The following is a 57,671-nucleotide window of genomic DNA, read 5'->3' on the forward strand; positions in this document are numbered from 1 at the left end:
CATCATACTATGTTCGAAATGTTGGGCAACTGGTCTTTTGGCGATTATTTTAAGAAAGAAGCAATTGCTTGGGCATGGGAATTTTTAACCGAAGAATTAAAGATTGATAAAGACCGCTTGTATGTTTCGGTTTTCGAAGGAAACGACGCAGAAAATGTTCCGTTTGATCAGGAAGCTTGGGATTTATGGAAACAATATGTTGCCGAAGACCGAATTATTCTTGGAAACAAAAAGGATAATTTTTGGGAAATGGGTGATCAGGGACCATGCGGACCGTGTTCTGAAATTCATGTGGATTTACGTCCGGATGCTGAAAGAAATGAAGTTTCAGGTCGATCTTTAGTAAATGCAGATCATCCGCAGGTTGTTGAAATCTGGAATAACGTATTTATGGAATTTAACCGTAAAGCCGATGGATCGTTAGAAAAACTGCCTGCAAAACACGTTGATACCGGAATGGGTTTTGAACGTTTGTGTATGGCTATGCAAAATGTAACATCAAACTACGATACCGATGTTTTTACGCCGCTTATTGCAAAGGTGGAAGAAATTACTGATAAAAAATATACTACCAACGATGTCATTCTGAACGATAGTGAAGAATCTCAAGAGCAAAATAAAACCAATATTGCCATTCGTGTAATTGTAGATCACGTACGTGCGGTGGCTTTCGCTATTGCCGATGGACAGTTGCCGTCAAACAACGGAGCGGGTTACGTAATCCGTCGTATTTTGCGTAGAGCAATCCGTTACGGATTTACTTTTTTAGGAACAAAAGAGCCGTTTATTTATCAGTTGGTAGATGTGTTGTCAGCTCAAATGGGGCAATTCTTTCCTGAAATCGTTTCACAAAAAGACTTGGTTAAAAATGTAATTAAAGAAGAAGAAGCTTCTTTCTTAAGAACTTTAGATCAGGGATTACAATTATTGGAACTATCCATCAGAGACATTGAAATTCGCCAATGGGATTCTGATGGAAAATTAATTTATAGTGAGAATAAAATAGCTTTATTCGATGGAGATGTAGCGTTCAAATTATATGATACGTACGGTTTTCCTATTGATTTAACAGAATTGATTTTACGTGAGAAAGGAATTAGATTAGATAAAGCTGGTTTCGATGCGGCAATGAAAGCTCAAAAAGACCGTTCGCGTGCAGCGTCTGAAATTTCTAAAGACGACTGGAATGTGTTGATTGAAGGAAATGTAGAAACTTTTGAAGGTTACGATAAAGTTGAAAATGAAGTAAAAATCACGCGTATTCGTAAAGTAGAATCTAAAAAAGATGGTACGCTGTATCAGATTGTTTTAGATCATACGCCGTTTTATGCCGAAGGCGGTGGACAAGTTGGCGATAAAGGTGTTTTGGTATCAGCAAATGAAACCATTGAAATCATTGATACTAAAAAAGAAAACAACCTTATTTTACATTTTACCAAACAGTTGCCAGAGAATTTACAGGCGGTTTTCGTAGCAAAAGTAAATACAGATTTACGCGGAAAATCATCTAAAAACCACTCGGCAACCCACTTGTTACATCAAGCGTTACGAACCATTTTAGGAACGCACGTAGAACAAAAAGGGTCGTTGGTTGCGCCGAATTATTTACGTTTCGATTTTTCTCATTTCGCAAAAGTTACCGATGAGGAATTACAGCAAATTGAAGCTTTTGTGAACGCACGTATTCAGGAACAATTGCCATTGATTGAACGTAGAGAAATTCCGTTTAAACAAGCGATAGCGGAAGGTGTAATGGCGTTGTTTGGCGAAAAATACGGTGATACTGTTCGTGCCATTAAGTTTGGTGATTCTATGGAATTGTGTGGTGGTATCCACGTACAAAACACTGCCGATATTTGGGCGTTTAAAATTGTTTCAGAAAGTGCCGTTGCAGCGGGAATCCGTCGTATTGAAGCGATAACGGGTGATGCAGTTCAGGATTTTTACAACAATCAGGAAGCTACTCTAAAAGAAATTAAAGAAGCGTTGAAAAATCCGCAGGATACCATGAAAGCGGTACAATCGTTACAAGACGAAAATGCCAAGCTTAAAAAACAGTTAGACCAATTGTTGAAAGAAAAAGCCAAAGGTTTAAAAGGCGATTTGTTGAAGGAAGTGCAAGAAATAAACGGAGTGAAATTTTTAGCAAAACAAGTTGATTTAGATGCAAACGGAGCCAAAGATTTAGCTTACGAAATTGGTGGAACCGCAAACAATTTCTTTATTTTGTTTGGAACAGTTACCGATGATAAACCAATGTTAACGGCTTATGTTTCAAAAGAAATTACCGAAACTAAAGGTTTAAATGCCGGACAAATCGTTCGTGAATTAGGTAAATACATTCAAGGCGGCGGCGGCGGACAAGCATTTTTTGCTACAGCTGGTGGTAAAAATGCAGCAGGTATTACAGAAGCAGTTGCAAACGCTGTGAACTTTGTTAAATAATAATATGATTGAGGTTTTGAAAGAAACTTATGGCGATTTCCATGATGCTCTAATTACTGAAATTAGGTATAAAACGAATTTTAATTATCATAATAATCAAGATAATGGTGTTAATGAAGTAGAACTTTTTATTAGCTGTTTTAATCTGATAAATAATTTTAAAAGAGAACTTATTAAAATTACTTTTTTTGATGTTTCAGTTTTTAAATTCGTTGCATACGAAGGAATGGTAAATTCAGCTCTTTTAAAGAACGAAAATGATTTAATTACTTTTGACTTTTTTCCAAGTATTTATCATGATCATTTGGAAGAAGATTTAAATTCAGATTGTATTATTAAATGTAAAAAAGTTTATTATTCTGTTATAGAATAGATTATAAATAACATGAACAAAAAAGAGGAAAGTTAACTTTCCTCTTTTTCTTTTTACATCAAATTCGTAACTTTAAAATAAAATTCAAGTTATGAGATATGTAGTTATTGTAGCGTATCGGGTTTTTCCCGATAAAAGAGAGTTGTTTTTTAATCTGGTGCGAAAAGAAGCCGATGCTTTGGTACAAAACGAATTGGGGACTTTACATGTAACCAATATGATTGATCAGATCGATCCGAATAAATTCTTAAACCTAAAAATATTCGAATCTAAAGAAGCTTACGAAGAACATAAAAAAGGATTGATCTTAAAAGCTTTTTTAGAGGAAGCCGATGAAATGGTAATTGAAGGTCCAAATGTGATTTTTGAAGGTATTCACATGTATTCATGTGATGATTATACTTTGGAACAAAAAAGCGGTGAAGATATGTCGGCTTATTTTAAAAGATAGTTTGTAATTTTACAGAAAAAACATGCAGTTACAAACTTTTGTTCCCATTCAGCCGTTAAACAACAAGATCAATTACCACTCAAAAATAGTCAGTGTGGGCAGTTGTTTTGCTGTAAATATGGCGCAACGATTTAAGCAGTATCAGTTTGTAAATACGGTGAATCCGTTGGGAATTTTATTTCATCCGCGGGCAATATCGACCCTTGTGCAATATGCAATAAACAGTAAAGTTTTTTCGGAAACCGATGTTTTTCTGCACAACGAAATATGGAGTTGTTTTCATGCACATTCCGATTTAAACGAATTGGAACAGGAAGATATTATTGATAAATTAAATCAGAAAATATCCAGTTTTAGAAACGATATAGAACAAGCATCGCATTTTATTGTAACCTTCGGAACGGCGTGGGTTTATCGATTCATTGAAACCAACGAAATTGTAGCCAACTGCCATAAAGTTCCACAACAGAAATTTCAGAAAGAATTATTGTCGATTGATGATTGTCAAAAGTCGATTTTTCAGATCGAAGCAGGATTACGTCAGATCAATCCAAATATTCAGATTATTTATACCATTTCGCCTGTTCGTCATATTAAAGACGGTTTCGTGGAAAATCAACGTAGCAAAGCACATTTAATAGCAGCGTTACATCAGCATTTGCAGGAAAATCAAAATTTGAACTATTATTTTCCTTCGTACGAAATTATCATGGATGAATTACGCGATTATCGTTTTTACGGCAAAGATATGATCCATCCAAACGAATTGGCGGTTGATTATATCTGGGAATCGTTCGTTCAAAATTGTATCGATCCGGAAATTTTATCAACCATGAAAAAAGTCGATGAGGTTCAGAAAGGTTTGGCACACCGTCCGTTTAATCCGTACACCGAAGCACATCAGCAGTTTTTGGATAAATTAGCCGTGAAATTAGATGAGCTGTTAGAAGAATATCCTTTTATGAATTTTAGATAATATGACAAAAAAAGCCTTAATATTTGCACTAATCTGTGTTGCTTTAGGCAGCCTGCTTACCTTTTTTATCATGCGAAAAGTCGATAAAAAGAATGAAGTGTTGCCCGATACCGAACTGATTCAGCAGCAAATGAAAAACGTGAGTAAATTGGTGGTGAACGAAGCCAAAATATCGCAGATCTACAATTACAAAGACGAGAAATCGTTTATGAATTTAATGAGTTTCGATAAAAAAGCGTTGGTAGTTGTAAACGCCGATGTGCAGATTATGTACGATCTGTCAAAGCTTGAATATGCTGTAGATGAAACCAACAAAATTGTAAAAATCACGTTTATTCCAAAAGAAGAAATAAAGATCAATCCCGATATTAAAATTTACGATGTAGAAGAATCTCGGTTCAACGCCTTTAAAGGCAACGATTACAACACCATTCAGGAAAGCGTAAAAAAGCAGTTTCATGAAAAAATAATGAAATCGAACATTCAGGCAAATGCAAAAAACCGATTGATAAGCGAATTAAGTAAGTTTTTGGTGGTAACGCAGTCGTTAGGTTGGACGCTACAATATCAGGATGAAACAATTACCAATACTGCCGATTTTAACGAATTGATACAGTTATAAAATAAATCAGTATATTTGCTGAATAGTAATCACTTAATAATTGAAGATATGATGGTAAGAATGAACACTTTTGGTACTTGCCCGCTGGTAAATCTGGCGCAGAATCTTCGTGGTTTATATTTTTCGTAGAAATTTTTTATTAGAAATATCATAAAGCTCGGAGTTTACCTTCGGGCTTTTTTAGTAATAGAAACCCGTTGGGTGTAATTCAAATAAATAAAAATTAACCACATAGACGAATAGAATTACTAATTTATCAAAGATAGGATAGAAAATTATATTATTTTTCACATAGTTTGCTATGCAAAAGTAAAACGTCAATCATAATTTTTCCAAACATAAGAAAAATCTATATTTCTATGTGGTGGAAATAATTACACACAAAGGGTTAATAGAATAATTTTTAAGTGCAAGAAAACGCACAAATCAATCAAATTTAAAAATGAAATCAATCGATATATATTTAGTACAAGCGTTAGATAATTATCCGTATAGTTTAGAAGATACTCTAACATCATTGGAATACGCCTTGTCTTATAACGAAAATAATACCCAAACGCTTTGTTTGTATGGCAGGTTTTTGGCAGAACAGTTTAAGCAGTACGAAGAAGCTAAAACATACTTTCAAAAAGCAATAAGTATAGATTTAAATGCTGTTGATGTATACCCTTACTATATTGAAACGCTTTTAAAAAACGAAGATTACACCGAAGCCGAAAAATTAATCGACTTTGCTTTAAAAATTAAAGGGATAGATACTTTGGCTATAAAATTGGCAGAAGTTCATTTGCATGAAAGACAGTTACATATTAACAAAGCGCTTAAACTGGCAAAGAACCTGTATCTGTATTATTACGATATAGAAAGCAAACAATTGATAGAAGATACCGTTGACCGTTTAAAAAAGAAGCGAAATATTAAACGAAATAAAAAATAAATGTGTTAATTTTTTAACAGCAGTACTTTTTTTTTATACTTTAGGGGTTTAATTACAAATATTTAAAACAATTACTTTATGAAAATTAATAAACTACTCTTTTTTCTACTAGCTGTATTTAGTTTAAATTCATGTGTAGAATATGTAGATAATGGTACCATACCAACTGGACCTGAGATACCCGAAGAACTAAAGTTTGTAGCTGTACATAGTAATCCTAATGAAGCTAAATATATTGGCGATAAATTTGAGTTTACAGCAGCTTTAAATGGTGTAGATGTAACTAAATCTACTAAATTTAAAGTAAACGGTACTACAATGCCAAGTAATACCTATACACCTGTTAAAACAGGACCGCATACGGTTATTGCAACAATGGACGATTATACCTCTACGTTTAAATTTACTGTTCAAGAAAAGGAAGAAGAACCGGAACCGACAGGTAATAGAATTGAGTATGATGGTGATTGGAAGCCTGTAACTAATACATTTTGGATAGCTACTGGCGATCCAACTCCAAATACTGGAGGATTTGATGGATTTAATGTAACACCACACGGAGCTACTTCTCCTGTTGTTTGTACTAAATGGCTTATTGTATCAATGGACCATGCAAATGATCCTACAAAAGCTAAAAATTTATATTATGTAGATGAAGTATTTATTCCTGTAGATATGAGTACTACACCACCTTCGGTTAAATACCCACACCAAGCGACAAATTTCTATTATACTGCAGATTCAGGAATGGTTTTTGTCTTTGATAATACAAATATTCAGATGACGAGTAATCAATTTAACTTTATTTCTGGAACCACACCTAGTGCGGGATCAACAGCTAATTATACTGCGACAGGTAATTTAGTGAATTCTAAAGAAGGTAAATTGTTTTGGAATGGTGCTTATAGTTTCCAATTAGTTCCCGATGGGCCAAAAGCAAAAGGAATGTCTAAAATATCAAAAATTGATTTTACAAAAAGTCTAAATACCAATATAACAAAGATTAATCTTAAAAAATAAAAGAAAAAAGTTTAAAATTTAATTTATAAAAACGCTGCTGTAACAAGCAGCGTTTTTTTATTGAAGTTAAAATTTAAAATAAATGCATAAAATAAAACCCTCAGCCAATGAGCAGAGGGTTTGTTATTATTAAGCAAAAAGTTGTTTAAACAAACTCAACTATTTTTTCTTCGTTTTCTGTAACCACTTTAGTTAGGTTATAAGAAGCTAAAGCTTTCATGGCTTTATCCCATTTTTTACCGCTTAATGCTGCTTGTTCTTTTAATGCAGCAATAGAAAGCTTGTTTTGGTTGGCTTCTAAAATGCTGATGATTATTTTTTCGTCATCGGTTAATTCGTAAGCAGGTGCTGCTTTTTCTGGGCGCATTTGCGGGAAAAACAACACTTCTTGTATTGATGGGTTGTTGGTTAAAAACATAATCAATCGGTCCATACCAATACCCAAACCACCTGTTGGTGGCATTCCGAACTCTAAAGCACGTAAGAAATCTTCATCAATAAACTGTCCGGCTTCATCATCTCCTTTTTCAGATAATTTCAACTGGTCTTCAAAACGTTCGCGTTGATCAATTGGGTCGTTTAATTCCGAATACGAATTCGCAATTTCTTTACCACAAACCATCAGCTCAAAACGCTCGGTTAATTCAGGGTTATCGCGGTGTTCTTTGGTAAGTGGCGACATTTCTTTAGGATAATCGGTAATAAATGTTGGCTGAATGTAATTTCCTTCACATTTCTCTCCAAAAATCTCGTCGATCAATTTTCCTTTACCCATGGTATCATCAACAGCAATCCCCATGTTTTTAGCAGCTTCTCGAATCTCATCTTCGGTTTTCCCATCGATATCAAAACCGGTAAAATCAATAATCGCCTGGCGCATGGTTACTCGTTGGTAAGGTGCTTTAAAGTTGATTTTATGTTCTCCAAAAGTAGCTTCGCTTGTTCCGTTAACCGCAATGGCACAATGTTCCAGCAATTGTTCGGTAAACTCCATCATCCAGTTGTAATCTTTATAAGCAACATAAATTTCCATTGCCGTAAATTCCGGATTATGAGTTCTGTCCATTCCTTCGTTACGGAAGTTTTTAGAAAACTCGTAAACACCTTCAAATCCACCAACAATCAAACGTTTTAAATACAATTCGTTTGCAATACGCATGTATAACGGAATGTCTAACGCATTGTGATGTGTAATAAACGGACGTGCCGCAGCACCACCAGGAATTGACTGTAAAACCGGTGTGTCAACCTCTAAATAGCCACGGTCGTTAAAAAACGATCGCATGGCGTTGTATAATTTGGTGCGTTTTATAAAAATTTCTTTGTTTAGCGGATTCACGATTAAATCTACATAACGCATACGGTAACGCAATTCCGGATCGGTAAAGGCGTCAAAAACATTTCCTTCCTCATCGGTTTTTGGTAACGGTAACGGGCGTAATGTTTTAGAAAGGATTGAAAATTTTTCTACGCGGATACATTTTGCACCAACTTGTGTAGTAAATAATTCGCCCTCAATACCAATAAAATCGCCTAAATCGGTTAATTTTTTAAATATGGTGTTATATAACGTTTTGTCATCGTCTGTGCAAATAACATCACGGTTTAAATACAACTGAATTCTACCTTCCTGATCCTGGATTTCAGCAAAACTTGCTTTCCCCTGATCACGCACACTCATTAATCTGCCGGCAGTTACAACCTTCTTGCCTTCTTCAAAAGTTTCCTTGATCTGCTTCGATGTATGATCTACCGGAAACAAATTTGCGGGATAAGGATTGATGCCAAGTTCACGTAACTTGCCCAATTTTTCTCTTCTGATGATTTCTTGTTCTGAAAGTTGCATAAAATTTATATTTTCTTTATTTAACCTGCAAAATTAATTATTTTTTAGTTGATTGATAAGTTTTGTTTGAATATTTTTAAATGCACGATTTTTTTTAATTGATTAAATTTGTAAGAATATTAATTAATGGAAACACTATGAGTTTTTGGAGGGTTATATTAGCCATTTTTCTACCGCCTTTTGCTGTTTTTGATAAAGGATGCGGATCGATATTGATTGTACTTTTGCTTACATTGGCAGGATGGGTTCCGGGAGTTATTGGTGCTTTGGTAATATTAAACAATCCCAAATATAACAGATAAATACAGCATTAAATGAATAAAAAAGTAATAATACAAGATTTAGGATTAAAAGACTATAAAGATACTTGGGATTATCAGGAAGAATTGTTTCAAGGAATTTTAGATATAAAATCGCAAAATCGTAAAGACGAAGCAAACCAGAAAGAAACACCTAACTATTTTTTGTTTGTAGAGCATCCGCACGTATATACATTAGGTAAAAGTGGCGATTTAGAAAATTTGCTTTTGAATGATGAACAGTTGGCTGCGAAAGGCGCTACTTTTTATAAGATAAATCGTGGGGGAGATATTACGTATCACGGACCCGGACAAATTGTTGGATATCCGATTTTAGATTTAGATAATTTTTTTACTGATATTCACAAGTATTTACGTTTTCTGGAAGATGTAATTATTAAAACTATTGCCGATTACGGCTTGAAAGGCGAACGAAGCGAAGGCGAAACCGGAGTTTGGTTAGATGTAGGAACACCGTTTGCAAGAAAGATTTGTGCATTAGGTGTGCGTGCTTCGCGTTGGGTTACCATGCATGGTTTTGCACTGAACGTAAATACCAATCTAGGGTATTTTGATAATATTATTCCGTGCGGAATTCGTGGAAAAGCAGTGGCTTCTTTAAATGTAGAATTAGGAGTTGAAAAGGTAGATGAAGAAGAAGTAAAGCAAAAAATTCTACATTATTTTAAAGAGCTTTTTGAAGCCGAATTTTTATAATATAATAAGGAGTGAATTTTCACTCCTTATATATTTAAATCCAATGCCAGTTGTTCCGGTAAAAGCCTGAAGGTTTTGCGGTGGTATTTACACGGGCCATACTCTAAAATAGCTTCGCGATGTTTTTTAGTCGGATATCCCATATTTCTATCCCAACCATACATTGGAAATTCTTCATGCAATTGCAACATATAGTCGTCGCGATATGTTTTTGCTAAGATCGATGCCGCTGCAATACTTAAATATTTGCTGTCGCCTTTAATAATGGTTTCGTGAGGGATTTGTTTGTAAGGTTTAAACCGGTTTCCATCAACAATAATGAATTCAGGTTCAAAGCTCAAAGTAGAAATGGCTTGATGCATCGCTTCAATAGATGCGTTCAAAATATTAATTTCATCAATCGTGTTTTCATAAACATGCGCAATGCTAAAGAGCTGATTATTTTCTTCAATAAACAAACGCAGATTTTTCCGTGAACCAATCGACAGTTTTTTAGAATCGTTAATCAGTTCATTTTCCAATTTATCGTTAATAAGAATGGCTGCAGCCGTTACTGGACCTGCAAGGCAACCTCTGCCTGCTTCATCAGTACCGACCTCTATCTGCAGGTTACTATACGCTTTTAATAACATAACAAAATGTTAAATAATATAATAATTTAATAAAAAAATAAAAATCACAACAAATTTACATAAATTTGATATCTTAAATGTATTATGATTAATTTTTAAATATAATGAAAAATAAAATTACGAAACTATTTATAGTTTTAATGCTTTCGGGATTTGCAGCAAATGCACAGCAATCTACAGAAGATACTAGACTTATAACCAAGGACTATGATATGGAAAAGATAAAAGCGCTAGAAGAGCGTTTTAATCGTGAATACTTAGAAGGTTATGAGAAAGCGGTTGCTATTGCAAAAGAGCGTGGGTTGGAGATAGAAGGAAAAGATGAGAGTGGAAGATCTTTCAGTTTACAAGGAATTGACGATGAAGGAAATTTAAAGTATTATATCACTTCTAATAATTCAAGTACTAAGTCATCTATTCAAACAGCAAGAGTGCAGTATTTACACGATGGTACTGCTGATTTTGGATCGGATATTCAAGGACAAGGGTTAACACTTGGTATTTGGGATAATGGAGCGGTGTATGCTGGTCATCAATCAATAGGAGTGGCACGCGTTACAACTAAAGATACTAGTACTTCTATAGGCGATCATGCTTCGCATGTGGCGGGTACTATGATGGCTAACAATAGTATTCCACGTATAAAAGGAATGGCACCACAGGCATTTTTGTGGTCAAACGATTGGCATAATGATAATGCTGAAATGACTTCACAAGCAGGTCAGGGTTTATTGGTTTCTAACCATTCGTATGGCGCAGATTATGTTCAGGCTGGGCTTCATACAGATCCTGCGGGGTTTGGTAGATACGGATCCGATGCAAGAAATATAGATGAAATTACATATGTAGCAGATAAATACTTACCTGTATTTGCAGCTGGTAACGCCCGCAATGGAGATAATGGTGTGTTTTTTAACAGAGCTAGAGGTGGTGCTGATTTAATGCATGGTGATGCAGTATCTAAAAATGCAGTAGTTGTGGCTGCTATAGAAGGAATAACTGATTATCAACAGCCGTCAGATGTTGTGATGTCTAGTTTTAGTCAATGGGGTCCAACAGATGATTTTAGAATAAAACCCGATATTTCTGCTAAAGGGGTTGCAGTTGTTTCAGTGGATGCTAAGCCAAAAAACGGACAACTTGACCCTACTGCTGTGGTGTCAAATCAAGGAACATCAATGGCGGCGCCGTCTGTTACCGGAGTGTTTGGATTGTGGCAACAGTATTTTAAGAAATTATATCCAACCAAAGGCGCTATGAGAGCTGCAACTGTAAAGGCGCTAATGGCGATTAGTGCAGATGAAGCTGGAACAGCAGACGGACCTGATCATCGTTTTGGATGGGGAGTGATTAATGCAAGAAGAGGAGCAGAAATATTGCGTGATTCTAAAAAACCAGATGCAATAGTTTCAGAGTTAGAATTAACAAACGGGGCTACCTATGAAATTGAAGTAGATACTGATGGTAACTTGCCATTAAAGGCTGCTATTGCTTGGACAGATCCTGCAGGTAGTGTTATTTCGGGTGCTGATGATACAACCCCGGTATTAATAAATGACCTAGATTTAAGAATTATACGTCCAACTGGTCAAGAGATTATGCCTTGGACATTAAGAGCTGTAACTCCGTCGTGGGCTAATTATTCGGCGTGGAAAAGTGATAATATTGTGGATCCTCTTGAAGTGGTTGAGTATAAAGGGCCGGCTACTGGAGTAGCGCCTGCGGGTAAGTATACTATTAGAGTTACTCATAAAGGAACTTTGGTTAATGGTCCACAAAGATTTTCTTTAATAGTTTATGGTATCAAGAAAGATCTTTCTGTTAAAGGTCAGCAGTTTGATAATTTGGTTGTTTATCCAAACCCTGTAAACGATATAGTTAATTTGAAAGCAGATTTGGCAAGTATTGCAGGAGCTAATGTTCAAATTTTTGACATGAGCGGAAAACAAGTTTACGAAAATAATGATTTGTTTTATAACACTAATGAAACAAGTATAAATATTAGTTTTTTAAACAGTGGTATGTACTTACTTAAATTGAGTAATGAAGGTACTAATCAAACGATAAAAATTGTAAAAAAATAATCTTATAATTTATAAAAAGCCCGTCTGAATTTATTCAAACGGGCTTTTTTGCTTTTGCGTAAGTATTTTTATTGTTAAAAATTTGTTAGGAGATAAAAAAGATGTAGATTTGTGGATAACTAATTCAAATTAAATTAATATGAGATCAAAGTTTACTTGGATTTTAACTCTGTTCTTCGGTTTAATGGTGCAGGTAGGTTTTGCCCAAAAACCCGTTACAGGAGTTGTAAAGACACAAGACGGTGACCCAATCCCTGGGGCTACGGTTATGCTGGTTGGTACCGATCTAGGTACAGATACAGATGAAGAGGGGAAGTATACGTTAATTCTTAAAAAAGGAGATAAGGTACAAGTGACCTTTAGTGGTTTTAAAACTACCACAGTTACTGCTTCTGATTCAGGAGTGTTAAATATTACTTTGGTAGAAGATATGGATGCTATGCTTGAAGAAATCATAGTAGATACATATCGTACTACATCAAAGCCTAAATCAAATGTTGCTGCTAATACAGTAACATCAAAAACAATTGAAGGTCGTCCAAATGCATCTTTCATTCAAACACTACAAGGTCAGGTGCCTGGTTTGAATATTGCTACAGGGTCTGGTCAACCAGGGTCATCAAATACAATGGTTCTTTTACGTGGTATTGGATCTATCAATGGTAGTACAGAGCCACTTTATGTGATTGATGGCGTGCCAATGTCTTCTGCGAATTTTAGAAGTATCAATCAAAATGATATAGAACGTGTTGATGTTTTAAAAGATGCTGGTGCAACTTCTATTTATGGTAATCGTGGAGCAAATGGTGTTATTGTTGTTACTACTAAACGTGCTTCTTTTGCACAGGATTTACAAATAAAGTATGTTGGGACAACAGGTATAAGTACTCTTCAAAAACATAAGTATAATTTGATGGGCGGACAAGAACTTATGCAGTTTGAGAATCAAACTCAAAAAAACAATGTTCGATGGACAGCTGCTCAAATTAGAAATGGAGCCGAAACGGATTGGATGGATTACTTCTTCAGAGAGGCATTTTCTCAAAATCATACCTTATCTTTTTCAAGCGGTAGTAGTAATTTAAGTCAGTTTACCTCAATTGGTTATACTGCCCATGAAGGTACGTTGAAGAATACTGATTTAAAGCGTTTTAATTTTAGAAATAATTTAAACGGTAAAAATCAAAATGGTCGTTTAACATATAATACGTCTATTACTGGAAATTATTCTAGATCAAATCAGGCAATCAGTTTAGGTACAGGATCAGTAAATTTAAACCCGGCACTATCTGCGTTAAGAGGTGTGCCATATTTCTCTCCTAATGAGTACGATATTAATGATCCATATGGTTCTATAGTTGGTGTTTACAGTGCTAGTCCTAATAACCAAAATTTGGTTAAGATTGCACCTTTAATGATCATTGACCAATTAAATTATTTTAAAAATTATTCAGATGAATTAAAATCAATTGTTTCTGGAGGTTTAAATTATGATTTAGGTTCTGGTTTTAGTGTAGGTACAAATTTAGGTATCGATTATACAGATGTAAAACAAATACAGTTTGATTCTCCATATTCTTTTAACTCAGAGTTATTTAGAGAAGCAAATCAAGAATATGTTGGTTATGAAAGAGAGTATAACACAAGAATTGTTTCATTTAATTCTACAAGTAACTTAAAATGGAGTAAGATATTTAATCAAAAACATGAAATTCGTGCTGGTGCTTACCTAGAATATTTAAAAGCACATTATACTTTCTCTTCATTTTCTCAAAATGGTTTAGATCCTTATTTTTCAGCACCTGGAGCTGGTACAGGCTGGATTGGTGATACTGAAGATAATGATCTTTATGTACCAAATATTTCTAAAAACGTAGCAGAGTCAGGATTATTCTCTTACTTTGGAATGGTAGATTATGATTATGATTCTAAATACGGTATTGGTTTGACTTTAAGAAGAGATGCTTCATTCCGTTTTTCTGAAGAGAACAGATGGGGAACTTTTTGGTCTGCATCTGCGCGTTGGAACATTAATAGAGAAGATTTTATGAAAGATTCCAAAATTAATGAACTTAAGTTGAGAGGATCTTACGGAACTGCAGGTAACCAAGATATTGTTAGTAGTGGATTATTCGGAGGTAATTCTTTATTTAGAGAGCAGTATTCTTTAAGTGGTCTTTCTTATAATGATCAACCAACAACATTTATTTCAAATATTCCAAACCCTAATCTGAGATGGGAAACTATCGAACAAGCAAACGTAGGTATTGATTTTGGTGTATGGAACAGCAGATTCCGTGGTAGTGTAGATGTCTATCAAAAAACAACTAAAGATTTATATCAATCACGTCCTATGTCTGCAATTCACGGAGCAAGTTCTATTTCTGATAATATCGGAAGTATGAGAAACCGTGGTGTTGAATTATTAGTTTCAGGCGACATTGTTAGAAACGAAAATTTAACAATTACATTAAATGCTAATGGTTCGTACAATAAAAACGAATTTGTTGAATTAGCGGGTGCTGATGAAAATGGAGTTGTTTGGAATGGTGGTTTAACTGTTATGCAAGAAGGTGGAGCATTTGGTCAGTTCTATTTGGTAGAATATGCCGGAATTAATCCAGATAATGGAAACTTATTATTCTTAGATAAAGATGGCAATGCAGTAGAACGTTTTGTTGATGCAGATCGTAAATTTACTGGCAAAAGCTATATACCTAAATACCAGGGAGGCTTTGGTTTAGATGTGGATTATAAAGGTTGGTTTTTGTCTTCTTCGTTTACTTTTGTAAAAGATGTGTGGAGATTTGATTATGATTACTCTTCACTAGTTCATCCAGATAATATTGGTAACTGGAACATGTCTCGTGATATGTACGATTATTGGACACCGACAAACAGAAATGCTTCAATGCCATCTGTAAATGCTACAAATATGCCTTATCAAAATTTTTCAGATCGCAACATACGTGATGCTTCATACATACGATTAAGATTTGCGACATTAGGGTATAACTTTAAGCAAGATGATTTAAGATTTATTGGTTTATCAGGTTTACGCGTATTTGCTCAAGCTGAAAATTTATTTACATGGTCTAAGTGGAAAGGATGGGATGCTGAAAGTAGTAGAGGTTCAGATCAATCTCAATACCCTACACCTAAAACCATTTCTTTCGGTGTTGAAGTACAGTTTTAATTTTAAATGAAGTATTACAATGAAAAATAAAGTATTAATATTATTATTTGCTATTGGGGGGTTAGTTACTTCTTGTAGTGATGCGTATGATATACAGCAAAAAGGGGAGATAAATGATGCTTATGAGGCATTTCGTACTCCTCAGGATATTGCGAGAGGGGTCAATGCGATCTACTCTTCAATACCCGCAAATACAGAAATTAATTTAGGATCAATCTTTACCGATGAGGTTGCTATTGGTTTAGATAATGGTGGTCAGGGATTAATTAGTGGTGAGTATGGCTTTTTTATGGAAGCTGGTAGTAGTTATGCTTCATCATTATGGGGAAGTTATTACACAATCATTAATAGGATCAATAGGTTAGAAGAAATAGCTGTTAATTTAAAAAAGGAAACACCTGCTTTAAGTGGCGATTTTGACAATGTATTAGCGGAATTATATGTGTTAAGAGCTTTCGCTCATTATAAGTTATTTGCTTATTTTACGCCTGATTATACAAACGGATCAGGTAAATCGGCTATTATTTTAGACCACGTACCTCCGTATGATTATTCTTATTCTTTACCAAGAAATACAGTAAATGAAGTTAAGAAGTTTATTTTAGATGATTTACAAACAGCAAGTACAATTAGACAAACCGGTTGGGTTGACGGTAGTAATTATGTTAATGCCGCAATGATTGAGGCAATACGAGTTAAATTATATGCCATGACTGGTGATTGGGATAAAGTTTTAGAACACGGACAGGTAATCATGAACCGCTATAGATTAGCTACTGCTACAGAATACAAAAAATTATTTGCTCGTGTTACTACTACTCAAGGTAATTTTCAAGAAGTTTATGCAGAACCACCAGCTTTAGCTGAATTAATTTTTAAGTTAAACGTAACTTTAAATACGGGACCTAGTGTAGTTGGTAATTGGTACTCAATTAGAGCGCGTGGAGGAGATGGTTCACCTTTTTATGAAATGGGTAGATCACTGTATAATGAATTGGATAAACTTGATCCATCCTTAACAGGAACCGCATTTGGAAGTAATAGAAACGACATGCGTTATGAGGTGAATTTGCTTCCTGATCTTGGAACTAATTTTCCTGGAACAAAAGTTCTTGTTAACTATGAATCTGCAAGTCAGTCAGAGTATAATGCTAATGATATTTTACTTATTGGTAAATATTTAGGAATGGATGGAGCTAACCTTAAAAATAATATTCACATTTTTAGAGTAGCTGATATTTTGCTGGCAATGGCTGAAGCCAGAGCTGCTAAAGGAGAGCTCTTAGCAGGTACTAGTGACCCGAATGATTTGCTTAATAATTATAATAGTGTTGAATCTATTTTATATTCAATTCGTTGGAACAGATCTAAAAACACTTCTTCAATTGCTATGCCTTCCATTACTAATCAGCAGTCAGCATTTGCTGCTATTTTAAATGAAAGAAGAGTAGAATTAAGTTTTGAAGGGCATCGTTATTTGGATATGAAACGTTTAGGTACTAAAGCAGGTTCTCCTGGTTTTACTAGATATTCTAAAGATTGTGCTGTAAACGGAGCTTGTAATTTACCAACAACTAGTTATAAAATGACATTACCTATTCCTGTTGGAGAGATGAATGGTAATAATTCATTAACAGCTGATTCACAAAACCCTGGTTATTAATCAGAAGTTTTAAATAGTTTAAAAAGAGATGCGAAAGCATCTCTTTTTTTATTTGTATAGTATAGTTGCTAAAAAAATGTACTTTTGTGTAAAATTTGCATCTATGCGTTTTATTTTGGCTTTTGTACTGCTTTTTTCTGTTACTTGTTTTGCACAGGTTAGAAAATCAGGTCAAAAAATTAAATCGGGAAATACGTTAAATACTAACAGAGTTCGAACAGCTAATTCGGTAGATCGATTTTCATCGGTAAATTTGTCTGATAACGATTCTTTAAAGATTAAGAAAATTATTACCAAAGCTGGTGATACGGTTGCGCCTATTTCAGATTATAAAATATTCAATGAGATTAAAGGGGCTTCAGCTTTTGATACTATTCTAAATCTTAAAAAGCAATACGCTTTTAATTACCTGCGCGAAGATACTTTTGGAATGCTTCAGTTTAATAACGACGGACAAACATTTCAATCGTTAGATCCTAATGCTTTGAATGTAAATAATATTATAAATATCGGCTTCAATGCACGTAGATTTTCGTATTTAAATAAAGAAAATGTCAGTTATTATAGTGTACCAACACCGGCATCAGAATTGTTTTATCGGAGCGTTACTGGTAAAGGACAAAATCTGGATGCGCTAATCACCATGAATACTTCAGAACAATTCAATATGTTTTTAGGTTATCGAGGGTTACGTTCGCAAGGGAAGTATGTAAATCAGTTGACATCAAACGGAAATTTTCGAATTGGATCGAGTTTCTTTACAAAGAATAAACGTTATCAGTTTAAAAATCATATTACCTTCCAAGATATTTCAAACGAAGAAAATGGTGGATTGGTATTTACAAACAACTTTGAATCTTCTAATGAACCTTTTAATAATCGAGAGAATTTAAGAGTTCAGACTGCTGATGCAAAATCGCTGTTTAAAGGTTTACGTGGATATTTCGATCATAGTTTCCAATTCAACAAATCTGAAAGTAACAAGGCATTATTGCGCCATCAGTTTACGTACGAATATTTTTCCAACGTATATCAACAGGGTAACTCGAAACCGTTTTTAGATCGTGAACCGTATTATGGAGAAACTTTTGCATTTGGGATTTACGATAAAGTGCGTCATACTCGTTTGGAAAATTCTTTTGATCTGGCATTCGATTCTAAAGCTATTGGTTTATTTGCAGTGAGTGCGGGAATCTATAATTTTTCTCACAGATACGAATCTATCGTTTTTGATGAGAATTCAAATAAAATCCCTAATCAGTTAAAAGACGATATTATCACGCTTGGCGGATCTTATATGTTGAATAAAGAACATGTGGTTGCAGATGCGTATTTTAAACAGTCTGTTGTGGGTAGATCGCTGACAGATTTGAAAATCAATGCAGCTTTCAACTTAAATGAATCATACGGAATTGAAGCTACGTATCAATTAGAAAGCAAAATTCCCGATTACACGTATCAGTTTTTTCAAAGTGGATATATTGGTTTAAACTGGCTAAACGATTTTTCTAACGAAAAATATAGCACGTTGAATGCCAAGGTTAGTTCGCCGTTTATTAATTTGGAAGGAACATATCAGTTAATTACAGATAAATTGTATTTCAGTAATAATGCAACGGCGGTTGATGCAAACGGCAGGTTTACCCAGTTATTGGTAACGCCAAAACAGTACGGTAAGGTGATCAACTATTTTATGGTTAAGGCTCAAAAGGAATTTACTTTTGGCAAATGGGGGCTTGATAATACCATCATGTTTCAACAGGTTGTTCAAGACGAGAATATTTTGAACGTACCACAGATTGTTACTCGTAATACAGTTTACTTTCAAGATTATGCCTTTAACAAAGCCTTGTTTTTTCAAACGGGTTTCATCTTTAATTATTTTACAAAATATTACGCAAATGAATACCATCCGGTTTTAGGAGATTTTGTAGTGCAGGATCAAGTTAAAGTAGGAAATTTCCCAATGTTCGATTTCTTCTTGAATGTGAAAATTAAAACAGCTCAAATCTATATTAACGTAGATCATTTCAATTCTATGTTAACGGGCTACAATTATTATAACACGCCAACATATCCTTACCGCGATTTAACATTTAGGTTGGGTATGAAATGGAATTTCTTTAATTAAAGTTGTAGTAATACAACTTTTTTCTTTTCTAAAAAGCATATTGTATCTTTGCATAAATTTATTAGTAATGAACTACGCAAAAAATATATTAGAAACCATTGGGAACACGCCTTTGGTTCAATTGAATAAAATTGTAAAAGATCTGCCTTGTAAGGTTTTTGCCAAGGTTGAATATTTTAATCCGGGGCATTCTTGTAAAGACCGTATGGCTTTAAAAATGGTGGAAGATGCAGAAGCAGACGGACGTTTAAAACCAGGCGGAACAATCATAGAAGGAACATCAGGAAACACCGGAATGGGCTTGGCATTGGCGGCTATTGTGAAAGGATATAAATTAATCTGTGTGATTACTGACAAACAGTCTAAAGAAAAAATGGATATTCTGCGAGCTGTTGGTGCAAAAGTTGTGGTTTGTCCTACCGATGTGGAACCAACCGATCCACGTTCATATTATTCGGTTTCTAAACGTTTGGCTGAAGAAACTCCGAATTCTTGGTACGTTAATCAGTACGATAATCCATCGAACGCAAAAGCAAATTACGAACAAACAGGTCCTGAAATCTGGAATCAGACAAATGGTGAAATCACGCATTTTATCGTAGGTGTTGGTACAGGCGGGACTATTTCCGGTGTTGGTAAATATTTAAAAGAACAAAAACCGGATGTGAAAATTTGGGGAGTTGATACTTATGGATCAGTTTTTAAAAAGTATCATGAAACTGGTATTTTTGATGAAAACGAAGTGTATTCGTACGTAACAGAAGGCATCGGTGAAGATATCCTTCCAAAGAATGTTGATTTTTCTGTGATCGATCATTTTACAAAAGTTACCGATAAAGATGCAGCGGTTTTTTGTAGAAAATTAGCTTTAGAAGAAGGGATTTTTGTAGGAATGTCATCTGGTTCGGCAATTAAAGGATTGTTACAGATGAAAGATCAATTGAAGCCGACGGATGTTGTTGTAGTTTTATTTCATGATTCGGGTTCACGTTACATTGGTAAAATTTTTAACGATGATTGGATGCGTGAACGCGGTTATTTGGAAGAAGAAATTGTTACAGCCCACGATTTAATCAAAAATCATATCGATAAACCTCTAGTAATTGTTCGTACCGAAGAATTGGCAAGCCACGCCATTGATAGAATGCGTAAGTTTAAAATATCGCAAATTCCGGTAATGGATACTACTGGTTTTGTTGGTTCTTTAGAAGATGTGGATCTTTTTAACGCATTTGTGAACAACAGCAATGTTGCCGATATGCCGATTAAAGATTTAATGCGCAAACCTTATCCAATTGTTTCATTGCAAACCAAGGTTGAAGAAGTTGCCAAGTTGATCACAAAAGACGACAACGCTGTTTTGGTTGATTTAGGAAACGGCAAGCATCATATCATTACAAAATACGATATCATTAATAATATCAAATAATATAAAGGAGCAGCGTTAAGTTGCTCCTTTTTCTTTTAGGCTTTTTATCAAAATTTTAAATTGAACCAACTGATAATTAGGAAGTTTTTAAAAAATAATTTATATTTATAAAAAGCTTTTTATTATGCGGGAAGATTTTTTACATTATGTGTGGAGGTTCAAAAAGCTTAACAATACTTCACTCAAAACAGTTCAAAATAATGAGGTTGTTATAAAAGATTTTGGTTTGTATTTAGGAACAGAAGGGCCGGATTTTTTTAACGCACAAGTTTATATCGATGGGCAATTATGGGCAGGAAATGTGGAAATGCACATAAATGCTTCCGATTGGTATGCGCATCATCATGAGATCGATCCGGCGTATCAAAACGTAATTCTGCATGTTGTTTGGAATAACGATTTATCGGTTTTACGATCTAACGGAACCGAAATTCCTACCATTGTTTTAAAAGATTATGTTTCCGAAAATGTTTTTAATGCGTATCATCAGTTCAAGTTAAATCCGCAGTACATTTTTTGCGAAGATTACATCAAACAGTTTAATTCGTTCGATTGGCTGTTGTGGAAAGAAAAGTTAATGATTGAACGTTTAGAACAGTTTACAAATCGAATTGTAACAGAACTAAAGCAGACAAATAATAATTGGGAAGAAGCTTTTTATCGTATTTTATTACGAAATTTTGGTTTGAACATTAATGGCGAAGTTTTTTACCAAGTTTCCAAAAATCTCCCATTGAAAATTATTCGCAAAGAGCAAGCGCATTTGGTACATTTAGAAGCGTTGTTTTTGGGAACTGCTAATATGTTGCAATCAGATCGTGAAGATTATTATCTTAAAACGCTACAGAAAACGTATAGCTATTTAAAACAGAAATACAACTTAAAGCAAACCGTAAATTCTCCGAGTTACCACCAGTTGCGACCAGATAATTTTCCAACAATTCGTTTAATTCAGTTTGCATCGTTCATTTACAACCAACCTTTTTTATTTGATTTGATTCGAAATCCCGAAAGTGTTTCTCGGAACAATTATTTGTTAGGCGCAACGGTTTCCGATTATTGGCAAACGCATTATGTCTTTGGCAAAGAACATAAAATCCGTAAAAAAACAGTTTCACAATCGTTTTACAATTTATTGCTAATAAATACCATTTTGCCTTTTCAATATGTGTATCATCAGCAGTTGGGGAAAGATATCATCGATGAAGTTTTACAGCATTATCAATCTATCGATTTGGAAAAAAACAGCACCACCGAAATGTTTCAAAAATTACAGGTTCCGGTAAAATCGTCGTTAGATAGTCAATCGGTTTTATTCTTAAAGAAAAATTATTGCGATTTAAGAAGATGTTTAAATTGTGAAATCGGCATAAAATTAATGAACAGATGAAAACGCAGCTTCCGTATTTTAGTAATAAACAACGCAGAGCTCTTGTGGTTTTTGTTGTGATTATCGTGCTTTTACAAGTTGTGATATTAGTCGTAAAAAATAAATCATTTGATGCCGAAATTGCTGATTATAAAATCGACACAAAAACGCAATCGCAAATTGATAGTCTAAAGCAGTTGGCATTTAAGAAATACGATCTTCAACCGTTTAATCCGAATTTCATCACAGATTACAAAGGATTCAAATTAGGAATGACTACTGCCGAGATTGATAAATTACTGAAATTTAGATCAACAGGAAAATATGTAAATTCTACTGCCGAATTTCAACAAGTTACAGGCGTTTCAAAAGAAACGCTCGATAAAATCTCACCCTATTTTAAATTTCCGGGAATGGACTCAGAACAAAAAATCGAATACTTATACAGAAAGTAGCGAAAAGGTTACGTTTAAAAATATCGATTTAAACAAAGCTTCCGTTCAAGATTTGATTGCTTTAAGTTGCATAGGCGATTATTTTGCAAATGCGGTTATCAATGAACGTGAAAAATTAGGCGGTTTTGTATCGATCCACCAAATCGATTTTATAAAAGGATTGCGTCCCGAAGCAATCAAAATTCTCAAACAAAATACGGTGGTTAAGAATCCATCGGCTATCAAAAAAGTAAATGTAAATACCGCTACAAAAGAAGAATTGGCTCAAATTCCGTATATTAACAGTTATATTGCCCGTGAAATTGTGGTGCAACGCAGCAAACAAGAAAATCCGTTAAAAATTGAAGATTTAGAAAAAATTAATAATTTTCCACTTGACAAATTAAAGATAATTAGGTTATATTTGGCTTTTTAGAAAAATAAGCAAAAAACAACGATAAAATACAGTACAATGAATTTTGAATACAACGAAACACAAGCAATGATTGCACAGTCAATCAGAGAGTTTGCTGAAAAAGAAATCAGACCATATATAATGGAGTGGGATGAAGCGCAAATTTTTCCTGTAGAATTATTTAAAAAATTAGGAGAAATGGGCTTTATGGGAGTTTTAGTTCCTGAAGAATTAGGCGGATCTGGCTTAGGTTATCACGAATACATTACTGTTGTAGAAGAGATTTCTAAAGTAGATTCTTCAATTGGTTTGTCGGTTGCGGCTCACAATTCATTATGTACAAATCATATTTTAACATTTGCAAACGACGAGCAAAAGAAAAAATGGATTCCTAAATTAGCAACAGGTGAGTGGATTGGTGCTTGGGGATTAACAGAGCACAACACCGGATCTGATGCCGGCGGTATGGCAACAACTGCTGTTAAAGACGGTAACGACTGGATCATCAACGGAGCTAAAAACTTTATCACGCACGCGATTTCTGGCGATGTTGCTGTTGTAATTGTTCGTACAGGCGAAAAAGGTGATTCTCGTGGTATGACTGCTTTTGTAATTGAAAAAGGAACTCCAGGTTTTTCATCAGGTAAAAAAGAAAATAAATTAGGAATGCGCGCTTCTGAAACAGCAGAATTAATTTTTGATAACTGTCGTGTTTCTGACGCAAACCGTTTAGGTGAAGTTGGTGAAGGATTTATCCAGGCTATGAAAATTTTAGATGGTGGTCGTATCTCAATCGGTGCTTTATCTTTAGGAATTGCAAAAGGTGCATATGAAGCAGCGTTGAAATACTCAAAAGAACGTGTGCAGTTTGGTAAACCAATCTCAGAATTCCAGGCAATTGGTTTTAAATTGGCAGATATGGCAACCGAGATTGAATGTTCGGAATTATTATTACACAAAGCAGCATACTTAAAAAACAACCATAAACCAATGACAACAGCAGGTGCAATGGCAAAAATGTATGCATCTGAAGTTTGTGTGAAAGTTTCTACCGAAGCAATCCAGATCCACGGTGGTTACGGTTATACAAAAGATTTCCCGGTAGAGAAATTCTTCCGCGATTCTAAATTATGTACCATTGGCGAAGGAACAACCGAAATTCAAAAATTAGTTATATCTAGAAATCTTTTAAAAGACTAATTCTTTTAGAAAATAGAGAATAGATAAAAGAGGAAAGACTGTAGTGGTTTTTCCTTTTTTTGTTTTTATAATTTTGTAAAATGTCAGTTTTATAATAGTAAAAAGTTTTTTGTAAATTTGAATGATGTAAAAGATTGAAAGATGGATATTCAAACAAGAAAAATAGAGTTTATACAAGAATTTTTAAAACTTCAAAACGAAGAATTAATTTCTCGTCTTGAAAATCTTTTGCGTGCAGGTAAATCAAAGAATGATGATTTTAAGCAAATGACAATCGATGAATTTAATAGTCGTATTGATCAATCTATGAACGATTCAAAAAACGACAGATTAACAAATTCTGATGATTTAATTGCTGAAATTGAAAAATGGAGCTAAAGGTTTTTTGGACAGATTTTGCAAAAAGTGAGCTTAAAAATATTTTCGATTATCATAAAGAAAAAGTAAGCGTTAAAATAGCTCAGCAGATTGTAGAACAAATTGTTCTTACGGCAAATGAATTAAAAAGTTTTCCTGAAATTGGCGCGGTTGAAGATTTTTTGGAAAGCAGATCCGAAAACTTCAGGTATATTATAAGTACAAACTATAAAATTATCTATTGGATCAATAAAGCTAAAGAGCGAATTGAAATTGTAGATGTATTTGATACAAGGCAAAATCCAATAAAAATTTCAAGGAAAAAATAATTCAAAGAGGAAAGACTGTAATGGTTTTCCTTTTTTTGTTTTAAAGATGTTTTGATGAGTTTTGTATCTTTGAGTATTTATCTGTATTTTATGTTTAAAAGGTTGTACTTGTTTTGCGTTATTGTATTTTGTTTGTATTTAGTTAGTTGCAAATTAAATAAAGAGCTACTTGTTTTAAAAGTTGAGCATACTTATGATGATTTAGATGGAAAGAAATTGTTTTATAATGATTTAGAAATAGGTAAGTATAATGAAATTAAAGGAAGGAAGTTTGGTGAGTTGGTTATTGATGATGATAAGATCTTAATTCCTAATAATTCAAAATTAACGTTATCAAATAAGTTGAATGATAATTTAGTAGTTGAGATTTTAAAAGGAGTCAATGAAATAAATTTTAAACATGGTGATACAATATTGTGGCGTAAAAGTCACGAAGAAATAGATCTTGAAAAAACAATATTAGTAGGTGATTTTATGTTTATTCATAATAAAGATTCTTTGAAATAAATTATTTATGGTAGTGAATAACTCTTTTTTCTATAATCTTTTCTCTTTTTTTCTAATGTAATTCAAAAATTATTTCTACTTTTGCACCCATAATGAAAGGAGGTGTATAAATTATGTTGATCATTCCAATTAAAGACGGAGAAAATATTGATAGAGCGTTAAAACGTTACAAAAGAAAATTTGACAAAACAGGAACGTTACGTCAGTTAAGATCTCGTAAAAACTTTACGAAACCTTCTATAACAAAACGCGCGCAATTACAAAAAGCACAATACGTTCAAAGCTTAAGAGATGCTGTAGAAATCTAATAAGTTTTTGAAATAATATTTTAAAAATCGCTAATTAAAGGTAACTTTGGTTAGCGATTTTTTTATGGAAAAATTTATTAAACCTTATTACGACTATCTTTTAAAAGAAAAACATTTTTCGTTACATACCGTAAACGCCTATGTGAACGATGTAGAGGCGTTTTTAAATTTTACTGCAAAAGATGTTTCTGCCGTTAATGAGATCGTTTATCAACACATCAGAAACTGGATTGTGTCCTTATCATCACAAAAAATGAGTAACAATTCCATAAACCGTAAAATAGCATCGCTAAAAAGTTACTTCAAGTTTTTATACATAACCAAAACAATAAATAGTTATCCGTTGCAAGCGCATAAAGCTTTAAGAATAAAAAAAGTATTGCAGGTGCCTTTTTCTGAAGATGAAATGAAGAAAATAGAGCGTATCGATTTCGATGATGATTATTTCGGGTTGCAAAATTACGTAATCATTGTGCTTTTTTATACGTTAGGTGTCCGTAAAAGCGAACTGATCAATCTACAGTTGCATGATATCGATCTAAATAAACGGGAAATTAAAGTTTTGGGTAAAAGATCAAAAGAGCGCATTGTACCAATATTACCTTCGGTAGCTGATATTTTAACTGAATTTATCGAAAAGCGTAAGCAGCAGTTTGGTAGTGGTTACAGCAAGAATATCTTTTTGTTAAAAAACACGCAAAATTTAAATCAAACATTTGTATATCGTTTAATAAATAATTATTTTAGGGGTGTAACTTCTAAAGGGAAAAAAAGCCCGCACGTGTTACGTCATACATTTGCTACCCATATGCTAAACGCAGGTGCTAATTTAAATACGGTTAAAGAATTGCTTGGTCATTCAAGTTTATCGTCAACCCAGATTTACACACACACCAGTTTGGCAGAATTAAAAAAAATGTATAGTAAAACACATCCGCGTTTTAATGCCGAAGAAGAAGATTTATTATGAACCTTTAAAATATAATTTTTATGAAAGTAAATGTTCAAGCGGTTAATTTTAATATTGATCGAAAATTGGTAGATTTTATAAACATTCGTTTAGAAAAATTACAGCAGTTTTATGATAAAATTGTTGGAATTGATGTATCTTTGCATACAGAAAATACAAGTGACAAAGAAAACAAGTCAGTAGATATTATTGTACGAATTCCGGGCGATGATTTAGTGGTTAAAAAAACAGCTAAATCGTTTGAGGAAGCAGCCGATATGGGTGCCGATGCCTTAGAGCGTTTGCTTGTTAAACGCAAAGAGAAAGTTAAAGCACATTAAAAAAGTAAAAAAACATAAAAAAGTTTTTATTTTTTTAAATAAGTATATATATTTGCAGTCCGTTAGAAATAGCGGACTTTTTTTAAGTTGCCTTTGTAGCTCAGCTGGCTAGAGCAGCTGATTTGTAATCAGCAGGTCGTGGGTTCGAGTCCCTCCAAAGGCTCTTCAACAAAACAAGTTGTAAAAATAACAGGTCAGGGGAGATACTCAAGCGGCCAACGAGGACGGACTGTAAATCCGTTGGGAAACCTTCGCAGGTTCGAATCCTGCTCTCCCCACAATAATCTTTTTTGCCGGCGTAGCTCAGGGGTAGAGTGCTTCCTTGGTAAGGAAGAGGTCACGGGTTCAAATCCCGTCGTTGGCTCAAAAGTGATTAAAGTTGAACACTAATTATATAACTAAGATTAAATTAATTAAATCATGGCAAAAGAAAGTTTTGATCGTTCGAAACCCCATTTAAACATCGGTACTATCGGACACGTAGATCACGGTAAAACAACCTTGACAGCTGCAATTACTAAAGTATTATCAGATGCAGGTTTATCAGAAGCAAAATCATTTGATCAAATTGATAATGCTCCCGAAGAAAAAGAAAGAGGTATTACTATTAATACATCTCACGTAGAATACGCTACAGCTAACCGTCACTACGCTCACGTTGACTGTCCAGGTCACGCGGATTACGTTAAGAACATGGTTACTGGTGCTGCACAAATGGACGGTGCTATCTTAGTAGTTGCTGCTACAGATGGTCCTATGCCACAAACTCGTGAGCACATCTTATTAGGTCGCCAAGTTGGTATTCCTCGCATGGTTGTATTCATGAACAAAGTTGACATGGTTGACGATGCTGAATTATTAGAGTTAGTAGAAATGGAAATCCGTGACTTATTATCTTTCTATCAGTATGATGGTGATAATGGTCCAGTTATCCAAGGATCTGCTTTAGGTGCATTAAACGGTGAACCAAAATGGGTTGAAACAGTAATGAGCTTAATGGCTGCAGTAGATGAGTGGATCGAAGAGCCAGTACGTGATACTGAAAAACCATTCTTAATGCCAGTTGAAGACGTATTTACAATTACAGGTCGTGGAACTGTTGCTACAGGTCGTATCGAAACTGGTATTGCTAATACAGGTGATGCTGTTGAAATCATTGGTATGGGTGCAGACAAATTAACTTCTACAATTACAGGGGTTGAGATGTTCCGTAAAATCTTAGACCGTGGTGAAGCAGGTGATAACGTAGGTTTATTATTACGTGGTATCGATAAAGCTGATATCCGTCGTGGTATGGTTATCGTTAAGCCAGGTTCAGTTAAACCACACGCTAAATTCAAAGCAGAGGTTTATATCTTGAAAAAAGAAGAAGGTGGACGTCACACTCCATTCCACAATAACTACCGTCCTCAGTTCTACGTTCGTACAACTGACGTAACAGGAACTATCATGTTACCAGAAGGAACGGATATGGTTATGCCAGGTGATAACTTAACTATCAATGTTGATTTATTACAACCAATCGCATTATCAGTAGGTTTACGTTTCGCTATCCGCGAAGGTGGTCGTACAGTTGGTGCTGGTCAGGTAACTGAAATTTTAGACTAATTATAAGTTTAAATAAATAATTTAAGTTGGCAGAAATTCTGCCAACTTTTTAACAAACGGGTGTAGTTCAAGGGTAGAATAGCGGTCTCCAAAACCGTTGATGGGGGTTCGAATCCCTCCACCCGTGCAAAAAATAATATTATGGCAAAAGTAGTTAATTATATATCTGATGCGTTTACCGAATTAAAATCTAATGTTACATGGACACCATGGGCAGAGGTACAACGCTACACAATTATTGTTGCTATCTTTACAGTAGTACTTTCATTAGCTACATGGGGCGTAGATACATTGTTTTCTGAAGCTCTTGCTGGTTTCTTCAACCTTTTAAATTCGTAAATTTAAAAGAGCATGACAGAAGGTAGTATTAAAAAATGGTATGTAGTTAGGGCGGTAAGCGGTCAAGAGAATAAAGTAAAAGGTTACATAGAAAGCGAAATCGTGCGTTTGGGTATGGAAGATTATCTTTCGCAGGTTTTAGTACCAACTGAAAAAGTTGTTTCGCAACGCGACGGAAAAAAAATAACAAAAGAGCGTATTTATTTTCCGGGTTATGTAATGATTGAAGCAAACCTTACCGGTGAATTACCACACATAATAAAATCTATTGCCGGCGTAATTGGTTTCTTAGGAGAAACGCGTGGGGGAGATCCTGTGCCATTAAGATTGGCAGAAGTTAACCGTATGTTAGGTAAGGTAGATGAATTGGCTGTGTCTGTTGATAATGGATTAATTCCTTACGAAATAGGCGAAACAGTAAAAGTTGTCGATGGTCCTTTTAATGGTTTCAACGGAACTATAGAAAAAGTGAACGAAGACAAACGCAAGCTTGAAGTAATGGTGAAAATTTTTGGAAGAAAAACACCTTTAGAATTAAGCTTCACACAAGTAGAAAAAATATAATTGTTACATACACATCAATCGCTTCCAATTGAAAGATGTGCTAAATTTTTTTAAAAATGGCAAAAGAAATTAGTAAAGTAGTTAAACTACAAGTTAAGGGAGGTGCAGCGAACCCATCGCCACCGGTTGGACCTGCTTTGGGGGCTGCTGGTGTTAACATCATGGAATTCTGTAAGCAATTTAACGCTAGAACACAGGATAAACCAGGAAAAGTTTTACCAGTACAAATTACAGTTTACAAAGACAAATCTTTTGACTTTGTAGTTAAAACGCCACCTGCTGCTGTTCAATTATTAGAAGCTGCAAAATTAAAATCAGGTTCTGGGCAACCAAACCGTAAAAAAGTTGCTTCTATTACATGGGATCAAGTTAAAGCAATCGCTGAAGACAAAATGGCCGATTTGAATGCATTTACAATTGAAAAAGCTATGTCTATGGTTGCTGGAACTGCACGTTCTATGGGAATCACGGTATCAGGAAACGCTCCTTTTTAATCTTAAAGAAAAGAAGAAATGGCAAAATTAACAAAAAAGCAAAAAGAGGCTGCAGCAAAGATTGAGAAGAACAAATTATACTCTTTAAAAGATGCATCTGTATTAATTAAAGAAGTTGCTTCTGCAAAATTTGATGAGTCTGTTGATATTGCTGTACGTTTAGGAGTTGATCCGCGTAAAGCAAATCAAATGGTACGTGGGGTTGTAACATTACCACACGGTACAGGTAAAGATGTAAGAGTATTAGCATTAGTTACTCCAGACAAAGAAGCAGAAGCTAAAGCTGCTGGTGCAGACCACGTAGGTTTAGATGACTATCTACAAAAAATTAAAGATGGTTGGACTGATATCGATGTAATTATTACTATGCCTGCAGTTATGGGTAAATTAGGTCCATTAGGTCGTGTTTTAGGACCTCGTGGTTTAATGCCTAACCCAAAAACAGGTACAGTAACTATGGATGTTGCTAAAGCTGTACAAGAAGTGAAATCTGGTAAAATCGACTTTAAAGTTGATAAAACAGGTATCGTTCACGCTGGTATTGGTAGAGTATCTTTCGGTGCTGATCAAATTACAGAGAACGCAGCTGAAATAATTCAAACATTAATTAAATTAAAACCAACTGCAGCTAAAGGTACTTATATTAAGTCTATTCATATATCAAGTACAATGAGCCCTGCTATTGCTTTAGATCCAAAAGCAGTATAATTGGTAGTTAAAAATTTTTAGTATGACTAGAGAAGACAAATCAATTGCGATTCAAGATTTAACTGCACAGTTAGCTGACACTAAAGTTATTTACGTTGCAGATATTTCTGGATTAAATGCAGCAACTACTTCAGATTTACGTAGAGCTTGTTTTAAAGCAGGTATCAAGTTAGAAGTTGTTAAGAACACCTTGCTTGCAAAAGCAATGGAAGCATCAGAAAACGAGTATGGTGATTTACCTTCTATTTTAAAAGGAAACAGCGCTATTATGATTGCAGAGGCTGCAAACGGTCCGGCAAAAATCATAAAAGAATTCCGTAAAAAAGGTACAAAACCAGAATTAAAAGGAGCTTACATCAACGAAGAAATTTACATTGGCGATAACCAATTAGATTCTTTAGTTGCAATTAAGTCTAGAGAAGAGATGATTGGTGAAATCATTGGATTATTACAATCTCCTGCTCAAAGAGTTATTTCTGCTCTTAAAAACCAATTTAAAGACGAAGAATAGTAGTTATCTACAACCGTTTTTAAATGTTCAACAGAACGCACATTAATAAATTATATTATTACAAATTCAAATTAAAAGATAGAAAAAATGGCAGATTTGAAACAATTCGCAGAGCAATTAGTTAACTTAACAGTTAAAGAAGTTAACGAATTAGCAACTATATTAAAAGATGAGTATGGTATCGAACCAGCTGCTGCTGCAGTTGTAGTATCAGGTGGTGGTGAAGCTGCTGCTGCTGAAGAGCAAACTGAATTTACAGTTGTATTAAAAGAAGCTGGTGCTTCTAAATTAGCTGTAGTTAAAGCTGTTAAAGAATTAACAGGTTTAGGATTAAAAGAAGCTAAAGATTTAGTAGACGGTACTCCAGCAAACGTTAAAGAAGGTATTTCTAAAGACGAAGCTGAAGGATTGAAAAAAGCATTAGAAGAAGCTGGTGCTGTGGTTGAGTTAAAATAATCTCACACATATAAATTTTTACGGTTTAGGCCTTGGAAGTTATTCCAATGGCCTAAACCATTTTGCATATAAAAAATAATCAATAACGAAGAAAAGGACAAGTAATTTTCCTGACTTGTTTTTAAGATGTGTTGATTGTTTAAAATTAGGAAGTATTAAATAGCTGTGTTTTTACACAAAAAAATTACTTTTTTAAACCAAAATTTTGTTCATTAATGATTACAAATCATACTGAAAGGTTAAATTTTGCCTCTACAAAAAATATTCCTGCGTATCCGGACTTTCTTGATATTCAGGTAAAATCATTTAAAGATTTTTTTCAATTAGAAACAAAATCTGATGAAAGAGGTAACGAAGGTTTATATAAAACCTTCATGGAAAATTTCCCAATTACGGATACACGCAATCAATTCGTTTTGGAATTTTTAGACTATTTCGTTGACCCTCCACGTTATTCAATCGAAGAATGTATAGACCGAGGTTTAACTTATAGCGTACCTCTTAAAGCTCGTTTAAAATTATATTGTACAGACCCGGAACACGAAGATTTTGAAACAATTGTTCAAGATGTGTATTTAGGTACTATACCATATATGACACCAAGCGGAACTTTTGTAATTAATGGTGCGGAGCGCGTTGTTGTTTCGCAATTACACAGATCACCGGGTGTATTCTTTGGTCAGTCATTCCACGCTAACGGAACTAAGTTGTATTCTGCACGTATTATTCCTTTCAAGGGTTCTTGGATCGAATTTGCTACAGATATTAACAGTGTAATGTATGCGTACATTGATCGTAAGAAAAAATTACCTGTAACTACTTTATTCCGTGCAATTGGTTTTGAAAGAGATAAGGATATCTTAGAGATTTTTGACCTTGCAGAAGAAGTAAAAGTATCTAAAACAGGATTAAAAAAATACATCGGTCGTCGTTTGGCTGCACGTGTATTAAATGTTTGGCATGAGGATTTCGTTGATGAGGATACAGGTGAGGTTGTAACGATACCACGTACCGAAATTATTTTAGATCGTGATATTGTTCTTGATAAAGACAATGTTGAGGAAATTATAGAGGCAGACGTTAAAACAATTCTTTTACATAAAGAAGACAGTAACCTTGCCGATTATACCATTATTCACAACACGCTTCAAAAAGATCCAACAAACTCTGAAAAAGAAGCTGTAGAATATATTTACCGTCAATTAAGAAACGCATTACCTCCAGATGAAGAAACAGCAAGAGGTATCATAGATAAATTATTCTTCTCTGACCAACGTTACAATTTAGGTGATGTAGGTCGTTACAGAATGAATAAAAAATTGAACTTAAATACGCCAATCGATAAACAAGTTTTAACAAAAGAAGATATCATTACGATTGTTAAATATTTGATCGAGCTTATTAATTCAAAAGCAGAGATCGATGATATCGATCACTTGTCAAACCGTCGTGTACGTACAGTTGGCGAGCAGTTATCGGCACAATTTGGTGTTGGTTTAGCACGTATGGCGCGTACAATTCGCGAGCGTATGAACGTTCGTGATAACGAGGTGTTTACCCCAATCGATTTGATCAATGCAAAAACATTGTCATCGGTTATCAACTCATTCTTCGGAACAAACCAGTTATCTCAGTTCATGGATCAAACCAATCCATTGGCAGAGATCACACACAAGCGTCGTTTATCGGCATTAGGACCAGGGGGTCTTTCTCGTGAAAGAGCAGGATTCGAGGTTCGTGACGTTCACTATACGCACTACGGTCGTTTATGTCCGATTGAAACTCCAGAGGGACCAAACATTGGTTTGATTTCATCTTTGGCAGTTTACGCGAAAGTAAACAACATGGGATTCATTGAAACACCTTACCGTAAAGTTGATAATGGTGTGTTGAATTTAACTGAAGCTCCGGTTTATTTATCGGCAGAAGAAGAAGAAGAAAAATTAATTGCACAAGCAACAATTAATGTTGCTAAAGATGGAACTATTGAAGACGAAAGAGTAGTTGCAAAACAAGATGCCGATTTCCCGGTAGTTGAACCTAAAGAGTTAAACTATGCCGACGTTGCACCTAACCAAATTGCATCTATTTCTGCATCGTTAATTCCTTTCTTGGAACACGATGATGCGAACCGTGCGTTGATGGGATCAAACATGATGCGTCAGGCAGTACCTTTATTACGTCCGGAATCTCCAATTGTTGGTACCGGATTAGAAAAACAGGTGGCTACCGATTCTCGTGTATTGATTAATGCAGAAGGTGAAGGAGAAGTTGTTTACGTAGATGCACAGAAAATTACTATTAAATACGACCGTACTGATGACGAGCGTTTAGTAAGTTTCGATGCTGACGAAAAAACATACAACTTAATCAAGTTCCGTAAAACCAATCAAAGTACATCTATCAACTTAAAACCAATTGTTCGCACAGGTGACCGTGTTACCAAAGGACAGGTTTTATGTGAGGGATATGCTACACAAAACGGTGAATTGGCTTTAGGACGTAACTTACAGGTAGCGTTCATGCCATGGAAAGGTTATAACTTCGAGGATGCAATTGTAATTTCTGAGCGTGTTGTACGTGACGATATTTTTACATCGATCCATATTGATGATTATACGTTAGAAGTTCGTGATACTAAATTAGGATCAGAAGAATTAACGAATGACATTCCAAACGTTTCAGAAGAAGCTACTAAAGATTTAGATGAAAACGGAATGATCCGTATTGGTGCAGAAGTAAAACCTGGTGATATCTTAATTGGTAAAATCACACCAAAAGGAGAATCAGATCCAACACCGGAAGAAAAATTATTACGCGCAATTTTTGGTGATAAAGCGGGTGATGTTAAAGATGCATCGTTAAAAGCTTCACCATCGTTACGCGGTGTAGTTTTAGATAAAAAATTATTTGCCCGTGCGGTAAAAGATAAACGTAAGCGTTCTAAAGACAAAGAAGATATTGCTTTGTTAGATACACAGTTTGAAGTGAAATTCAACGAATTAAAAGAACGTTTGGTAGACAAGTTGTTCCATTTAGTAAATGGTAAAACATCGCAAGGTGTAATGAACGATTTAGGTGAAGAAGTATTACCAAAAGGTAAAAAATTCACGCTGAAAATGTTACACGCTGTAGAAGATTTTACACACTTAACAAAAGGACAGTGGGCTACAGACGATTATACTAATGAAATGATCACTGATTTAATTCACAACTATAAAATTAAATTAAACGACATTCAAGGAGTATTGCGTCGTGAGAAATTTATGATTACAGTTGGTGACGAATTACCATCAGGTATCTTAAAATTAGCTAAAGTTTACATTGCCAAAAAACGTAAATTACGTGTGGGTGATAAAATGGCGGGTCGTCACGGAAATAAAGGTATCGTTGCAAAAATCGTTCGCGATGAAGACATGCCTTTCTTAGAAGACGGAACTCCTGTTGATATCGTATTAAACCCGCTTGGTGTACCATCTCGTATGAACATCGGTCAGATTTACGAAACCGTTTTAGGATGGGCAGGTAAAAAATTAGGTAAAAAATACGCAACCCCAATTTTCGATGGAGCTTCATTAGAAGAAATCAACGCATTAACAGACGAAGCTGGTGTACCACGTTTTGGACACACGTATTTGTATGATGGTGGAACAGGTGAGCGTTTCGATCAAAAAGCAACAGTGGGTGTAATTTACATGTTGAAATTAGGACACATGGTAGATGACAAAATGCACGCACGTTCTATTGGTCCGTACTCTTTAATTACGCAACAGCCTTTAGGAGGTAAAGCGTTATTTGGAGGTCAGCGTTTTGGAGAGATGGAGGTTTGGGCTCTTGAAGCTTATGGTGCGTCGGCTACATTACGTGAGATATTGACTGTTAAATCGGATGACGTTATTGGTAGAGCTAAGACGTACGAGGCAATCGTAAAAGGTGAACCAATGCCAGAACCAGGATTACCTGAATCGTTCAATGTATTAATGCATGAATTAAAAGGTCTTGGTTTAGATATCAGATTAGAAGAATAACAAAACCATATAGTATTCAGTTTTTAGGTAGATCGCCCAAAAACTGAATACTTAATTTCAATAAGTTTTTAGGATTTATACCCGTAAACCGTTCCGATTTTTTATAACATAGTTTATAATTAGCACTTCACGATAGGCATCTGAAGTTTAGAGAAGTAATCCGAGGTAGTGTTTAAGCCTTAATGTTGAAAGTCTAAAGTCCAAAATCGCACAAGACGCTAAAACTTTAAGACATTAGACTTAAATAAGAATCAATTTTTAATTGCAAGTAAATCAATAGTAAAAACTATGATGAATAACAGAAACAACAGTAAAGATAAAAATACTGTAAAAAGGTTTAACAAAATCTCCATAGGTTTAGCATCACCTGAATCGATCTTAGCAGAATCGAGAGGTGAAGTTTTAAAACCTGAAACTATTAACTATCGTACGCACAAACCAGAGCGCGATGGTTTATTCTGTGAGCGTATCTTCGGACCTGTTAAAGATTACGAATGTGCTTGTGGAAAATATAAAAGAATCCGTTACAAAGGTATCGTTTGCGACCGTTGTGGGGTTGAAGTTACAGAAAAAAAAGTTCGTCGTGACAGAGTAGGGCATATCAACCTTGTTGTGCCTATCGCTCATATTTGGTATTTCCGTTCGTTACCAAACAAAATTGGTTACATTTTAGGATTGCCATCTAAAAAGTTAGACGAAATTATTTATTACGAAAAATATGTTGTGATCCAAGCAGGTGTTGCAAAACGCCCAGATGGTGAAGAATTAAAACGTTTGGATTTCCTTACAGAGAACGAGTATTTAGATATTTTAGATACCCTTCCAATGGAAAACCAATATTTAGATGATCAAGATCCAAATAAATTCATCGCTAAAATGGGTGCTGAATGTATTATGGATTTATTAGAGCGTACCGATTTAGATGCATTGTCTTACCAATTGCGTCACGCGGCTAATAACGAAACATCTAAACAACGTAAAACAGAAGCGTTAAAACGTTTACAGGTTGTTGAAGCGTTCCGTGAATCAAACGAAAACCGTGAAAACCGTCCGGAATGGATGATTTTAAAAGTGGTTCCTGTGATCCCACCAGAATTACGTCCGTTAGTGCCGTTAGATGGTGGTCGTTTCGCAACGTCGGATTTGAACGATTTATACCGTCGTGTAATTATCCGTAATAACCGTTTAAAACGATTAATGGAAATTAAAGCTCCTGAAGTTATCTTACGTAACGAAAAGCGTATGTTACAAGAAGCGGTAGATTCATTGTTCGATAATACACGTAAAGCAACAGCAGTTAAAACAGAATCTCAACGTCCGTTAAAATCGTTATCAGATTCGTTAAAAGGTAAGCAAGGTCGTTTCCGTCAAAACTTATTAGGTAAGCGTGTAGATTACTCGGCTCGTTCGGTAATTGTCGTTGGACCTGAATTAAAATTATACGAATGTGGTCTTCCTAAAGATATGGCTGCAGAATTATACAAACCATTCGTAATCCGTAAGTTGATTGAGCGTGGAATTGTAAAAACTGTGAAGTCTGCTAAAAAGATCATCGATAAAAAAGAACCAGTTGTTTGGGATATTTTAGAAAACGTAATTAAGGGTCACCCGGTATTATTAAACCGTGCTCCTACGCTTCACCGTTTAGGTATTCAGGCATTCCAGCCTAAATTAATCGAAGGAAAAGCAATTCGTTTACACCCATTAGTATGTACGGCATTCAACGCCGATTTCGATGGAGATCAAATGGCGGTGCATTTACCATTAGGACCAGAGGCTATTTTAGAAGCTCAGTTATTAATGTTAGCGTCGCACAACATCTTGAATCCGGCGAATGGTGCACCTATCACAGTACCTTCTCAGGATATGGTTTTGGGTCTTTATTATATGACCAAAATCCGCAGATCTACACCAGATCATATCGTGAAAGGTGAAGGTTTAACATTCTACTCGGTAGAAGAAGTGCATATTGCTATTAATGAAGGACGTTTAGATTTGAACGCACCTGTTAAAGTACGTGCAAAAGATTTTAATGCAGAAGGTGAATTGGTTTACCAAATTATTGAAACATCGGCAGGTCGTATCTTGTTTAACGAGGTAGTTCCGGAAGCTGCAGGTTACATTAATGAGGTATTAACTAAAAAATCTTTAAGAGATATTATCGGAAAAATTTTAGCGGTAACAGATGTTCCTACAACTGCTAAATTCTTGGACGATATGAAAGATATGGGTTACGGATACGCATTTAGAGGTGGTCTATCATTCTCTTTAGGTGATATCAAAATCCCGGATCAAAAACAAGGAATGATTGATGATGCGAACAATCAGGTAGAAGGAATTACCATGAACTATAACATGGGTCTTATTACCAATAACGAGCGTTACAATCAGGTAATTGATATTTGGACTTCAACAAATGCTGCGTTAACAGAGTTGGCAATGAAAAACATTCGTGAAGACCAACAAGGATTTAACTCGGTATTCATGATGCTTGATTCTGGAGCGCGTGGATCTAAAGAGCAAATCCGTCAGTTAACAGGTATGCGTGGATTGATGGCAAAACCTAAAAAATCGACAGCTTCAGGTGGAGATATTATCGAAAACCCGATCCTTTCGAACTTTAAAGAAGGTTTATCGATCTTAGAATACTTTATTTCAACGCACGGTGCGCGTAAAGGTCTTGCCGATACCGCATTAAAAACAGCCGATGCCGGATACTTAACTCGTCGTTTACACGATGTTGCTCAAGATGTGATCGTTAATTCAGAAGATTGCGGTACATTAAGAGGTATTGAGTTTGAAGCGTTGAAGAAAAACGAAGAAATTGTAGAATCTTTAGGAGAGCGCGTTTTAGGACGTATCACTTTAGATGATATCATTAACCCGTTAACAAACGAAGTTATTGTTCCTGCTGGTGAAATGGTTAACGAAGCACATGTTGCTAAAATTAACGCATCGCCATTAGAGAAGTTAGAAGTTCGTTCTGCGTTAACTTGTGAGGCTGACCACGGAATTTGTGTGAAATGTTACGGACGTAACTTGGCATCAAACCGTATGGCACAGTTAGGTGAGGCAGTTGGTGTTATCGCAGCACAGTCAATTGGTGAGCCAGGTACACAGTTAACGTTACGTACGTTCCACGTTGGGGGTACGGCAGGTAACATTTCTGAAGTTTCAACTATTACAACAAAATTCAAAGGTCGTTTAGAGATTGAAGATTTAAAAGTTGTAAAAGGTGAAGATGCTGATGGAAAAGAAATTGATATCGTAATTTCTCGTTCAACAGAATTAAAATTAGTAGATTTAAATACAGGTATCGTTTTAAATACACATTACATTCCTTACGGATCAACAATTTATGTTAAAGATAAAGAAGTTGTAGAAGAAGGAACAGTAATCTGTAAGTGGGATCCTTATAACGGTGTTATTATTTCTGAATTTACAGGTAAGGTTGCTTACGAAGACATTGAACAGAACCAAACGTTTATGGTGGAGATCGATGAGCAGACAGGTTTCCAAGAAAAAGTAATTACAGAATCAAGAAACAAAAAATTAGTTCCTACCTTATTAATTTATAATAAAGATGGCGAATTAATCCGTTCATACAACTTACCAGTTGGAGCTCACTTAATGGTTAACGACGGAGAGAAAATTAAAGCTGGTAAAGTTTTAGTTAAAATTCCTCGTAAGTCATCAAAAACGGGAGATATTACCGGAGGTTTACCTCGTATTACCGAGTTGTTAGAAGCACGTAACCCATCAAATCCAGCAGTTGTTGCAGAGATAGACGGTGTTGTTTCTTTCGGAAAAATCAAACGTGGTAACCGTGAAATCATCGTTACACCAAAAACGGGTGAAGATGATCAACGTAAGTACTTAGTGAAATTATCGAACCAAATTTTAGTTCAAGAAAACGATTTCGTTAAAGCTGGGACTTCATTGTCAGACGGTGCAATTACACCAGACGATATTTTAAGAATTCAAGGTCCATCTGCAGTACAGCAATATTTGGTAAACGAAATTCAAGAAGTTTACCGTTTACAAGGGGTGAAAATTTCAGACAAACATTTTGAAGTTGTAATCCGCCAAATGATGCGTAAAGTACAGATTCAAGATTCGGGCGATACCTTATTCTTAGAAGAACAATTAATTCACAAAGACGATTTCATTCGCGAGAACGATCGTTTATTCGGAATGAAAGTTGTTGAAGATGCAGGTGATTCTGTAACTTTGAAAGAAGGACAGATTATTTCTGTACGTGAATTACGCGACGAAAACTCTATTTTACGTAGAGAAGATAAAAATTTAGTAGTAGCACGCGATGTAATTACCGCAACGGCAACACCTGTTTTACAAGGTATTACAAGAGCATCTTTACAAACTAAATCGTTTATTTCTGCGGCATCGTTCCAGGAAACTACAAAAGTATTAAATGAAGCAGCAGTAGCAGGTAAGGTTGATAATTTATCAGGCTTAAAAGAAAACGTTATTGTTGGTCATAGAATACCTGCGGGAACCGGTATGCGCCAATATGATAACATACTTGTTGGAACAGCAGAAATAAAACAAGAAATCGATTTAAATTTTTAAAGATTTTTCAGTAAAAATTTAATTTCAATTAATAGTTACTATAAAAGCCACCTAATATTAGGTGGCTTTTTGTTTTTATTTATTTTATATAAAATTTTAATTTTATTATAATTATTTTTCACGTTAAAAAAAATATAATTTAATATTAAAGAATTAAAAAAAAATAATTAAGTTTATACCTTATATGACTAATTATTAAAGATTATAATTATGGAAAAAAATACACAATTATCTAGGCTTAAAAGTTGGTGTTTCTCCAATAGAGCCTTGGTATTAATTTTTCTGGGCATTTTCCTGCCAACTATACAGTTAAAGGCTCAGTATTGTACTCCCGGAAGTTCGGGAGGAGCTGGTTCCATGATTGCTATTGTGCAATTTGGTACTATTAATAATAATACTACTACTTCGCAACCAACAGCTAGTCCAAATCACACATATTATCCAGGTGTTACAACATCTGTTATGATGGGTTCTATAGTAAATTTAAGTGTTACAATAGATGCTCCAAGTACATATACGGGAGGGGTAACATCAGTGTGGATTGATTGGAATAGAGACAATACATTAGATGCAACTGAACATTTTTATGTAGGTCCAGGCTCAAGTTCAGCAGGAATTCCTTCCGGTACAACTATTACCGTTCCGGTAACAATTCCAGTAACGGCTGTTCCGGGAGTAACCAGAATGAGAGTAAGAACAAGGGGGAATAATAACCCAAACCTTCCTACTGATGCATGTAATACAAGTTTTGGTTCAGGAGAAAGTGAAGATTATGATATAACTGTTGTGCCAGCTGTACCTTGTGCTGGTACTCCAACTGCAGGGACTGCTTCTGCATCGGTAACAAATGCATGTGCAGCGGTTCCTTTTACTATTTCACTTAACGGATCAACTATTGCAGGTGGTGTTACGTATCAATGGCAAAGTTCACCAGCTGGTACTAATACCTGGACAAATATAGCAGGCGCAACAAATATGTCTTATATTGTAGCAAATCAAACTGTTGCTACAGATTATCGTTGCGTTGTAACTTGTACAAATAGTAATAGTACGCAAACATCTACTATTGTTTCAGTAGGACAAAATCCTTACACGCAGTGTTATTGTACACCTATTTACACAACAGGATGTTCAACATATAATTTGAATAGCTTTAAAATGATGGGCGATGGTACATCGTCTATTAGCGACTTAAATACTGGCTGTAATAATACCACTGCAACTGGCTATTCAGATAGAACCGCTTTATTTACAGCATTAAATATTTCTCAAGATACTTCATACGAAGTAGAGGTAAACACAACGTCAACATCTGCTTTAGTCTATACTAGTATTTGGATTGATTATAATAGAAACGGTGCATTTGAACCTTTTGAAAAATTATTTAATGATTTAGTTACATCAACAAGCCCTGCATTTGCAAAAGCAAGCATTACAATTCCTGATACTGCGATTCCAGGAATTACAAGAATGCGTGTGAGAACAGTTTATAACACAACTAATTTTGATCCATGTACATCTTATACTTCAGGTGAAACTCATGATTATTTAGTAAATATATCAGCAGTAACTTGTTTCAGACCTATTGACTTAAATGTCTCTGATGTAACTAAAAACACAGCAATAGTAACAGTAACCCCCAATTTAAAAAATACAGGTGTTGTGACATACATGTATGAAGCACGTACATCAGGAAAACCAGGGAGCGGTGCGACAGGTTTAGGAGTTTCAGGTACTGCAACAACAAACCCCTTTACTATTACAGGTTTGCAACCTTTAACAGAATATACTATATATGTAAAAACAATTTGTTCGTCTACAGATAGCAGTGCATGGTCTAGTGGAGAATCTGCTAGAACAATGTGTGATTATCCAGAATTAATTGCTGCTCCGGGAAAAACTGTCTGTGGCTCACAAGAAGTAGATTTAACGGCTATTTTTGATGCTGGAATAGTTAAGTGGTATGATACTTTCACTAAAGATAATTTATTATACACAGGTGCAAATTTTGTAACTCCAGAATTGACAACAGATACTAGTTATTGGGTACAATCAGAGAATGTAGCGTTAGGAGAGGAAACCATTGGAACTGGTAATTATACTGCTTCAGGATCATGGGAGTTTTTATATAGTTTATACCATGGATATAAACATCAATATATATTTACTGCAGATGAATTAATAAATGCAGGAATATCTGGAGGAAGTATATCAGCACTAAAATTTGATGTAGTTACTCCGGGAGCATATAACCCTAGACTAAATTTTAGTATAGCAATGGGAACTACAACACAAGCTGTAGCTACTACTACGCAAGTAGCTAATAGTAATCTAACGCAAGTTTATAGTAATGCTTCTCAACCATTGTCAGTCGGTATAATGACATTTACATTTAGTACCCCTTTTGTATGGGACGGTGTAAGTAATGTTATTGTTCAAGTAGCTTCAGATAATGGGGCATGGACTACACCTTATGGTGAAATACGCGGACACGACGCTTTAGCGACAAGAACTTCTGTTCTTTATGGAGATGGTCAAGGAATAGCAGGTATTTTGGCAGCTACAACTCCTGCAGGTTCTATTTTTGGAACAACAAGCTCGTATCGTCCAAACACTACATTTGTTGGAGAATTTGGCTGTAGTTCTCCAATAGTAGAAGTTAAGGTAAAGGTTGAACCCAAACCGGCATTTGAGTTATCTTCGTCAATGGCAACCTCATGTGAAGGAGGTGTAACAACTACACCTGTAACTATTACTACTAATTTAGGAGGATACGATACGTTTGTATGGACGCCAAGCACGGGAGTAAGCGGCGATGCAGTAAACGGTTGGACTTTTAGTACGTCAGTTGAACAAGATTATGTATTGTCAGCGAGCCAGTCGGGTGGAATTTGCGAACATTTAAAAACGGTTCGAGTATTTGCAGGAAAAAAACCGGAAGCTTTATCTACTTTAGCAGCAACATATGATTTATGTAAAAACGAAGTAAAAGAATTAAAAGCTTTAGAAGCTTTACCGGCAATGGTAACCATCGGAACCGGTGTAAGCACAACATTGCCAACGAGTGCAACATCTGCATTTGTACAAAGTGGTGTTTATTCAAAACAACAATATATTTATAGTGCTGCAGAATTGTTAGCCCAAGGTTTCAATACAGCGGGATACATTACCAACTTATCATTTGAAACAATAAATTCAGGTGCAAGTTTAAGTAATGCAAGTTATACCATAAAAATGAAGTTGACCGCCAATACAACATTTGGAACAACTAATTTTGAAACAGGTAACCTGTCAACCGTTTACTCTAAAGAGAATCATACCCATACATTCCAAGGTGTGCAGACATTCAACTTCGATAGTCCTTTCTATTGGGATGGTCAATCAAACGTATTAGTTGAGATTACCCAAGAGGGTGCAGGATCAGGAAATAATGCCGAGACGTATTATACGCCGGTAACGGGCTCAAATGTAGGAATTTTTGCAACAAGTGCTACCGATCCTAATCCGGCAACGGGAACAAGAACGGTTAACCGATTAAATACAAAATTTGGATTGGAGCAGTCAACAGTAACATGGTCTCCTACCTCAAATTTATATTTAGATGCAGCCACAACAATCCCATATACCCCTTCAACCAATGCGTTAAAAGTATATGTTATTTCAAGTTTAGGAGGTAGTTATGTTTACAACGCAAGCTTAAAAGCACCTTCTGGTTGTGTTTTAGACAAAGCAATAACAATAAATGTTACCGATGTGGTAACGCCTATTGTACAAAACCAAACATTTTGTTCTGCAACGCCGGTTAGCAATGTTGTAGTATCTGGCGGCACAGGAGCAAGCTATACTTTCTATAGTTCTGCAACGGCAACAACCCCGATAACTACTATTTCACAAACGGGAACATATTATGTAGAATCAACTCAAGGATTATGTAAATCGGTACGTGTACCATTTACTGCAACTGTAACACCTTTAGGTTTACCAACCGCACAATTTACGCAGGTAGTATGCGGAGGAGGTACAGTATCAGCCTTAATGGCGTCAGGTGTAGCAGGATCACAAATAAGATGGTATGATTCGTTAACATCAACCGTGCCTTTGGCAGGAACACAACCTTTAGTAGATAATACTACTTATTACGCATCACAAGTATTAGGTAATTGTGAATCTGGACGCATTGCTATATTGGTAGATATAAACACAGCACCTCCGGCTTTAACCCCACAAACAATTTCTATTTGCGGTTCTTTAAATTACGGAAATGTAAACTTAAACCAAATTAGTGGATCAGAATTGGTATGGTATCCATCTGCAACATCGCAAACGCCAATACCAAATACCACTGCAATTGTAAATGGTACCTATTACGTATCGCAAAGAATAAACGGGTGTGAATCGTTACGTGTACAAATCACGGCGACTGCCCAAGGAAGTGTTCCTGCACCAACAGCAGGTATCCAAAATATCTGCGGTAACGGAACGGTAGCACAATTAGTAGCACAGATATTACCAAATGGAACGGCAGAGTGGTATAACAGTTCAACATCTACCACTCCTTTAAATGCGTCAACCGTATTGGTAAGTGGTACATATTACCTTACACAACGAGTAGGAAACTGTGTTTCTGTAAAAGTACCGGTTTCAGTTCGCGTGATTAATACTAGCGCACCTGCCGTAAGTCCAATGTCAATGTGTGCAGGTTCAACAGTAGGTAATTTAACGTTGCCATCACCAACAGGTGTTAGCTATAATTGGTATTTAAACAACACCAGCACTACACCTTTACCATTAACCGATGTGTTACAATCAGGCTATTATTTTGTAACCCGTATAGAGAACGGTTGTGAATCGGTTCGTACACAAGTACAAATTACGGTGAACAGCAGACCAAACAGTCCGGTTGGTACAACGCCACAGCAATTTAGTGATTATGCTGAAATCAGCAGTTTGGTAATGAACCAGCCAAATGTGGTATGGTATGCAACATATGATGATGCAATGAAAGGGAACAACCCATTATCACAAAATATGCCTTTAGTAAACGGAACTACCTATTATGCAGTAATTATTGGTGCAAACGGTTGTCCGAGTTTACCAACGCCTATAGAAGCAATCATTGTTTTAGGAGTTAATGATTTTGACTTGAGTAAGTTGAAGTATTATCCAAACCCGGTAAGTGATCAGTTAACCATTACTTATACAGAAGCTATCACCAATGTAGAAGTATTTGATTTAAACGGCAGAATGGTAATGAAGCGCAATTTTGATAATGAAACGGTTCAATTAGATTTTAGTACATTAAGTTCAGGAACTTACATGTTAAATATAAAAACGAAGGAAAATAGTCAATTTATTAAAATTGTAAGAAAATAATTATAAATAGTTATTATTGATAAGGCCCATCTTTTAAAGATGGGCTTCTTTTTTTAATTTATTTTTCGCAATAAAAATGTTAATAGTTAAAAAAAATATAATATTTAATTAAATAATTCAAAAAAAATAATTAAGTTTATCGTTTATAGTCTAATTATAAACAATATAATTTATGAGAAAAATTACACAATTGGAAACACTTAAAATTCGGTGGTTAACTTCTGATGTTTGGAAACTACTTATTTTAGTTCTGTTTTTGTCTGTTTTTACTACTCAGGCACAAACCTATAGTTATACAGGATCTGTACAAACTGTAACACTTGCTGCAGGATCTTATGAAATAGAAATGTGGGGAGCTAATGGGGGAAGTAACCAAGCACCTGACACAGGTGGTAAAGGTGGCTATTCTAAAGGAATTCTTAATGTGGCTACTCCAGGGACGTATTATATTTACGTTGGAGGTAGAGGAATGGGACAGCCGGCGTCTGGAGTTTCTGCTATAGGAGGTTTTAATGGTGGAGGAAATTCAGGAGCCTATTCTTCTACGAGTAATCCTGGAGGTAGCGCCGGTGGTGGTGCAACACATATTGCAACCGTATCAGGACTCTTGAATACTTTGTCAGGAAATCAATCAGCTGTTGTTATTGTAGCTGGAGGTGGTGGTGGTGCAGGAACTAATAATGGAGCTGCGACTTTGATAAACAATGGGGCTCATGGCGGTGGACTAACGGGTGGTAAAGGATTTTCAGGAAACTATGGCGGATTTGGTGGTACTCAAACTGCCGGTGGGAGTAATGCTACAGCTACGCTCTATTCTGGTACAATGGCTCAAGATGGCTCTTTTGGTCAAGGAGGTTCAGCTAATTTGTCTAATCCTGGATTTTCTCCATATCCTGGTAATACCGGCGGCGGCGGCGGCGGCGGCTGGTATGGCGGTGCAGCAGCATTGTGGGAAGGTGCTGGTGGTGGTTCAGGTTACATAGGTGGTGTAATGAATGGTGTAACTATCATGTTTGGACAAACTGGTTTTGTCCCAAATCCCGATCCTACAGGTAATGGTATGGTTGTTATTACATCTATGGCACCTTGTAGTGGAACTCCATCAGCAGGTACGATTAGTAGTACAGCTACAAGTACTTGTCCTGCAGCACCTTTTACATTATCTGTAACCGGTGCTACTAGAGGTGGGAACATTACTTATCAATGGCAAAGTTCACCTGCAGGCGCAAATACTTGGACAAATATAAATGGTGCTACAGGAATGTTTTACACAGTAACAAGTATTTTGGCAAACACAGATTATCGTTATGTTGTAACTTGTATTAATAGTAGCAGCACACAAGTCTCTAATCTAGTGTCGGTAACTGTCAAACCAATTGTAGATTGTTATTGTACACCTGTATATACAACAGGATGTGCGACTTATAACTTAAACAGTTTTGTAATGGCAGGTGAAAACGCAACTGTCATAAGTGATTTGAATACAGGATGTAATAGTACAACCGCAACAGGGTACTCTCAAAGAATGTCTTTGTTTACACCTATAGATCTTATACAGGAAGGGACTTATCCCGTACAAATTAATTCTAATTCTACTAGTACGTTAGTAAGAGCAAGTATCTGGATTGATTTTAATGGTAATGGCGCATTTGAAACTTCAGAAAGAATATTAACAGATTTTCAATTGGTAGCAAGTCCTGCTTTTGCTACTACGTCAATTGAAATTCCGGCAAATGCCACACCGGGTATTCACAGAATGCGGGTGCGTATGGTATATAATGTTACAGGAATTGATCCTTGTACTTCTTATGCCTCAGGTGAAACACATGATTATAATGTAAATGTTATAGCAACAAATTGTTATAAACCTTTAGATATACAAGAATCAAATGTTACTAAAAACAGTGTTACAGTAACATTAACTCCAAGTCCGAACAATTCGGGAACGGTAGCTTATGAATATGAAGTACGTGAATCAGGAGCTCCAGGAAGTGGAGCAACAGGATTGGGAGTTACGGGTACAGCTACAACGAACCCTTTTACAATTACAGGTTTACAGCCCTTAACAAAGTACACAATATATGTAAGAACTGTATGTTCACCAACAGATAAAAGCAGTTGGACATGGGGACCTGATATAAGTACGATGTGTAATTATCCTGATTTAATTGCTGCTCCTGGCAAAACTGTATGTGGATCACAAGAAGTAGATTTAACTGCTATTTATGGTGCCGGAACAGTTTTTTGGTATGATGATCCTAATGGGGCTAATTTGGTTCATACCGGGGCTACTTTTAGGACTCCTCTATTGACAGGTAGTAGAAGTTATTGGGTTCAAGCAGGAGACGCTCCTTCTAGTTTACCTAGTGTGTCCGGTGCTGCCAGAGTAGCTCCAGCGAATGGGGCGAGTGGGTTTGGTAATACTACACTTGCTTATGGAGTACAGTTTAATGCTGCAAGTGCCTTTAATATTAAGAGTGTAGATGTTTATCCATCTGGGACTAGTGCAGGAACAATAACATTGGTCTTGGCAGATAAAAATGGTAATATTTTAGAAACAGTAGGTCCCTTAACAATACCTGCAGGTACAGGTACTACTATACCAACAGCCACACCTGTGACTATACCGCTGAATATAACAGTTCCAATTGCTGATACTGGATATCGTTTATATGTTACAAATTTAACAGTACCTTTAATCAGAGAGTCCAGTGGATTGACTTTTCCTTATCCTATAGGAACTTTAGGTAATGTAACAGCAGGATGGGCTGCTGGAAGTGCAAGTGCATCCACTTATTATTATTTTTACAATTGGGAAATTGGAGACAATGTATGTAACACTCCATTACTTGAAGTACCGGTAGTAATCACGCCTAAACCGGCATTTGAGTTATCTTCGTCAATGGCAACCTCATGTGAAGGAGGTGTAACAACTACACCTGTAACTATTACTACTAATTTAGGAGGATACGATACGTTTGTATGGACGCCAAGCACGGGAGTAAGCGGCGATGCAGTAAACGGTTGGACTTTTAGTACGTCAGTTGAACAAGATTATGTATTGTCAGCGAGCCAGTCGGGTGGAATTTGCGAACATTTAAAAACGGTTCGAGTATTTGCAGGAAAAAAACCGGAAGCTTTATCTACTTTAGCAGCAACATATGATTTATGTAAAAACGAAGTAAAAGAATTAAAAGCTTTAGAAGCTTTACCGGCAATGGTAACCATCGGAACCGGTGTAAGCACAACATTGCCAACGAGTGCAACATCTGCATTTGTACAAAGTGGTGTTTATTCAAAACAACAATATATTTATAGTGCTGCAGAATTGTTAGCCCAAGGTTTCAATACAGCGGGATACATTACCAACTTATCATTTGAAACAATAAATTCAGGTGCAAGTTTAAGTAATGCAAGTTATACCATAAAAATGAAGTTGACCGCCAATACAACATTTGGAACAACTAATTTTGAAACAGGTAACCTGTCAACCGTTTACTCTAAAGAGAATCATACCCATACATTCCAAGGTGTGCAGACATTCAACTTCGATAGTCCTTTCTATTGGGATGGTCAATCAAACGTATTAGTTGAGATTACCCAAGAGGGTGCAGGATCAGGAAATAATGCCGAGACGTATTATACGCCGGTAACGGGCTCAAATGTAGGAATTTTTGCAACAAGTGCTACCGATCCTAATCCGGCAACGGGAACAAGAACGGTTAACCGATTAAATACAAAATTTGGATTGGAGCAGTCAACAGTAACATGGTCTCCTACCTCAAATTTATATTTAGATGCAGCCACAACAATCCCATATACCCCTTCAACCAATGCGTTAAAAGTATATGTTATTTCAAGTTTAGGAGGTAGTTATGTTTACAACGCAAGCTTAAAAGCACCTTCTGGTTGTGTTTTAGACAAAGCAATAACAATAAATGTTACCGATGTGGTAACGCCTATTGTACAAAACCAAACATTTTGTTCTGCAACGCCGGTTAGCAATGTTGTAGTATCTGGCGGCACAGGAGCAAGCTATACTTTCTATAGTTCTGCAACGGCAACAACCCCGATAACTACTATTTCACAAACGGGAACATATTATGTAGAATCAACTCAAGGATTATGTAAATCGGTACGTGTACCATTTACTGCAACTGTAACACCTTTAGGTTTACCAACCGCACAATTTACGCAGGTAGTATGCGGAGGAGGTACAGTATCAGCCTTAATGGCGTCAGGTGTAGCAGGATCACAAATAAGATGGTATGATTCGTTAACATCAACCGTGCCTTTGGCAGGAACACAACCTTTAGTAGATAATACTACTTATTACGCATCACAAGTATTAGGTAATTGTGAATCTGGACGCATTGCTATATTGGTAGATATAAACACAGCACCTCCGGCTTTAACCCCACAAACAATTTCTATTTGCGGTTCTTTAAATTACGGAAATGTAAACTTAAACCAAATTAGTGGATCAGAATTGGTATGGTATCCATCTGCAACATCGCAAACGCCAATACCAAATACCACTGCAATTGTAAATGGTACCTATTACGTATCGCAAAGAATAAACGGGTGTGAATCGTTACGTGTACAAATCACGGCGACTGCCCAAGGAAGTGTTCCTGCACCAACAGCAGGTATCCAAAATATCTGCGGTAACGGAACGGTAGCACAATTAGTAGCACAGATATTACCAAATGGAACGGCAGAGTGGTATAACAGTTCAACATCTACCACTCCTTTAAATGCGTCAACCGTATTGGTAAGTGGTACATATTACCTTACACAACGAGTAGGAAACTGTGTTTCTGTAAAAGTACCGGTTTCAGTTCGCGTGATTAATACTAGCGCACCTGCCGTAAGTCCAATGTCAATGTGTGCAGGTTCAACAGTAGGTAATTTAACGTTGCCATCACCAACAGGTGTTAGCTATAATTGGTATTTAAACAACACCAGCACTACACCTTTACCATTAACCGATGTGTTACAATCAGGCTATTATTTTGTAACCCGTATAGAGAACGGTTGTGAATCGGTTCGTACACAAGTACAAATTACGGTGAACAGCAGACCAAACAGTCCGGTTGGTACAACGCCACAGCAATTTAGTGATTATGCTGAAATCAGCAGTTTGGTAATGAACCAGCCAAATGTGGTATGGTATGCAACATATGATGATGCAATGAAAGGGAACAACCCATTATCACAAAATATGCCTTTAGTAAACGGAACTACCTATTATGCAGTAATTATTGGTGCAAACGGTTGTCCGAGTTTACCAACGCCTATAGAAGCAATCATTGTTTTAGGAGTTAATGATTTTGACTTGAGTAAGTTGAAGTATTATCCAAACCCGGTAAGTGATCAGTTAACCATTACTTATACAGAAGCTATCACCAATGTAGAAGTATTTGATTTAAACGGCAGAATGGTAATGAAGCGCAATTTTGATAATGAAACGGTTCAATTAGATTTTAGTACATTAAGTTCAGGAACTTACATGTTAAATATAAAAACGAAGGAAAATAGTCAATTTATTAAAATTGTAAGAAAATAATTATAAATTAGCCAAGGGGAATATAAAATGTAAATGTTTCCCTTGGTTTAAAAATTAAATTCAATATTATGAAACGATTAATACAAATTTTGTTGCTCTTAATTCCGCTTGTAAATTGGGCGCAACCTTATTCTATTACTTGGGATGGTTCAACAAGTGTAGCGCCTTGGGTTGAATTAGATAATCCCTATAGTGTGGTGAATCAAAGAGTTTGTCAAGGAACACACTCTATAAGAACCAGGTTAACGGGATTGCAGGGGCTTTCTGCTTCTGCAAGTTTAAGATCGCCCTTGCTTTTCACTGCTACAGGTGGAAACATTACTTTTTCATTTGACTACAAATGGTTACTTTTTAATAATAATTCACCTACAGCAATAGCAGCATCTAGAAATCAATTAAATTTAGTGTGGGAGTGGTCTAATTATCCAAGTGGTCCATGGAGTACTTTTCATACAATTGATAACAGCAATCACGTAGAATCTGTTAGCTGTAAAGCAGAAACAATAACATTTGCGCCAAATCCAGGTCCTTTATATGTAAAACTAACGGTTGCTAACAGAGGTTCTTCAACAGCAGATAATTTCTTATATTTGGATAATATCTCTGTTACACAAGGGCCTACACCAACGTGTCTTATACCAAAAGAAATATTTATTACTGAAAAAAAAGCTGACAGTTTTATAATTAATTGGGTAAACGCTAATACACCAACAACACCTAATTATGATTGGGAAGTAAGAACCAGCGGATTGCCTGGTAGCGGACCAGCAGGTTTAGTTGCACCAATTCCTCCAAGTACACCAAATAATGGTTTATCACAGCCTGTTACTGGTTTAAACCCAAGTACAACGTATTATGTATATGTAAGATCTAATTGTAGTTCAACAGATAGTAGTTTTTGGACTGGTATAAATGTTACTACTGCTTGCTTACCACCAACTTTTACGGTTCCTAGTCCTAATGTTTGCGGTATTCGTGAAGAAACTTTGAGAGTTACTGGTGCAGGTACTAGTTTTTGGTACGATATGAACGATAGTTTAATAGTAAGTAATTCTAATACGCATGTTATTCCTGAGGTTACAAAATCAGAAAGTTTTAATATATATCATGGAGTTTACGAAAATTTTGTAGGTGTAGCACAAGTAGGTACAGGACTTACCTCAGGAACCGATGCAACTCCTTTTACCAATAATAAATCTCAAAAAATCCAATATATCTACTTAGCTTCAGAATTAAGAGCATTAGGATTTACAAGAGGTATTATAAAATCTTTTGGTTTTAAAACCGGTACATCAGGCGGAACCCTTCAAAGAGATAATTTTACCATCCACATGGGGGAAACTCGTTATGAAGAATTTCCTGAGAACATTTTTGTGCCAGAAGCTAGATTAACACAAGTTAAGAATGTGGGTAATCAATTATTAGTTGCCAATGATGTTAATATGTTTAAGTTGGATACCCCATTTATGTGGGACGGAACATCTAATCTTATTGTTCAAATAGCATATGCAAATCCAACAGCTACTGCTGTGCCGGCGGCTACAACAAGTATTTTTAGTTCATTCACACCTGCAGCTAATCGTACAATTTTTGTGAGAGATAATGCTAGTACTTTGGGTAATCTTACTTCAGCTACTGCTGGAACACGCTCAGCTTTTAGACCAAATGGTTACTTTGATGTAATTGCAGGGTGTTTTGGTCTGCCTAGAACATTAAATCTTACTTATACCGAGCCACCGATTTTTAATTTATCTGCAGATGTCATAAATAATTGTGCAGGTAGCCCATTAACAAAACTGTATGTTTTAACAGGAGCGGGTGATTACGATACTTTTGTGTGGACAGTAACTGATCCAACACACCCAGCAGCAAATGATAACACTCATCCAAACCACCCGGCTAATGCTATTAGTGGTGATAAAAACGTAGGATGGACCTTTAATACAACTGGCTCTATGGAATATACATTAAGAGCATCAAGTAGTCTTGGTTTAGAATGTGTTATAACTAAAAAAGTTAGTGTAGAAAATAATCCTTCGCCACAAATGTTACAATTGTTGAATGACTACAAACTATGTACGAATGATATTCAAGAATTAAAAATTGATAATTTTGTGAACGAATCACCAAACAGATATCAATTTAACGGAAATCTTACAGGAGCTACAATAAGTAATGTTGTTGCGGGTGATGCTATTGTTAATGAAACAACATTATTCTCTGAAGGAACAGGTAGTTTAAAAGTTACACATGCAGCACAAACAAACGCAATAGTTGATATGGGAACTACAGTTAGCATGTTAAATTTAAAATCTATTGCTGTAGAATTTGATCAAATAGCAGCATTACAATCAACATCAACAGCTGTTATGGATTATGCTTATTTGGAGTATTCAACAAATAATGGTGCAACATGGAAACCATTTTTGCCAGCAGATTATGTAGGTAATGCAAGTACAACATTAACTAAACCTGTTGGTAATACCGGTTTACAAGCAATGTTCTTTACAACAACATCTTACGCAGATTGGAATGGTATCACACAAAGTACAGTGCCAACTGCTACACCTTGGAAAACAGAGAAGTTTATTGTTCCTGCGACTGATTTTACTGGAACGGGTAACTTTAAAGTTCGTTTTAGAATAGGTGCAGATGGAAGTGTACAATATCCAGGATGGTATATTGACAATGTTAAAATTACACCAGTAAGTAATCATCAGTTTACTTGGACACCAATTGCAAATTTATATTACGATCAAGCAGCAACATTACCTTACGATGGAACTGTTAATGCCGGTACGTTATATTTAAAAGGTACAACCAATAGCTTAAATGTTCCTTATAAAGTTGAAGTTACCAACCAATTTGGTTGTAAAGCAGAAAAGAGCTTTACTGTGAGTGTTGGTTTAAAAGAAGCTCCAACCGTTACAAATCTTGACAGATGTGGCGCTATTGATGTTTCAACAACGAATTTTGGTAAAAATCCAAATGGAACTTTAACTTATTATGCTAGTCCAACTTCAAGTTCACCTATAACTCAAATAACATCATCAGGTGTGTATTATGTTGAACAAGAAATTTCTGGATGTAAATCAGCACGCGTGCCTTTTACAGTAGTAATTAGTCCTATTGCACCTGTTCCCACAGCTGTAGCAATCCAAAATTTCTGTGGTACAGCAACTGTTAATGATTTAACATTTAATGCGCTTCAAGGATTCCAAATTAAATGGTACTTAAATAGTACAGGAGGTACAGCTTTAGCAAATAGTGCACCTATTAATAATGGAAATTACTATGGCGAATTTACTAATGGTGTTTGTACATCGCCAAGTAGAGTTATGGTAAACGTAACTGTTGGAATACAGCCTACGGCAATTTCACAAAGTAATGTGTATATCTGTGGAATATCAACTATTGCTGATATTAAAGTTACATCAACACCAGGCGCAATTGTAAATTGGTATCAAAATATTAACGATGCAACACCTTTAGTAAGTTCAACTGTTTTAACAACAGGTACTTATTATATTGCACAGAAAATTAACAATTGTGAATCAACAAGAACGGCTGTTGTAGTTTCAACAGTATCAAACTTAACAATGCCAACCGCTACAACTGTTCAAACATTTTGTGGTTCTGCAACAATTGGGAGTTTATCAGCTTCTGCAACAACATCAGGAGCAAACATTTTCTGGTATGGTTTTAGCGCCTCAGATACACCATTAACTAATACTACACCATTAACAAGTGGTACGTATTATGTAGGTCAGTCAATTGGTGATTGTGATTCTCCAAAAAGACCTGTAACCGTTAAAATTTTAAGTGTAAATGCACCACTAATTAATCCAATAACTATCTGTGGAGATGCAGTTGTGTCAACATTGCCTTTAAATGCTTCTGCGGGAACTAACTATAAAGTGTACAGTTCGGCATTCGCTACAACAGATATGGGACAGAATGACCCTATCACTACAGGAACGTATTATATCTCGTTAGTAGATAATGGATGTGAAACGGCAAGAGCTGCTGTTTATGTAACAGTTTTCGCTAGACCAAACGCTCCAACAGGTAACATTAATCAAGTTTTCCAAGATTATGCTGAAGTTAGAGAGCTAAAAGCTAATGAACCTAATGTAATTTGGTTTGATTCTTATAATGATGCAATCAATAATGTTAATCCACTACCTGTTAGTACGCCACTTCAAGAAGGTAAAACTTATTACGGCATACTTGTAGGTGCTGGTGGATGTGGAAGCTTACCGCTTGCAGTTACAGTTAAAATTACTTTAGGATTGAATGATTTGGATCTAGCTTCGTTAAAATACTATCCTAACCCGGTTGATTCTGAATTAACAGTTTCTTACAAAGAAGCAATTAAATTAGTTGAAGTTTATGATATCTTAGGAAAACAAATCAAAACTCAAAAATTTGATGCAAACGATGTTAGAATAGATGTTTCTACATTATCAGCAGGAACTTACATGGTAAAAGTTTATACCAATGCAGGTTCACAATTTATTAAAATTGTTAAAAAATAATTTTTAAATAAAAACGAGAGGCTTTAAGCCTCTCGTTTCTTTTTTATGAAGAATTAAACTAATATCCTACCGAGTAGGATTTTAGTTTTTTATATAAATAGCAAGTTTAACTAAAAATAACTTATTTTATTTTCAGATATAGGTTTGAAGTCTTATTTTTGCTTATTGCCAAATTAACTAATCATCAATTGGTAACTAATAGTATCCACATTATGAAAGAAATTACTAAAGAAGTATATTTAAAATGGTATGAAGACATGCAGTTCTGGCGCAAGTTCGAAGATAAACTGGCAGCTTTATACATTCAGCAGAAAGTGCGTGGCTTCCTACACTTATATAACGGACAGGAAGCAGTTTTAGCCGGAGCCTTACACGCTATGGATTTGTCAAAAGATAAAATGATTACAGCTTATCGTAACCACGTGCAACCAATTGGTATGGGGGTTGATCCTCGCCGAGTTATGGCTGAACTATTAGGAAAAGCAACAGGTACTTCTCAAGGTTTAGGTGGATCTATGCATATTTTTTCTAAAGAGCACGGTTTTTACGGTGGTCACGGAATTGTAGGTGCGCAAATTCCTGTTGGTGCAGGTATGGCTTTTGCCGATAAATATTTAGAAACCGGAGGTGTGTCATTAACTTATTTTGGTGATGGTGCCGCACGTCAGGGATCTTTACACGAGGCATTTAATATGGCAATGCTGTGGAAACTTCCTGTGGTGTTTATTTGTGAAAACAACGGTTACGCAATGGGTACTTCGGTAGAACGAACTGCAAACCATACTGATATCTGGAAATTAGGTTTAGGTTACGAAATGCCTTCTTACGCTGTAGATGCTATGAACCCGGTTAAAGTTGCCGAAGCTATGTTTGATGCTATGGAAAGAGCTCGTAGAGGCGAAGGTCCAACATTCTTGGAAATGAAAACGTATCGTTACAGAGGTCACTCAATGTCTGATGCGCAACATTACCGTACAAAAGACGAAGTAGAAGAGTACCGTAAAATAGATCCTATCACGCAAGTTTTAGATGTTATTAAAGAAAATAATTGGGCGACTGATGAAGAGATCGAAACAATAGACCAACGCGTTCGTGATTTGGTTTCAGAATGTGAAAAATTCGCAGAAGAATCACCATATCCTGATACAAACGTGATGTACGATGTGGTTTACGATCAAGAAAATTATCCGTTTATCCCTCATAAATTATAAAAAATGGCTGAAATTATTACAATGCCTCGTTTAAGCGATACCATGACAGAAGGTACCGTGGCATCTTGGTTGAAAAAAGTTGGAGATAAAATTTCTGAAGGTGATATTTTAGCAGAGATTGAAACTGATAAAGCTACCATGGAGTTTGAATCATTTCACTCGGGAACACTTTTGTATATTGGTGTTCAGGAAGGCGAAACAGCAAATGTTGACAGTGTTTTGGCAATTATCGGGAAAGAAGGTGAAGATTATAAGTCTTTATTAGAAGGATCTTCTTCTGAAGGGAAAAAAAATGAACCAGCCGATACTAAAGAAGAAAAGCAAACAGAATCTGATTCAAAAGCTGATACATCTGATAAAAAAGAAGTAAAAGAAGAAGAGCAATCAGAAGAAACCGCTTCGGAAATTCCTGACAATGTTAGCGTTGTAACTATGCCTCGTTTAAGTGATACGATGACGGAAGGAACGGTTGCTACATGGTTGAAAAAAGTTGGTGATGAAGTAAAAGAGGGGGATATTTTAGCTGAAATTGAGACAGATAAAGCTACAATGGAGTTCGAATCTTTTTACGCAGGAACATTGTTGCACATTGGTATTAAAGAAGGTGAATCGGCACCGGTTGATAGTGTTTTAGCTATTGTTGGTCCTGCAG

The 57,671-nt window shown here is 35.6% G+C and carries 39 protein-coding genes, 4 tRNA genes and 2 pseudogenes (2 of these 45 cut by a window edge); 43 read left to right on the forward strand and 2 right to left on the reverse strand.

The window, feature by feature from the left end; all coding sequences use genetic code 11:
* The 7 genes from alaS to BM253_RS09090 all read left to right on the forward strand — a co-directional run.
* On the forward strand, positions 1 to 2,445 hold the 3' portion of the coding sequence (gene alaS, locus BM253_RS09060) for an alanine--tRNA ligase (RefSeq protein ID WP_091522622.1). It extends 252 nt beyond the left edge of the window; only the last 2,445 of its 2,697 coding nucleotides appear in the window; the start codon falls outside the window, past its left edge; the stop codon is at positions 2,443 to 2,445.
* A gap of 4 nt (positions 2,446 to 2,449) precedes the next feature.
* Entirely contained in the window at positions 2,450 to 2,818 is a 369-nt protein-coding gene (locus BM253_RS09065) for a hypothetical protein (RefSeq protein WP_091522625.1), read from the forward strand.
* Between the two features lie 91 nt (positions 2,819 to 2,909).
* A complete protein-coding gene (locus BM253_RS09070) occupies positions 2,910 to 3,269 on the forward strand; it encodes a putative quinol monooxygenase (RefSeq protein ID WP_091522630.1) in 360 nt (119 codons plus the stop codon).
* A gap of 22 nt (positions 3,270 to 3,291) precedes the next feature.
* The gene (locus tag BM253_RS09075) at positions 3,292 to 4,245 is read left to right on the forward strand and encodes a GSCFA domain-containing protein (protein ID WP_091522633.1); all 954 of its coding nucleotides are present in this window, start codon (positions 3,292 to 3,294) and stop codon (positions 4,243 to 4,245) included.
* A 1-nt stretch (position 4,246) separates the two neighbouring features.
* Positions 4,247 to 4,867 (forward strand): DUF4230 domain-containing protein, encoded by a 621-nt coding sequence (locus BM253_RS09080; RefSeq protein WP_091522636.1) that lies wholly within the window; start codon positions 4,247 to 4,249, stop codon positions 4,865 to 4,867.
* A 442-nt stretch (positions 4,868 to 5,309) separates the two neighbouring features.
* On the forward strand, positions 5,310 to 5,804 hold the full coding sequence (locus BM253_RS09085; protein WP_091522640.1) for a hypothetical protein: 495 nt from the start codon (positions 5,310 to 5,312) through the stop codon (positions 5,802 to 5,804).
* A 78-nt stretch (positions 5,805 to 5,882) separates the two neighbouring features.
* Positions 5,883 to 6,824 carry a hypothetical protein gene (locus tag BM253_RS09090; RefSeq protein WP_091522643.1) on the forward strand — a complete coding sequence of 314 codons (942 nt, stop codon included), beginning with the start codon at positions 5,883 to 5,885 and terminating at the stop codon, positions 6,822 to 6,824.
* Positions 6,825 to 6,969: 145 nt separating this feature from the next.
* On the opposite strand, the gene lysS is transcribed toward BM253_RS09090, so the two are convergent.
* Positions 6,970 to 8,670 carry a lysine--tRNA ligase gene (lysS, locus tag BM253_RS09095; protein WP_091522647.1) on the reverse strand — a complete coding sequence of 567 codons (1,701 nt, stop codon included), beginning with the start codon at positions 8,668 to 8,670 and terminating at the stop codon, positions 6,970 to 6,972.
* 137 nt (positions 8,671 to 8,807) lie between these two features.
* Here lysS and BM253_RS09100 point away from each other — a divergent pair, with 137 nt between their 5' ends.
* Positions 8,808 to 8,972: a YqaE/Pmp3 family membrane protein gene (locus tag BM253_RS09100; RefSeq protein WP_091522651.1), complete on the forward strand. Its 165-nt coding sequence runs from the start codon at positions 8,808 to 8,810 to the stop codon at positions 8,970 to 8,972.
* Positions 8,973 to 8,984: 12 nt separating this feature from the next.
* Complete coding sequence (lipB, locus tag BM253_RS09105) at positions 8,985 to 9,686, forward strand: lipoyl(octanoyl) transferase LipB (RefSeq protein WP_091522655.1); 702 nt, start codon at positions 8,985 to 8,987, stop codon at positions 9,684 to 9,686.
* A gap of 26 nt (positions 9,687 to 9,712) precedes the next feature.
* Here lipB and BM253_RS09110 read toward each other — a convergent pair whose 3' ends face one another.
* A complete protein-coding gene (locus BM253_RS09110) occupies positions 9,713 to 10,318 on the reverse strand; it encodes a ribonuclease HII (RefSeq protein ID WP_091522658.1) in 606 nt (201 codons plus the stop codon).
* A gap of 302 nt (positions 10,319 to 10,620) precedes the next feature.
* Here BM253_RS09110 and BM253_RS09115 point away from each other — a divergent pair, with 302 nt between their 5' ends.
* The 34 genes and pseudogenes from BM253_RS09115 to BM253_RS09275 all read left to right on the forward strand — a co-directional run.
* A complete protein-coding gene (locus BM253_RS09115; protein WP_177205756.1) occupies positions 10,621 to 12,402 on the forward strand; it encodes a S8 family serine peptidase in 1,782 nt (593 codons plus the stop codon).
* A 139-nt stretch (positions 12,403 to 12,541) separates the two neighbouring features.
* Complete coding sequence (locus BM253_RS09120; RefSeq protein ID WP_091522664.1) at positions 12,542 to 15,598, forward strand: SusC/RagA family TonB-linked outer membrane protein; 3,057 nt, start codon at positions 12,542 to 12,544, stop codon at positions 15,596 to 15,598.
* A gap of 19 nt (positions 15,599 to 15,617) precedes the next feature.
* The gene (locus tag BM253_RS09125) at positions 15,618 to 17,261 is read left to right on the forward strand and encodes a RagB/SusD family nutrient uptake outer membrane protein (RefSeq protein ID WP_091522667.1); all 1,644 of its coding nucleotides are present in this window, start codon (positions 15,618 to 15,620) and stop codon (positions 17,259 to 17,261) included.
* Positions 17,262 to 17,364: 103 nt separating this feature from the next.
* Complete coding sequence (locus tag BM253_RS09130; RefSeq protein WP_177205757.1) at positions 17,365 to 19,392, forward strand: putative porin; 2,028 nt, start codon at positions 17,365 to 17,367, stop codon at positions 19,390 to 19,392.
* A gap of 67 nt (positions 19,393 to 19,459) precedes the next feature.
* Positions 19,460 to 20,821 (forward strand): pyridoxal-phosphate dependent enzyme, encoded by a 1,362-nt coding sequence (locus BM253_RS09135; RefSeq protein ID WP_091522675.1) that lies wholly within the window; start codon positions 19,460 to 19,462, stop codon positions 20,819 to 20,821.
* Between the two features lie 124 nt (positions 20,822 to 20,945).
* Entirely contained in the window at positions 20,946 to 22,211 is a 1,266-nt protein-coding gene (locus tag BM253_RS09140) for a DUF2851 family protein (RefSeq protein ID WP_091522680.1), read from the forward strand.
* Positions 22,208 to 22,645: a hypothetical protein gene (locus tag BM253_RS09145; protein WP_091522683.1), complete on the forward strand. Its 438-nt coding sequence runs from the start codon at positions 22,208 to 22,210 to the stop codon at positions 22,643 to 22,645. The genes BM253_RS09140 and BM253_RS09145 overlap by 4 nt, the downstream gene beginning before the upstream one ends.
* Before the next feature lie 22 nt (positions 22,646 to 22,667).
* Positions 22,668 to 23,060 carry a ComEA family DNA-binding protein gene (locus tag BM253_RS09150; RefSeq protein WP_262487581.1) on the forward strand — a complete coding sequence of 131 codons (393 nt, stop codon included), beginning with the start codon at positions 22,668 to 22,670 and terminating at the stop codon, positions 23,058 to 23,060.
* A gap of 36 nt (positions 23,061 to 23,096) precedes the next feature.
* On the forward strand, positions 23,097 to 24,239 hold the full coding sequence (locus tag BM253_RS09155; protein ID WP_091522690.1) for an acyl-CoA dehydrogenase family protein: 1,143 nt from the start codon (positions 23,097 to 23,099) through the stop codon (positions 24,237 to 24,239).
* 141 nt (positions 24,240 to 24,380) lie between these two features.
* Positions 24,381 to 24,617, forward strand: coding sequence for a hypothetical protein (locus BM253_RS09160; protein ID WP_091522693.1), 237 nt, complete (start codon positions 24,381 to 24,383; stop codon positions 24,615 to 24,617).
* Positions 24,608 to 24,925 carry a type II toxin-antitoxin system RelE/ParE family toxin gene (locus tag BM253_RS09165; protein ID WP_091522696.1) on the forward strand — a complete coding sequence of 106 codons (318 nt, stop codon included), beginning with the start codon at positions 24,608 to 24,610 and terminating at the stop codon, positions 24,923 to 24,925. Before BM253_RS09160 ends, BM253_RS09165 begins: the two co-directional genes overlap by 10 nt.
* A 54-nt stretch (positions 24,926 to 24,979) precedes the next feature.
* Positions 24,980 to 25,432: a hypothetical protein gene (locus BM253_RS09170; RefSeq protein ID WP_091522699.1), complete on the forward strand. Its 453-nt coding sequence runs from the start codon at positions 24,980 to 24,982 to the stop codon at positions 25,430 to 25,432.
* A 113-nt stretch (positions 25,433 to 25,545) separates the two neighbouring features.
* Positions 25,546 to 25,740 (forward strand): 30S ribosomal protein S21, encoded by a 195-nt coding sequence (gene rpsU / locus BM253_RS09175; RefSeq protein WP_091522701.1) that lies wholly within the window; start codon positions 25,546 to 25,548, stop codon positions 25,738 to 25,740.
* Between the two features lie 64 nt (positions 25,741 to 25,804).
* Positions 25,805 to 26,710: a tyrosine-type recombinase/integrase gene (locus BM253_RS09180; protein WP_091522705.1), complete on the forward strand. Its 906-nt coding sequence runs from the start codon at positions 25,805 to 25,807 to the stop codon at positions 26,708 to 26,710.
* A gap of 20 nt (positions 26,711 to 26,730) precedes the next feature.
* On the forward strand, positions 26,731 to 27,030 hold the full coding sequence (gene hpf, locus BM253_RS09185) for a ribosome hibernation-promoting factor, HPF/YfiA family (RefSeq protein WP_091522708.1): 300 nt from the start codon (positions 26,731 to 26,733) through the stop codon (positions 27,028 to 27,030).
* 89 nt (positions 27,031 to 27,119) lie between these two features.
* A tRNA-Thr gene (locus BM253_RS09190) sits at positions 27,120 to 27,193 on the forward strand.
* A 34-nt stretch (positions 27,194 to 27,227) separates the two neighbouring features.
* Positions 27,228 to 27,308: transfer RNA gene (locus BM253_RS09195), tRNA-Tyr, on the forward strand.
* A gap of 14 nt (positions 27,309 to 27,322) precedes the next feature.
* Positions 27,323 to 27,394 (forward strand) — tRNA-Thr (locus tag BM253_RS09200).
* Positions 27,395 to 27,450: 56 nt separating this feature from the next.
* On the forward strand, positions 27,451 to 28,638 hold the full coding sequence (tuf, locus tag BM253_RS09205; RefSeq protein WP_091522711.1) for an elongation factor Tu: 1,188 nt from the start codon (positions 27,451 to 27,453) through the stop codon (positions 28,636 to 28,638).
* A 56-nt stretch (positions 28,639 to 28,694) separates the two neighbouring features.
* Positions 28,695 to 28,765: transfer RNA gene (locus tag BM253_RS09210), tRNA-Trp, on the forward strand.
* Between the two features lie 14 nt (positions 28,766 to 28,779).
* Positions 28,780 to 28,977 (forward strand): preprotein translocase subunit SecE, encoded by a 198-nt coding sequence (gene secE / locus BM253_RS09215; RefSeq protein WP_091522715.1) that lies wholly within the window; start codon positions 28,780 to 28,782, stop codon positions 28,975 to 28,977.
* 12 nt (positions 28,978 to 28,989) lie between these two features.
* Positions 28,990 to 29,541: a transcription termination/antitermination protein NusG gene (nusG, locus tag BM253_RS09220; RefSeq protein WP_091522718.1), complete on the forward strand. Its 552-nt coding sequence runs from the start codon at positions 28,990 to 28,992 to the stop codon at positions 29,539 to 29,541.
* A 56-nt stretch (positions 29,542 to 29,597) separates the two neighbouring features.
* A complete protein-coding gene (gene rplK, locus BM253_RS09225; RefSeq protein WP_091522720.1) occupies positions 29,598 to 30,035 on the forward strand; it encodes a 50S ribosomal protein L11 in 438 nt (145 codons plus the stop codon).
* An 18-nt stretch (positions 30,036 to 30,053) separates the two neighbouring features.
* On the forward strand, positions 30,054 to 30,743 hold the full coding sequence (gene rplA / locus BM253_RS09230; RefSeq protein ID WP_091522724.1) for a 50S ribosomal protein L1: 690 nt from the start codon (positions 30,054 to 30,056) through the stop codon (positions 30,741 to 30,743).
* A gap of 22 nt (positions 30,744 to 30,765) precedes the next feature.
* Positions 30,766 to 31,254 (forward strand): 50S ribosomal protein L10, encoded by a 489-nt coding sequence (rplJ, locus tag BM253_RS09235; protein WP_091522727.1) that lies wholly within the window; start codon positions 30,766 to 30,768, stop codon positions 31,252 to 31,254.
* An 87-nt stretch (positions 31,255 to 31,341) separates the two neighbouring features.
* A complete protein-coding gene (gene rplL, locus BM253_RS09240) occupies positions 31,342 to 31,710 on the forward strand; it encodes a 50S ribosomal protein L7/L12 (RefSeq protein WP_091522731.1) in 369 nt (122 codons plus the stop codon).
* Between the two features lie 215 nt (positions 31,711 to 31,925).
* A complete protein-coding gene (gene rpoB, locus BM253_RS09245) occupies positions 31,926 to 35,738 on the forward strand; it encodes a DNA-directed RNA polymerase subunit beta (protein ID WP_091522735.1) in 3,813 nt (1,270 codons plus the stop codon).
* Between the two features lie 288 nt (positions 35,739 to 36,026).
* Entirely contained in the window at positions 36,027 to 40,328 is a 4,302-nt protein-coding gene (gene rpoC, locus BM253_RS09250) for a DNA-directed RNA polymerase subunit beta' (protein ID WP_091522738.1), read from the forward strand.
* A gap of 210 nt (positions 40,329 to 40,538) precedes the next feature.
* On the forward strand, positions 40,539 to 45,701 hold the full coding sequence (locus tag BM253_RS09255; protein ID WP_091522742.1) for a GEVED domain-containing protein: 5,163 nt from the start codon (positions 40,539 to 40,541) through the stop codon (positions 45,699 to 45,701).
* Between the two features lie 172 nt (positions 45,702 to 45,873).
* Complete coding sequence (locus BM253_RS09260; protein ID WP_091522746.1) at positions 45,874 to 51,270, forward strand: Ig-like domain-containing protein; 5,397 nt, start codon at positions 45,874 to 45,876, stop codon at positions 51,268 to 51,270.
* Between the two features lie 68 nt (positions 51,271 to 51,338).
* Positions 51,339 to 55,808 carry an Ig-like domain-containing protein gene (locus BM253_RS09265; protein ID WP_091522749.1) on the forward strand — a complete coding sequence of 1,490 codons (4,470 nt, stop codon included), beginning with the start codon at positions 51,339 to 51,341 and terminating at the stop codon, positions 55,806 to 55,808.
* Positions 55,809 to 56,020: 212 nt separating this feature from the next.
* Positions 56,021 to 57,019 (forward strand): pyruvate dehydrogenase (acetyl-transferring) E1 component subunit alpha, encoded by a 999-nt coding sequence (pdhA, locus tag BM253_RS09270; RefSeq protein WP_091522810.1) that lies wholly within the window; start codon positions 56,021 to 56,023, stop codon positions 57,017 to 57,019.
* A 3-nt stretch (positions 57,020 to 57,022) separates the two neighbouring features.
* A pseudogene (locus tag BM253_RS17690) lies at positions 57,023 to 57,275 on the forward strand (biotin/lipoyl-containing protein); the annotation flags it as partial.
* A 149-nt stretch (positions 57,276 to 57,424) separates the two neighbouring features.
* A pseudogene (locus BM253_RS09275) lies at positions 57,425 to 57,671 on the forward strand (pyruvate dehydrogenase complex dihydrolipoamide acetyltransferase) (its annotated part continues 1,055 nt past the right edge of the window); the annotation flags it as partial.

Origin of the sequence: Paenimyroides ummariense (assembly GCF_900115115.1) — a bacterium.
Taxonomy (GTDB): Bacteria; Bacteroidota; Bacteroidia; order Flavobacteriales; family Flavobacteriaceae; genus Flavobacterium; species Flavobacterium ummariense.

Coding starts and splice junctions, on each gene's coding strand:
- rplA (WP_091522724.1), top strand. CDS start 30,054: ATGGCAAAATTAACAAAAAAGCAAAAAGAGGCTGCAGCAAAGATTGAG.
- BM253_RS09265 (WP_091522749.1), top strand. CDS start 51,339: ATGAAACGATTAATACAAATTTTGTTGCTCTTAATTCCGCTTGTAAAT.
- lipB (WP_091522655.1), top strand. CDS start 8,985: ATGAATAAAAAAGTAATAATACAAGATTTAGGATTAAAAGACTATAAA.
- BM253_RS09255 (WP_091522742.1), top strand. CDS start 40,539: ATGGAAAAAAATACACAATTATCTAGGCTTAAAAGTTGGTGTTTCTCC.
- BM253_RS09110 (WP_091522658.1), bottom strand. CDS start 10,318: ATGTTATTAAAAGCGTATAGTAACCTGCAGATAGAGGTCGGTACTGAT.
- rplK (WP_091522720.1), top strand. CDS start 29,598: ATGGCAAAAGAAATTAGTAAAGTAGTTAAACTACAAGTTAAGGGAGGT.
- BM253_RS09075 (WP_091522633.1), top strand. CDS start 3,292: ATGCAGTTACAAACTTTTGTTCCCATTCAGCCGTTAAACAACAAGATC.
- rplL (WP_091522731.1), top strand. CDS start 31,342: ATGGCAGATTTGAAACAATTCGCAGAGCAATTAGTTAACTTAACAGTT.
- lysS (WP_091522647.1), bottom strand. CDS start 8,670: ATGCAACTTTCAGAACAAGAAATCATCAGAAGAGAAAAATTGGGCAAG.
- BM253_RS09160 (WP_091522693.1), top strand. CDS start 24,381: ATGGATATTCAAACAAGAAAAATAGAGTTTATACAAGAATTTTTAAAA.
- BM253_RS09145 (WP_091522683.1), top strand. CDS start 22,208: ATGAAAACGCAGCTTCCGTATTTTAGTAATAAACAACGCAGAGCTCTT.
- pdhA (WP_091522810.1), top strand. CDS start 56,021: ATGAAAGAAATTACTAAAGAAGTATATTTAAAATGGTATGAAGACATG.
- BM253_RS09085 (WP_091522640.1), top strand. CDS start 5,310: ATGAAATCAATCGATATATATTTAGTACAAGCGTTAGATAATTATCCG.
- BM253_RS09100 (WP_091522651.1), top strand. CDS start 8,808: ATGAGTTTTTGGAGGGTTATATTAGCCATTTTTCTACCGCCTTTTGCT.
- BM253_RS09130 (WP_177205757.1), top strand. CDS start 17,365: ATGCGTTTTATTTTGGCTTTTGTACTGCTTTTTTCTGTTACTTGTTTT.
- BM253_RS09125 (WP_091522667.1), top strand. CDS start 15,618: ATGAAAAATAAAGTATTAATATTATTATTTGCTATTGGGGGGTTAGTT.
- rplJ (WP_091522727.1), top strand. CDS start 30,766: ATGACTAGAGAAGACAAATCAATTGCGATTCAAGATTTAACTGCACAG.
- rpoB (WP_091522735.1), top strand. CDS start 31,926: ATGATTACAAATCATACTGAAAGGTTAAATTTTGCCTCTACAAAAAAT.
- secE (WP_091522715.1), top strand. CDS start 28,780: ATGGCAAAAGTAGTTAATTATATATCTGATGCGTTTACCGAATTAAAA.
- BM253_RS09260 (WP_091522746.1), top strand. CDS start 45,874: ATGAGAAAAATTACACAATTGGAAACACTTAAAATTCGGTGGTTAACT.
- BM253_RS09090 (WP_091522643.1), top strand. CDS start 5,883: ATGAAAATTAATAAACTACTCTTTTTTCTACTAGCTGTATTTAGTTTA.
- BM253_RS09140 (WP_091522680.1), top strand. CDS start 20,946: ATGCGGGAAGATTTTTTACATTATGTGTGGAGGTTCAAAAAGCTTAAC.
- BM253_RS09155 (WP_091522690.1), top strand. CDS start 23,097: ATGAATTTTGAATACAACGAAACACAAGCAATGATTGCACAGTCAATC.
- nusG (WP_091522718.1), top strand. CDS start 28,990: ATGACAGAAGGTAGTATTAAAAAATGGTATGTAGTTAGGGCGGTAAGC.
- BM253_RS09165 (WP_091522696.1), top strand. CDS start 24,608: ATGGAGCTAAAGGTTTTTTGGACAGATTTTGCAAAAAGTGAGCTTAAA.
- rpsU (WP_091522701.1), top strand. CDS start 25,546: ATGTTGATCATTCCAATTAAAGACGGAGAAAATATTGATAGAGCGTTA.
- tuf (WP_091522711.1), top strand. CDS start 27,451: ATGGCAAAAGAAAGTTTTGATCGTTCGAAACCCCATTTAAACATCGGT.
- rpoC (WP_091522738.1), top strand. CDS start 36,027: ATGATGAATAACAGAAACAACAGTAAAGATAAAAATACTGTAAAAAGG.
- hpf (WP_091522708.1), top strand. CDS start 26,731: ATGAAAGTAAATGTTCAAGCGGTTAATTTTAATATTGATCGAAAATTG.
- BM253_RS09065 (WP_091522625.1), top strand. CDS start 2,450: ATGATTGAGGTTTTGAAAGAAACTTATGGCGATTTCCATGATGCTCTA.
- BM253_RS09070 (WP_091522630.1), top strand. CDS start 2,910: ATGAGATATGTAGTTATTGTAGCGTATCGGGTTTTTCCCGATAAAAGA.
- BM253_RS09120 (WP_091522664.1), top strand. CDS start 12,542: ATGAGATCAAAGTTTACTTGGATTTTAACTCTGTTCTTCGGTTTAATG.
- BM253_RS09135 (WP_091522675.1), top strand. CDS start 19,460: ATGAACTACGCAAAAAATATATTAGAAACCATTGGGAACACGCCTTTG.
- BM253_RS09080 (WP_091522636.1), top strand. CDS start 4,247: ATGACAAAAAAAGCCTTAATATTTGCACTAATCTGTGTTGCTTTAGGC.
- BM253_RS09170 (WP_091522699.1), top strand. CDS start 24,980: ATGAGTTTTGTATCTTTGAGTATTTATCTGTATTTTATGTTTAAAAGG.
- BM253_RS09180 (WP_091522705.1), top strand. CDS start 25,805: ATGGAAAAATTTATTAAACCTTATTACGACTATCTTTTAAAAGAAAAA.